The sequence below is a fragment of the Burkholderia sp. Bp9004 genome (genome assembly GCF_003858025.1).
Classification (GTDB): Bacteria; Pseudomonadota; Gammaproteobacteria; order Burkholderiales; family Burkholderiaceae; genus Burkholderia; species Burkholderia diffusa.
Map to the genome: position 1 here is coordinate 57,672 of NZ_QTQD01000024.1, position 55,879 is coordinate 113,550.

56 protein-coding genes (2 of these 56 only partly in view) are annotated in these 55,879 nt (G+C 68.8%); 44 read left to right on the plus strand and 12 right to left on the minus strand.

Translation table 11 applies throughout. From position 1 onward, the window contains the following. Positions 1-787, plus strand: the 3' portion of a protein-coding gene (locus DIE08_RS23885; RefSeq protein WP_124903898.1) for an extracellular solute-binding protein. 338 nt of this gene lie to the left of the window's left edge; the window shows 787 of its 1,125 coding nt (coding positions 339-1,125); its start codon lies beyond the left edge, outside the window; its stop codon occupies positions 785-787. Next, a complete protein-coding gene (locus tag DIE08_RS23890) occupies positions 784-2,556 on the plus strand; it encodes a diguanylate cyclase domain-containing protein (RefSeq protein WP_124622888.1) in 1,773 nt (590 codons plus the stop codon). The genes DIE08_RS23885 and DIE08_RS23890 overlap by 4 nt, the downstream gene beginning before the upstream one ends. A gap of 98 nt (positions 2,557-2,654) precedes the next feature. On the opposite strand, the gene DIE08_RS23895 is transcribed toward DIE08_RS23890, so the two are convergent. The 3 genes from DIE08_RS23895 to DIE08_RS23905 form a co-directional block, all read right to left on the minus strand. Next, the gene (locus DIE08_RS23895) at positions 2,655-2,954 is read right to left on the minus strand and encodes a DUF4148 domain-containing protein (RefSeq protein WP_059600568.1); all 300 of its coding nucleotides are present in this window, start codon (positions 2,952-2,954) and stop codon (positions 2,655-2,657) included. Positions 2,955-3,221: 267 nt separating this feature from the next. Beyond that, positions 3,222-3,482 carry a hypothetical protein gene (locus DIE08_RS23900; RefSeq protein ID WP_006760082.1) on the minus strand — a complete coding sequence of 87 codons (261 nt, stop codon included), beginning with the start codon at positions 3,480-3,482 and terminating at the stop codon, positions 3,222-3,224. A 76-nt stretch (positions 3,483-3,558) separates the two neighbouring features. Next, positions 3,559-4,407 carry a sulfite exporter TauE/SafE family protein gene (locus tag DIE08_RS23905; RefSeq protein WP_124903900.1) on the minus strand — a complete coding sequence of 283 codons (849 nt, stop codon included), beginning with the start codon at positions 4,405-4,407 and terminating at the stop codon, positions 3,559-3,561. A gap of 346 nt (positions 4,408-4,753) precedes the next feature. Here DIE08_RS23905 and DIE08_RS23910 point away from each other — a divergent pair, with 346 nt between their 5' ends. Beyond that, a complete protein-coding gene (locus tag DIE08_RS23910) occupies positions 4,754-5,650 on the plus strand; it encodes a LysR family transcriptional regulator (RefSeq protein WP_124903902.1) in 897 nt (298 codons plus the stop codon). 131 nt (positions 5,651-5,781) lie between these two features. Then, positions 5,782-6,414: a LysE family translocator gene (locus DIE08_RS23915; RefSeq protein WP_124903904.1), complete on the plus strand. Its 633-nt coding sequence runs from the start codon at positions 5,782-5,784 to the stop codon at positions 6,412-6,414. 217 nt (positions 6,415-6,631) lie between these two features. Here DIE08_RS23915 and DIE08_RS23920 read toward each other — a convergent pair whose 3' ends face one another. Beyond that, positions 6,632-8,317, minus strand: coding sequence for a metallophosphoesterase family protein (locus tag DIE08_RS23920; protein WP_124903906.1), 1,686 nt, complete (start codon positions 8,315-8,317; stop codon positions 6,632-6,634). A 295-nt stretch (positions 8,318-8,612) separates the two neighbouring features. Here DIE08_RS23920 and DIE08_RS23925 point away from each other — a divergent pair, with 295 nt between their 5' ends. From DIE08_RS23925 to DIE08_RS23960, 8 genes are all read left to right on the plus strand, one after another. Next, the gene (locus DIE08_RS23925) at positions 8,613-8,912 is read left to right on the plus strand and encodes a YXWGXW repeat-containing protein (RefSeq protein WP_059600563.1); all 300 of its coding nucleotides are present in this window, start codon (positions 8,613-8,615) and stop codon (positions 8,910-8,912) included. Positions 8,913-9,129: 217 nt separating this feature from the next. Next, a complete protein-coding gene (locus tag DIE08_RS23930) occupies positions 9,130-9,873 on the plus strand; it encodes an RNA polymerase sigma factor (protein WP_124622877.1) in 744 nt (247 codons plus the stop codon). Beyond that, positions 9,870-10,289, plus strand: a complete 420-nt coding sequence (locus tag DIE08_RS23935; protein ID WP_124903908.1) for a hypothetical protein — start codon at positions 9,870-9,872, stop codon at positions 10,287-10,289. The genes DIE08_RS23930 and DIE08_RS23935 overlap by 4 nt, the downstream gene beginning before the upstream one ends. Then, complete coding sequence (locus DIE08_RS23940) at positions 10,286-10,789, plus strand: periplasmic heavy metal sensor (protein ID WP_124903910.1); 504 nt, start codon at positions 10,286-10,288, stop codon at positions 10,787-10,789. Before DIE08_RS23935 ends, DIE08_RS23940 begins: the two co-directional genes overlap by 4 nt. A gap of 145 nt (positions 10,790-10,934) precedes the next feature. After that, on the plus strand, positions 10,935-11,780 hold the full coding sequence (locus tag DIE08_RS23945; RefSeq protein ID WP_124903912.1) for a GNAT family N-acetyltransferase: 846 nt from the start codon (positions 10,935-10,937) through the stop codon (positions 11,778-11,780). A gap of 399 nt (positions 11,781-12,179) precedes the next feature. Further along, positions 12,180-13,574, plus strand: coding sequence for a DUF1800 family protein (locus tag DIE08_RS23950; protein ID WP_124903914.1), 1,395 nt, complete (start codon positions 12,180-12,182; stop codon positions 13,572-13,574). A 2-nt stretch (positions 13,575-13,576) separates the two neighbouring features. After that, positions 13,577-14,740 carry a DUF1501 domain-containing protein gene (locus DIE08_RS23955; RefSeq protein WP_124903916.1) on the plus strand — a complete coding sequence of 388 codons (1,164 nt, stop codon included), beginning with the start codon at positions 13,577-13,579 and terminating at the stop codon, positions 14,738-14,740. 65 nt (positions 14,741-14,805) lie between these two features. Then, positions 14,806-15,024 carry a YXWGXW repeat-containing protein gene (locus DIE08_RS23960; protein ID WP_124903918.1) on the plus strand — a complete coding sequence of 73 codons (219 nt, stop codon included), beginning with the start codon at positions 14,806-14,808 and terminating at the stop codon, positions 15,022-15,024. Between the two features lie 21 nt (positions 15,025-15,045). On the opposite strand, the gene DIE08_RS23965 is transcribed toward DIE08_RS23960, so the two are convergent. Further along, positions 15,046-16,239, minus strand: coding sequence for a tyrosine-type recombinase/integrase (locus DIE08_RS23965; protein ID WP_124622867.1), 1,194 nt, complete (start codon positions 16,237-16,239; stop codon positions 15,046-15,048). Between the two features lie 164 nt (positions 16,240-16,403). Beyond that, a complete protein-coding gene (locus tag DIE08_RS23970; RefSeq protein WP_059600602.1) occupies positions 16,404-17,579 on the minus strand; it encodes a helix-turn-helix transcriptional regulator in 1,176 nt (391 codons plus the stop codon). Between the two features lie 240 nt (positions 17,580-17,819). Here DIE08_RS23970 and DIE08_RS23975 point away from each other — a divergent pair, with 240 nt between their 5' ends. Continuing rightward, positions 17,820-18,200: a DUF4377 domain-containing protein gene (locus DIE08_RS23975; RefSeq protein ID WP_124903920.1), complete on the plus strand. Its 381-nt coding sequence runs from the start codon at positions 17,820-17,822 to the stop codon at positions 18,198-18,200. Positions 18,201-18,229: 29 nt separating this feature from the next. Here the strand turns inward: DIE08_RS23975 and DIE08_RS23980 are convergent, their stop codons facing one another. Together DIE08_RS23980 and DIE08_RS23985 are read right to left on the minus strand one after the other, a co-directional pair. Next, positions 18,230-19,618 carry a DHA2 family efflux MFS transporter permease subunit gene (locus DIE08_RS23980; protein ID WP_124903922.1) on the minus strand — a complete coding sequence of 463 codons (1,389 nt, stop codon included), beginning with the start codon at positions 19,616-19,618 and terminating at the stop codon, positions 18,230-18,232. A 281-nt stretch (positions 19,619-19,899) separates the two neighbouring features. Then, entirely contained in the window at positions 19,900-20,250 is a 351-nt protein-coding gene (locus DIE08_RS23985) for a VOC family protein (protein WP_057925050.1), read from the minus strand. Between the two features lie 260 nt (positions 20,251-20,510). On the opposite strand from DIE08_RS23985, the gene DIE08_RS23990 reads away from it, so the two are divergent. From DIE08_RS23990 to DIE08_RS24030, 9 genes are all read left to right on the plus strand, one after another. Then, positions 20,511-21,650, plus strand: coding sequence for an LLM class flavin-dependent oxidoreductase (locus DIE08_RS23990; protein WP_059600601.1), 1,140 nt, complete (start codon positions 20,511-20,513; stop codon positions 21,648-21,650). 166 nt (positions 21,651-21,816) lie between these two features. Next, a complete protein-coding gene (locus DIE08_RS23995) occupies positions 21,817-23,010 on the plus strand; it encodes an acyl-CoA dehydrogenase family protein (RefSeq protein ID WP_059600552.1) in 1,194 nt (397 codons plus the stop codon). Between the two features lie 10 nt (positions 23,011-23,020). Next, a complete protein-coding gene (locus tag DIE08_RS24000; protein WP_124903924.1) occupies positions 23,021-24,778 on the plus strand; it encodes an FAD-binding protein in 1,758 nt (585 codons plus the stop codon). Further along, positions 24,778-25,296 (plus strand): flavin reductase family protein, encoded by a 519-nt coding sequence (locus DIE08_RS24005; RefSeq protein ID WP_059451250.1) that lies wholly within the window; start codon positions 24,778-24,780, stop codon positions 25,294-25,296. Before DIE08_RS24000 ends, DIE08_RS24005 begins: the two co-directional genes overlap by 1 nt. A gap of 37 nt (positions 25,297-25,333) precedes the next feature. After that, a complete protein-coding gene (locus DIE08_RS24010; protein ID WP_124903926.1) occupies positions 25,334-25,525 on the plus strand; it encodes a hypothetical protein in 192 nt (63 codons plus the stop codon). 10 nt (positions 25,526-25,535) lie between these two features. Next, positions 25,536-26,585 (plus strand): ferredoxin--NADP reductase, encoded by a 1,050-nt coding sequence (locus DIE08_RS24015; protein ID WP_124903928.1) that lies wholly within the window; start codon positions 25,536-25,538, stop codon positions 26,583-26,585. Positions 26,586-26,631: 46 nt separating this feature from the next. Then, the gene (locus DIE08_RS24020) at positions 26,632-28,218 is read left to right on the plus strand and encodes a FadD3 family acyl-CoA ligase (RefSeq protein ID WP_124903930.1); all 1,587 of its coding nucleotides are present in this window, start codon (positions 26,632-26,634) and stop codon (positions 28,216-28,218) included. A 37-nt stretch (positions 28,219-28,255) separates the two neighbouring features. Further along, complete coding sequence (locus DIE08_RS24025) at positions 28,256-29,029, plus strand: SDR family NAD(P)-dependent oxidoreductase (RefSeq protein WP_124903932.1); 774 nt, start codon at positions 28,256-28,258, stop codon at positions 29,027-29,029. A 793-nt stretch (positions 29,030-29,822) separates the two neighbouring features. Beyond that, positions 29,823-30,476 carry a hypothetical protein gene (locus DIE08_RS24030; RefSeq protein WP_124622850.1) on the plus strand — a complete coding sequence of 218 codons (654 nt, stop codon included), beginning with the start codon at positions 29,823-29,825 and terminating at the stop codon, positions 30,474-30,476. A gap of 10 nt (positions 30,477-30,486) precedes the next feature. On the opposite strand, the gene DIE08_RS24035 is transcribed toward DIE08_RS24030, so the two are convergent. Then, positions 30,487-30,699, minus strand: a complete 213-nt coding sequence (locus DIE08_RS24035; protein ID WP_124903934.1) for a hypothetical protein — start codon at positions 30,697-30,699, stop codon at positions 30,487-30,489. Between the two features lie 171 nt (positions 30,700-30,870). On the opposite strand from DIE08_RS24035, the gene DIE08_RS24040 reads away from it, so the two are divergent. From DIE08_RS24040 to DIE08_RS24145, 22 genes are all read left to right on the plus strand, one after another. Continuing rightward, on the plus strand, positions 30,871-31,767 hold the full coding sequence (locus tag DIE08_RS24040) for a VOC family protein (protein ID WP_124903936.1): 897 nt from the start codon (positions 30,871-30,873) through the stop codon (positions 31,765-31,767). A gap of 9 nt (positions 31,768-31,776) precedes the next feature. Continuing rightward, the gene (locus DIE08_RS24045; RefSeq protein WP_124903938.1) at positions 31,777-32,670 is read left to right on the plus strand and encodes a CoA transferase subunit A; all 894 of its coding nucleotides are present in this window, start codon (positions 31,777-31,779) and stop codon (positions 32,668-32,670) included. Positions 32,671-32,680: 10 nt separating this feature from the next. Continuing rightward, on the plus strand, positions 32,681-33,478 hold the full coding sequence (locus DIE08_RS24050) for a CoA-transferase subunit beta (RefSeq protein WP_059600542.1): 798 nt from the start codon (positions 32,681-32,683) through the stop codon (positions 33,476-33,478). An 8-nt stretch (positions 33,479-33,486) separates the two neighbouring features. Further along, on the plus strand, positions 33,487-34,413 hold the full coding sequence (locus DIE08_RS24055) for an enoyl-CoA hydratase (RefSeq protein ID WP_124622842.1): 927 nt from the start codon (positions 33,487-33,489) through the stop codon (positions 34,411-34,413). After that, the gene (locus DIE08_RS24060) at positions 34,410-35,498 is read left to right on the plus strand and encodes a nitronate monooxygenase family protein (protein ID WP_124903940.1); all 1,089 of its coding nucleotides are present in this window, start codon (positions 34,410-34,412) and stop codon (positions 35,496-35,498) included. Before DIE08_RS24055 ends, DIE08_RS24060 begins: the two co-directional genes overlap by 4 nt. Positions 35,499-35,523: 25 nt before the next feature. Next, positions 35,524-36,327, plus strand: a complete 804-nt coding sequence (locus DIE08_RS24065) for an enoyl-CoA hydratase family protein (protein WP_059600539.1) — start codon at positions 35,524-35,526, stop codon at positions 36,325-36,327. Continuing rightward, positions 36,324-37,493, plus strand: a complete 1,170-nt coding sequence (locus DIE08_RS24070; protein WP_124903942.1) for an acyl-CoA dehydrogenase family protein — start codon at positions 36,324-36,326, stop codon at positions 37,491-37,493. Before DIE08_RS24065 ends, DIE08_RS24070 begins: the two co-directional genes overlap by 4 nt. A gap of 35 nt (positions 37,494-37,528) precedes the next feature. Then, complete coding sequence (locus tag DIE08_RS24075; RefSeq protein WP_124903944.1) at positions 37,529-38,596, plus strand: acyl-CoA dehydrogenase family protein; 1,068 nt, start codon at positions 37,529-37,531, stop codon at positions 38,594-38,596. After that, the gene (locus DIE08_RS24080) at positions 38,596-39,747 is read left to right on the plus strand and encodes an acetyl-CoA C-acetyltransferase (RefSeq protein ID WP_124622833.1); all 1,152 of its coding nucleotides are present in this window, start codon (positions 38,596-38,598) and stop codon (positions 39,745-39,747) included. The genes DIE08_RS24075 and DIE08_RS24080 overlap by 1 nt, the downstream gene beginning before the upstream one ends. Positions 39,748-39,788: 41 nt before the next feature. Beyond that, on the plus strand, positions 39,789-40,667 hold the full coding sequence (locus DIE08_RS24085; protein WP_124903946.1) for an SDR family oxidoreductase: 879 nt from the start codon (positions 39,789-39,791) through the stop codon (positions 40,665-40,667). A gap of 3 nt (positions 40,668-40,670) precedes the next feature. Then, entirely contained in the window at positions 40,671-41,912 is a 1,242-nt protein-coding gene (locus DIE08_RS24090; protein ID WP_124903948.1) for an acyl-CoA dehydrogenase family protein, read from the plus strand. Continuing rightward, a complete protein-coding gene (locus DIE08_RS24095) occupies positions 41,909-43,111 on the plus strand; it encodes an acyl-CoA dehydrogenase family protein (protein WP_124903950.1) in 1,203 nt (400 codons plus the stop codon). Before DIE08_RS24090 ends, DIE08_RS24095 begins: the two co-directional genes overlap by 4 nt. Further along, positions 43,108-43,908: an SDR family oxidoreductase gene (locus tag DIE08_RS24100; RefSeq protein WP_124903952.1), complete on the plus strand. Its 801-nt coding sequence runs from the start codon at positions 43,108-43,110 to the stop codon at positions 43,906-43,908. Before DIE08_RS24095 ends, DIE08_RS24100 begins: the two co-directional genes overlap by 4 nt. After that, positions 43,908-44,393: a MaoC family dehydratase gene (locus tag DIE08_RS24105; protein ID WP_124903980.1), complete on the plus strand. Its 486-nt coding sequence runs from the start codon at positions 43,908-43,910 to the stop codon at positions 44,391-44,393. Before DIE08_RS24100 ends, DIE08_RS24105 begins: the two co-directional genes overlap by 1 nt. A gap of 23 nt (positions 44,394-44,416) precedes the next feature. Continuing rightward, positions 44,417-45,622 carry an acetyl-CoA C-acyltransferase gene (locus DIE08_RS24110; RefSeq protein WP_124903954.1) on the plus strand — a complete coding sequence of 402 codons (1,206 nt, stop codon included), beginning with the start codon at positions 44,417-44,419 and terminating at the stop codon, positions 45,620-45,622. A 168-nt stretch (positions 45,623-45,790) separates the two neighbouring features. Further along, positions 45,791-46,750, plus strand: coding sequence for a sialidase (locus tag DIE08_RS24115; RefSeq protein WP_124903956.1), 960 nt, complete (start codon positions 45,791-45,793; stop codon positions 46,748-46,750). 102 nt (positions 46,751-46,852) lie between these two features. After that, the gene (locus DIE08_RS24120) at positions 46,853-49,324 is read left to right on the plus strand and encodes an RND family transporter (protein ID WP_124903958.1); all 2,472 of its coding nucleotides are present in this window, start codon (positions 46,853-46,855) and stop codon (positions 49,322-49,324) included. Between the two features lie 68 nt (positions 49,325-49,392). Beyond that, positions 49,393-50,472 (plus strand): Rieske 2Fe-2S domain-containing protein, encoded by a 1,080-nt coding sequence (locus DIE08_RS24125; protein WP_124903960.1) that lies wholly within the window; start codon positions 49,393-49,395, stop codon positions 50,470-50,472. Between the two features lie 308 nt (positions 50,473-50,780). Further along, positions 50,781-50,984: a cold-shock protein gene (locus DIE08_RS24130; protein WP_006483056.1), complete on the plus strand. Its 204-nt coding sequence runs from the start codon at positions 50,781-50,783 to the stop codon at positions 50,982-50,984. A 462-nt stretch (positions 50,985-51,446) separates the two neighbouring features. After that, positions 51,447-51,710 (plus strand): translation initiation factor IF-1, encoded by a 264-nt coding sequence (infA, locus tag DIE08_RS24135; RefSeq protein ID WP_059600526.1) that lies wholly within the window; start codon positions 51,447-51,449, stop codon positions 51,708-51,710. Positions 51,711-52,123: 413 nt separating this feature from the next. Beyond that, the gene (locus DIE08_RS24140) at positions 52,124-53,389 is read left to right on the plus strand and encodes an alkaline phosphatase family protein (RefSeq protein WP_124903962.1); all 1,266 of its coding nucleotides are present in this window, start codon (positions 52,124-52,126) and stop codon (positions 53,387-53,389) included. Next, the gene (locus tag DIE08_RS24145; protein WP_124903964.1) at positions 53,386-53,634 is read left to right on the plus strand and encodes a hypothetical protein; all 249 of its coding nucleotides are present in this window, start codon (positions 53,386-53,388) and stop codon (positions 53,632-53,634) included. Before DIE08_RS24140 ends, DIE08_RS24145 begins: the two co-directional genes overlap by 4 nt. Positions 53,635-53,733: 99 nt before the next feature. Here DIE08_RS24145 and dmpG read toward each other — a convergent pair whose 3' ends face one another. The 3 genes in view from dmpG to dmpE are tightly spaced (at most 16 nt apart) and all read right to left on the minus strand, a layout consistent with a single transcriptional unit that may run on beyond the window. Continuing rightward, entirely contained in the window at positions 53,734-54,765 is a 1,032-nt protein-coding gene (dmpG, locus tag DIE08_RS24150; protein ID WP_124903966.1) for a 4-hydroxy-2-oxovalerate aldolase, read from the minus strand. A 16-nt stretch (positions 54,766-54,781) separates the two neighbouring features. Further along, positions 54,782-55,681: an acetaldehyde dehydrogenase (acetylating) gene (locus DIE08_RS24155; protein ID WP_124903968.1), complete on the minus strand. Its 900-nt coding sequence runs from the start codon at positions 55,679-55,681 to the stop codon at positions 54,782-54,784. 13 nt (positions 55,682-55,694) lie between these two features. Then, positions 55,695-55,879: the 3' end of a 2-oxopent-4-enoate hydratase gene (dmpE, locus tag DIE08_RS24160; protein WP_124903970.1), read on the minus strand. It continues 598 nt past the right edge of the window; the window shows 185 of its 783 coding nt (coding positions 599-783); the start codon falls outside the window, past its right edge; the stop codon is at positions 55,695-55,697.

Here is a 55,879-nt window from a genome sequence, read left to right on the forward strand (position 1 = left end):
GCGCTATGCGCGCGGCGACCTGCTCACACCCATCGACCTGTCCCAGATCCCCAACCGTCGACGGCAACTGCCGAATTTCCGGCAGCTCGCGACGATCGGCGGGCTCGTGCACAACGGCGCGACCTATGCGATTCCATTCACGTATTCGTCGATGGGACTGATCTACGATCGCAAGCAGGTGCCGGTCGCGCCACGTTCGATGCTGGAACTCTGGAATCCGCGTTACCGCGGCAAGGTGCTCGACTTCAACAGCGCGCAGCATAATTTTTCGTTCACCGCGCTCGCGCTCGGCTATCCCGACCCGTTTCACCTGTCGCCCGCGCAAACTCTTGCCGTCGCGCACAAGCTGGTCGACCTGCGACGCAACCTGCTCACGTATTACACGTTTCCGGAAGAGGCGACCGCGCTGTTCGTCCAGCATCGCGCGGCGCTGATGTTCGGCAACTACGGCACGCAACAGGTCGAACAACTGCGTCGCGCCGGTGCGGATGTCGGCTACGTGATTCCGAACGAAGGTGCGCTCGCGTGGCTCGACTGCTGGGGCGTCACGCGCGGCGCGGAGCATCGCGAGCTCGCTTTCGCATGGATCAACTACATGCTCGAGCCGGCGATCGGCGCGCTGCTGACCGAACGCCAGGGGCTCGCGAATACGCTCGAGCCGCCACCCGGTCTCGAGGCCGGCCACCAGCACCTCGTCTGGATCCAGCCGGTCGAGGACATCGCGTGGCGCGAGTCGCTGTGGAGCCGCATCGTATCGGGCGATCGGCCGGAGCGGTTCGACAAATGATCAGGCTCGGGCTGACGTCGAAGCTGTCGGTGCTGTTCGCATGCATCGGCGTGATCGCGTCCGGCACGACCGGCTACTACACCTACCGCGCGAACCGGACGATGCTCGTGCAGGAAGCACAGCACAGCCTGCTGATGTCGACGCAATTGCTCGGACAGCGCTTCACGACCGCGCTGTCCGACGTGGCTGACGATGCGCTCGTGCTCGCGCAATTGCCGTCGGCGGCGCTCGTCGCGGGCGGCGGCGGCACCGATCGCGCGCCGCGCTCGCGGCTCGAGCAGGTGTATTTCAGCTTCATGAAGAACCACCCCGAATACCTGCAGGTTCGGCTGATCGCGCGCGGCGATTTCGGGCTCGAGCGCATCCGCGTCGATCGCGACGCACACGGCATCGTCGTGCTGCCGGAGAGTGCATTCCAGGAGAAAGGGCAGTTTTCCTACGTATTCGACACGCTTGCGACGGCGCCCGGTCACATCTACCTGTCGCCGATCGTGATCAATCACGAGACCGGCTCGCATGCGGCCGAAGGGCTGCCGATCCTGCGCGTGGGCACGCCGGTCGTCGACCAGGCCGGCGTGGTCGTCGGCGCGCTGGTCGTCGACGTCGAGTTGTCGCGCATGTTCGATCGGCTCGAGCGCGACCTGCCGCAAGACTACGTGGTGTTCCTCGCGAACGAGTGGGGCGACTTCCTCGTGCACCCCGATCCGTCGCAGATCTTCGGCTTCGATCGCGGGCGGCGCGTGCTGATGCAGGACAGCTTTCCCGACACGCGGCTGCTGTTCGCCGGGACGCGCACGAACGTGACGCTCAACGGTCTCGCGCAGCCCGACGAAGTACCGGGCGAGATGCTCGCGTTCGTGCGCACGCCGTTCGGCAAGAACGAGGGCAACCGCTTCGTCGTGCTCGGCATGGCGCGTCCGCTCACGGACGTGCTGGCGCCGGCCGGGATGCTCGGCGAACGGATCATCCGGATGGTGTTCCTGATGAGCCTGGCAGCGGTGATTCTCGCGATCCTGTTCGCGCGTGCGATCACGCGTCCGTTGCAGATGCTCGCGCGCGCGGCGACCCACGTGTTCGACGATCCGGCCGCCGAACGATTGCCCGTTGCGCGGGCCGACGAAATCGGCGTGCTGGCGCGCTGTTTCGACTGCATGCGCGTCGAGATTCGCACGCAGGTCGCGATGCTGCGCGCGAAGCAACTGGAGCTCACACACCTCGCCGGTCACGATCCGCTGACCGGCCTGCCGAACCGCCTGTTGTTCATGGAGCATCTCGATGCGGCGATCCGGCATGCGGCCGCGGAGCGCGAGGGGCTGGCGGTGATGTTCGTCGATCTCGACCGCTTCAAGCAGATCAACGATCAGCACGGGCACGCGGCCGGCGATCGCACGCTCGTCGCGGTCGCGAAACGGCTGAGCCTCGTGCTGCGCAGCGGTGACATGGCCGCGCGGCTCGGCGGTGACGAATTCATCGTGCTGATTTCGGACGTGCGATCGCCGGCGGTGATCGGCGATATCGCGTCGCGTATCCAGATCGTGATGGCCGAGGAGCTGGAGTTCGGCGACCGTCACCTGGCCGTGGGCGCGAGCATCGGTGTCAGCGAATATCCGGTCGATGGCGCGTCGGCGGAGGAACTGCTGGTCAAGGCCGACGCGGCGATGTACGCGGCCAAGGCGTCCGCGCAGTGCGCGTGCGTGCGTTACCAGGAACTGCTGGGCGGCGGCGGCGCGGATGCGGGCGCCCGCATAGCGGCGGGCGGCGGCCGCTGACGGCGGGCCGGTAGCGTGCCGCGCAAATGCGACGAGCCCGTCATGGGACGGGCTCGCCGGATCCGGGTTGACTGCGCGCGATGCGCGCAGCGGCGGGCTTAGTGGCCGAAGTAGACCGAGTCGCGCGCGTTGTGCACCTTGACTGCCGGTGCGCCGCCCTGGACGACCGGGGCCGGTTGCGCGCCGTAGCCGCTGGCGTCGGCGGCCTGCACGCGCGCTTGCGCGGCCTGGATGTCGGCCGGGTAGTGCGGGCTCGACTGGCTCGGCTTGTAGCCGGCGTTTTCGAGCTGGACGAGTTCGTTGCGCACTTGCGCGCGGGTCACGGTGCTTTGGGCGAAGGCGCCGAACGAAGCGGACAGGGCAACAGCGGCAACGACTGCGGAAACGAGCGATTTCATGATGACCTCCGATGTTCTATTGAGTTCGCCGGCGACACCATGTCGTAAGCGATTGATTACATCGTAGGCGTCGGCCGATTCAGGGTAAACGTGGATTCCGACTAAAGATCGTTGCAAACGGGATAATAATCCCAGCGGAAATCCGATCCGTCCCTGTTCCGTGTCGTGGGAATCGCAGACCGGTGGCGGGCGGGAGCGGCGAGGCGCCGCGCATGGGCGAACACCCGGCGGCGGGCGCCGGCAGGTGGGACGAGGGACGGGGCCGGATCAGACGCCGTCGGCGTCGTCGATCTCCTTGCGCTCGCGGCGTTCTTCGTTGCCGCGGCGCGCCCGCAGGCGCTGGCGCGACAGGACCGCGATCACCTGCTGGGTGGGCGCGCCGGACGGCAGCTCGTTGCGGATGCGATCGGGCACCATCGGCAGGCCCGCGCGCTGCCGGCGCAGTGCCTTCGCGATTGCCCGGCGGCATTCGTCCCCGTGGCAATCCCATTCATCGCGGATTCTCTGGCAATAACGGCATTGTTCCATCGAGACAGTCTAACGCGTCTTGGGGATCGGGGCTGAAGGGGGAGCGGACCATGACGGGGCCGGCGGGCGGCCGACGTCATTTCGCGTTTGCATGCGGGCTGTCGACCTGCGCGACGGGCGATGCCGCGTGCCGGAAGACGCCCGACTTCCAGATCATCTGGGACGCGGCGACGAGCACGAACAGCAGGACGACCATCCGGAATACGCGCGGTGACATTTTGTCCCGCAGCGGGCGAACGAGCCACATGCCGGCGATGGCGGGCAGGCTGGCCGCGGCCGAAATCGCGAGGTCGGCGGCGCTCGCGTGTGCGGCGCCGCTGAACGTCGTGATCAGTGTGACGATCGACACCACGAGGATGATCGCGATCTGCTTCGTGAACGCGCGGCCGGTCACGCCGGATGAAATCAGGTAGGTGGCGAGCAGCGGCCCCGGCACCGACGCGATGCTCTCCATCAGCGCCGCGCCGAACCCGAGCGCGAACCCGACCGGCTTTTGCCATGCCTCCGGCAGGTTCAGCTTCGGCGCGCTCAGCATCAGCGCCGCAGCGACGATCAGCAGCGCGCCCGACGCGGCCTGTGCGTGGCCCGCGTTCAGCGACAGGAGAATCGCGACGCCGACGACGTTGCCGAGCACGGTGCCCGCGATCGGTGCAGCGATCTTGCGTGCGGTCGCCAGGACCTCGCCGCCTTCCAGCGCCTGCGGGATGTTGCCGAGGATGATCGGCATCGACAGCAGCAGCACCGCATGCCGGATCGGCAGGAACTGGCTCAGGATCGGCATCGCCACCAGCGGAACGCCGATGCCGGTGATCCCCTTGACCATCCCGCCGAGCAGCAGTGCGACGGCGATGCCGATCAGGTCGAGCAGCGCGAGCCCGTGCAGGCTGGACACCAATACACCTTCAGTCAGATCGAGATGAGTCATCGGGAGCAGGTCGAGACATGAGCGGCGGCGGGGCGGTCGACGGCACCCGTTGCCGGTGCGTGCGATGGCGCACGCCGTTGTTTGGTTTTGCGTCGAACCGGTCGCCCGTTGCATCGTCCGCCGTCGGCATTCGACAGGGAGGCATCGGCGCGCTGGCGCAAGCCCGCGCGTGCCACGGCGCCGGCGTTCGACACGGTTCGAGGCTGAATCTTACCCGAGCGCGATGCGGGGCATCGGGCGCGGTCGTGGGGCCGCGCCCGTCGAATATCGTTGGAGCGCTTCAATATGCTTCATGATGCGTGGCTCTATCATGTGAAAAATACATGGACAGAAACAAGGAGGCGAGATGACGCTTGCGCAGTTGCAGGCCCTGGCGGCCGTGGTCGAACTCGGCTCGCTGACGGCCGCGGCCGAGCGGCTCAGTCGCAGTCAATCGGCGATCAGTCATGCGTTGACCGAACTGGAGGACATCACCGAGGTCAAGCTGCTGTTGCGCGACCGCCAGCCGGTCGTCCTGACTGCTGCCGGCGAACGCCTGTGGCCGTACGTGCAGAACGTGGTTCGCGAGGCACAGACGCTGCGCCAGCAGTTCGGCCTGTCGCGCGGCAAGCTCGAAGGGCGGCTGGTGGTCGCGTCGCTGCCGAGCGTTTCGCTCGCATTCGTCGTACCCGCGCTCGAGGCGTTGAAGGCGGCGCACAAGGACGTGACGGCGGTACTGCTCGAAGGCACGGACGCGGAGGTCGAAGGATGGCTCGACGACGGCACCGCCGACGTCGGCGTGGTCGCCGGCACGAAGACCTTCGCGAACAATCTGCCGCTGCTCGACGAGGATTTCGTCGCGGTGGCAGCGGACGGCATGTTCGACGGTCGCAAGAGCGTGTCCGCGAAACTGTTGTCCGCGATGCCGTTCGTTTTCTCGAAGGCGGGGTGCGGGCCGGTCATCGCGGATTACTTCGCGCGCAACGGTGCGTCGCTTCGCGCCGCGTTCAACGTGGTCGAGATGCGGACCATCCTGTCGATGGCGGAGGCGGGAATGGGCGTGTCGATCGTCCCGCGCATCACGCTCACCTACACCCGGTTCGGCGGCCGGGTGCTGGAGCTGTCGCCCAGGCTGCGCCGTTCCGTGCGGCTGTCGTGGAACGCGACCGGCAATGCGGTCGCAGACGCATTCGTCAAGCTGGTGGACGCCCAGCGCGCGAAGGCGGGAAAGGCGATTCAGGTGCGAGCGAGAAAGGGAAAGTAACGCGTCGGCAGCGCGATGAGGGGATGAAGCGCGTTCATGGGCGACTTGCAGTTTATTCATGTCGGTAGCCGTCGACATGCAATACATTGTGGGTCACTCGCCCTGACTTCACTGCCTCGAAGGAGACCGCCGTGCCGGCCTTGCCCACCCTGATTGCTTTCGGACTCGTGTCGCTCGGCATGGTCCTGACGCCCGGCCCGAACATGATCTACCTGATCTCCCGCTCGATCTGCCAGGGCCGCCGCGCGGGGCTGGTGTCGCTCGGCGGCGTCGCGCTGGGGTTCGTGTTCTACATGTTCTGCGCGGCATTCGGCCTGACCGCGCTGGTGCTGACCGTGCCATACGCGTATGACGTGCTGCGTTTCGCCGGCGCGCTGTACCTGGCATTTCTCGCGTGGCAGGCGCTCAAGCCGGGCGGCCGCTCCGCGTTTCAGGTGCGGCAGCTGCCGCACGAGAGCGGCGTGCGACTCTTCACGATGGGCTTCGTCACCAACCTCGCGAACCCGAAGATCGCGGTGATGTACCTCTCGCTGCTGCCGCAGTTCATTTCGCCGGGGCACGGCAGCGTGCTCGCGCAATCGCTGGCGCTGGGTTGCGTGCAGATCGCGGTCAGCGTCAGCGTCAACGCGCTGATCGCGAGCATGGCCGGCTCGATCGCGGGGTTCCTTGCCGGTCGGCCCGCCTGGGCACGGGGGCAGCGCTGGTTGATGGGGACCGTGCTGGCCGGACTGGCCGTGCGTATCGCGCTGGAATCGCGAAGCTAGCCGGTGGAACGGCTAGCGGAGGCAATCGACGTACCGATGCGCATGCAACCTTCGGCGGACGAACGGGTGCAGCCGATCCGCGTGAAGCAGGCCGTCGCGCATTCGCCGTGCCGGTAAGTGGACGGTGCGCGTTGCGCACGATGTCCCGCACGAGCCAGCCCCGGCCGCCCGCCGCGCGATCGCGCGCCGCGATCGCGCGCCGCGGGCGGCCGCCGCGTCAGCGCTCGCCGCGCTTCTTGCTCAGCTCGATCGTCTCGAACAGCTCGTACTGCGCGGTCGGGTGCTGATCCGCACCCGGCGCGTGGTAATAGCGCATCGTGATCGTCGTATGGCCGCCCGGCTTGCCCGGATCGTGGTCGAACACGGCGATCCCGTAGCCCGTGCCCGTATCGCGGCGCGCGGACCAGATCGCATCCTCGAGCGCATCGGCCGGCTTGCGCACGAACGTGTTCGGCGCGGTGCCCGGCACCGGCCGGTTCGGTTTCGTGAAGACCTTGGCCTGCGCAAAGCCGGTCGCCGGGTTTTCGCCGTACACGTCGAGCGGCGCACTGGTTCCGCCGCCGCCGAGAATCAGGTGAATCGTGCCGTGGCTCGTGTCGAACGTCGTGCTGTTCGGGTCGGTCGACCCGACCGGACGCGGCTGCAGCGTCTCGACGACTTCGCCGGTCGAGGCATCGACGCCCGCGCGGTGATTGCAGCCGCGCACCGGGTAGCTGCGCTCGTAGTCGTGATCGTGACCGCACAGCACGAGGTCGACACCATAGCGGTCGAACAGCGGCAGCCATGCCTCGCGAATGCCCTTGTCGGAGCCGTTGCCCGTCTTCGACGAGCTCAGCGCGTCCTGGTGCATTTGCACGACGATCCAGTCGATGTCGTCATCGTGGGACGCGTGACGCAGCGTGTGCTCGAGCCAGCGCGTCTGCTCGCCGTTGCTGTAGCCACGTACGTAGAACGACGTGCCCGGTTCGATCGGCGCGCGGCCGGTGCTCGCGGCCGGCACGAGCGGATTCGGGCCGCCGACGAATGCGGCCGCATCCTGGTACACGACGTCGTCGGCGTCGAGCGAGATGAACAGCACCGAGCTCACGCGGAAGCTGTACCAGCGGCCCGGAAAGCGCGTGCCGTTCTCCGGGAGCATGTAGCGCGCGAGATACGAGTCGAGCCCCTGCGGGCCGTTGTTGAATTCGATTTCGTGATTGCCCGGGCATGGCATCCACGGGCGGTTCGCAGCCGACGTCTGGTTGTTGTTGCCGAAGTCGCGCCACACCTCCGGCTGATGCGCGGGGTTCAGGTTCGCGTAGCAGAGGTCGCCGTTCAGCAGGTGGAACAGCGGCTGGAACTGCTCGACGGCCTGCACCGCGAAGCGGCTTTGCGGCGACGACAGCACCCACGCGCCGTTCGGCGTCGCGAGGTCGCCGTAGCTCGTGAAGCGGAACGGCGCGCGCCCGCGCGGCGCGGTCGTGAAGGTCGCGGCAAACGGCTGCGCGGCGTTGCTGTCGTTGTCGGCCGTCAGTTCATAGCGGTAGCGCGTGTTCGGCTTCAGGCCGTGCACCCGTGCGTGGTACGTGAATACGGTTTCGCCGTTCAGGCCGTCGGTGTAGATGCGCTGCACGCCGTGCACGGTGCGTGCCGGTTCGCCGTCGGCGACGATCCGCGCGCGCGGATTGACGGCCGGTGCGAGCGACGCCCAGGAGATCGCGACTTCCGACGTTGGGTCGCTGCCCCATGTCAGGTGCACCTGCTCGGGCGTGCCGTCCGGATTCGACCCGGCGGCGCGGGCGGCCGCGAGCCCGCCTGCGGCGGTGGCGAGGCCGGAGACGCCGGCCAGTTTCAGGAAGCCGCGACGCGATACGGAAGCGGCCGGCTCGTTCGACTCGGCGGGGAGGTTTTCCTGGTTCGACATGATCGTATTTTCGTTGAATGACACGCGAGATGCGGAACTGCCCGGCCGTGCGCGAGCGCGTCGGGGGCGTGGGCCGGAAACGAGCGGGATCCCGGTGACACGCATTGTCGAAGTTCAGTTTTGCCGGGTTGTGACAGACGGTAATCGATGCGCGGGCCCGATGCGTCGATGGCGCGCGCGGCGTTGCCGTCACGGCGGAAATTTTTTTGCGTGTGTCGCGACGGATTTTTTCGCATGCGTCGTTTAACGAACGAACGGCCACTTCCGGCCGGGAAACGATGCTTCGGAGTCTTGCATGAAACTTTCCATTTCATTACGGTTTGCCGCGGGATGCGTGGCCGCGCTGGCGACGTCCGCCGCATTCGCGCAGGCCGTCATCGTCGCACCGGTCGCACCGCCGCCGCCGCGCGTCGAAGTGATGCCGGCGCCGCGCGCGGGCTACGTATGGGATCAGGGCCACTGGCATTGGCGCCACGGCCGCTACGTGTGGATCCCAGGTCACTGGCAAGTGGTACGTGCCGGCTATCACTGGGTGCCGGGACACTGGGCCGCGCGCGGCCCGAACTGGCGCTGGGTGCCGGGCCACTGGGCGTGACGCGCAGGGCGCCGCGCGGCGTGCGGTGTCCGCGCGGCGGGACTTCCACACAATCTCATCGGTCGAGCCATGCCTTTTCGAACCATCGTGATCCTGACAGCCGCGGCCATCGTGCTGGCCGGCTGCGTCGTGGTGCCGGCGCGCCCGGTGTATTACCGGCCCGCGCCGGTCGTCGTATATTGATCGCGCCGGCCGGCGGGCGATCGACAGGATCGATATGCCGTTCGAACCGGATCTCGACGAAATCGACCGGGCCGATCCCGGGCGCGGCGCACCAAGTGTCGAAGAAGCGCCGGTCCGATGCATGCAAGGAGAGCACGACGATGAGCTTCAGCCGGACAACGGGCGCAACCGCCGGCAGCATGCGGCGTTCGCACCGCGCATCGCGGAGCGGCCTGCGTTGAGCGACGCCGATCCGGACGCGGAACTCGTCGCGCGGGTTGGCGCGCGCGACGCGTCGGCCGTGCGTGCGCTCGTCGCACGCAAACTGCCGCGCTTGCTCGCGCTCGCGACACGCATGCTCGGCGACCGGACCGAAGCCGAAGACGTTGCGCAGGAAACCTTCCTGCGGATCTGGAATCATGCGCCGCGCTGGCGGGATGGCGAAGCGCGCTTCGACACGTGGCTGCATCGCGTCGTGCTGAACCTGTGCTACGACCGCTTGCGCGGGCGGCGCGAGGAGCCGGTCGACGCATTGCCCGACATGCCCGACCCGCAACCCGAGCCGGCCGCGCACGCGGAGTTGCGCTCGCGCGACGCGCGCGTGCGCGAGGCGCTCGCCGCGTTGCCGCCAAGGCAGCGGGAAGCGCTCGTGCTCCAGTACTATCAGGACATGTCGAACGTTGAAGCGGCGAACCTGATGGGCATCACCGTCGATGCGCTGGAAAGCCTGCTCGCGCGCGCAAGGCGCAACCTGCGCGCGCAACTGGCCGGCGACCCACCTAGCGAGGACAAGCGATGACACCCGAAAGATTCCGTACCATCGTCGCCGCGTACGGCTCGGATGCGCGGCGCTGGCCGCAAGACGAACGCGCGGCGGCCGAAGCGTGGGCGCATGCGCATCCGCGCGACGCGCTGGAGGCGCTCGACGATGCCGCCGAGCTCGATGCCTGGCTCATGCAGGACACGGTCGCGCCGCCGGCGCCGGCGCTCGTCGAACGCATCGTCGCGTCGGCGCCGGTGCCACAACGTGCGCGGCGCCGGGGCAGGGTGTGGTGGTCGGGCGCGGCGTTCGCGGGTGTCGGGCTGGCCGGCGCGTTGGCCGGCGCGGTGGCCGTGTCGATGCTGATGCTCGGCAGCGCGCCGATCGCGCAACACGAACCGGGCTACCTGACGACGACGTTCGGCGGCCCGAGCATCGACGGAGGCGACGAATGAGCGAACGCGGCTGGAAATTGTTGCTCGTCGGGTCGGTCGTGCTGAACGTGTTCATGCTCGGCGCGATTGGCGGCGGCGCGTATCAGTGGTTCTCGACGCATCGCGACCTGCATGGAACGGGGATGCCCGGACAGCGCACGGCGTTGCGGTTCGCCGCGGACGGATTGTCCGATGCGCGTCAGCGGGCGTTCGCGGCGGTGCTGAAGGCGGCGCGCAAGGACGCTCGGGATTTCGCGCGGGAAGGGCGCGATGGGCGGATCACGGTGCTCGATCTGCTGGCCGCGCCGCAGCTCGATCGTCCGGCGATCGATGCGGCGCTCGATCGGACGCGAGCGGCCGATAGTGCGTTGCGAGGGCAAGTCGAGCGCAGTGTCGTCGATTTCGCGGCGACGCTCACGCCGGACGAGCGCGCGAAGTTCGTCGACGGGTTGCGGCGTAGCGGGAACTGGCGGTTGCCGGCGAGATTGCAGAAGCAGCAGGGAGCGGCGGGAAACGAATAAGCCACACGTCGTCCAGTGACGGCACGGAATGACCGTTCACGCCGATACCCGTCCCGGGATTATGATGGCCCGATCGGCAGCACATTCCCGATGAACGCACCGCAACGCGAGGCGGCAATCTCGAGAGCCGCGGCAAGGACGAGCCATGGATCGAAGCGAAGACTTTATCGTGCGCACCATGTCGGCCAGTGAAGTGGCCATGTCGGTCGAATGGGCGGCCGCGGAAGGGTGGAACCCTGGCCGGCACGACGCGCGTTGTTTCAGGGAAGCGGACCCGGCCGGTTTCTTCGTCGGCATCTGGCGCGGCGAGCCGGCCGCTTGCCTCGCGGCGGTGGCTTATGACGAACACTTCGGCTTCATCGGTCTCTACATCGTGAAACCGGAGTTTCGCGGCAAAGGCCTCGGCATGCGCATCTGGCAGCACGGCATGCGTTACCTTGGAGAACGAAACATCGGCCTGGACGGTGTCGTTGCCCAGCAGGCGAATTACAGGAAGTCAGGGTTCCGGCTCGCGTATCGCAACATCCGCTATCAGGGGCGCGTGGGCGGCATCGGGTGCGCGCAGGTTGCGGCAGCGGCCGACGTACCGTTCGAGCAGTTGCTCGCCTACGATCGCCGGTGTTTTCCGGCGGCGCGCGAGCGTTTCGTCTCCGTCTGGATCGCGCAGCCGGATGCCGTGGCGCTCGCGACCATCGACGCGGGCCGTGTTGCCGGATACGGTGTCGTGCGCCGCTGCCACGCGGGCTGCAAGATCGGCCCGCTCTTTGCCGATGACGCCGATGTCGCGACGGGGCTGTTTCGTGCGCTGGCGTCGCGCATGCCCGGCGAGGTGATCGTGCTCGACGTGCCGGAAACGAACCCCGCAGCCGTCGCGCTGGCGGAACGTCACGGCATGTCGAGCGTGTTCGAGACCGCGCGGATGTATACGAAGGAAGCGCCCGCGATTGCGATCGACCGCGTGTTCGGGGTGACGTCTTTCGAGCTCGGGTGATCGTCGCGAGCATGGCCGGCCCGGAACGGACGCCGGATTTGCACATGCGTCTGCCGACGTGACGCCGTCTCCTGGCTACTTCTCGAACCAGTATTCGAACTCGGTGCGGTTCTGGTTGAACGCCTTGGCGTGGGACACCGTTTCCGCGCGCACGATGCCGTGGATGCCACGGGCAACGGCGCGGGCCGCCATCAATGCTCCTTTTGCCTACCGGCCGGTGGTTGCGATCGATCCGGCGATCGGGCAGCGCAAGCGAATGCTCGACGCCAGTTGAAAGCCGCGTGCAAGAAGCGGCAGATTCGGCGTCTACGAGCCGAACCGGAAATATTTCGTCCATCCAGCGACGGATTTCCCGCCAGCCACCGTTAAACACGGGTACGCATCGCGAGAGCCCCCTTCATGGACCATCCGAACGACATCTCACCGGCCGCCATCGCGCTGAACCGTTTCGGCCTCGGCGCGCGGCCCGACGAAGCGCCGCCTGTCGATCCGAAGGCTGCGCTGGTCGCCCAGTTCGACCGTTACGACGCACGGCCGGCCGCATGGGCTGGCGAACCCGACGCGGTCACGCTCGCTACGCGCTTCGCGACGGCCCGCAACGCGATGACGAGCGACGACGCGGCGGCCAGACGTGCAACCGAGCAGTCGATCCGCCGCGACGGCTACGACGCATATCGCAGCGCGGTCGCCGCACGACTGAACGGCGCGCTCGTCACGCCCGCGCCGTTCGTCGAGCGTCTGGTGCATTTCTGGGCGAACCATTTCGCGGTGTCGGTCGACAAGGGGCAGGTGGCCGCGTATGCAGGCGCATTCGAGCGCGATGCGATCCGCCCGCACGTGCTCGGCCGCTTCGAGGACATGCTCGTCGCCGTCGAGCAGCATCCCGCAATGCAACTGTTCCTCGACCAGGCGCGCTCGGTCGGCCCCGACAGCCCGGCCGCGCTGCGCGCCGAAGCCCGCAATCCGGCGGCGCGACGCGGCCTCAACGAGAACCTCGCGCGCGAAATCATGGAACTGCATACGCTCGGCGTGCGGACCGGCTACACACAAGCGGACGTGACGGAATTCGCGCGCGCGCTGACCGGCTGGAGCATCGCGGGCGGACGCGGGCCGCAGCCCGGCGATGCGGCGCCGGGTGCGTTCGTGTTCCGTCCGAAGCTGCACGAACCGGGCGCACGCACGGTGATGGGACGCACGTACGACCAGCAGGGCGAAGCGCAGGCACGCGCGATCCTGGCCGACCTGGCACGTTCGCCCGCGACGGGCCGGCATATCGCGTTCCAGCTCGCCCGCCATTTCGTCGCCGACAATCCGCCGCCTGCGCTCACCGACCGGCTCGCCCGCGCATTCGAGACGAGCGGCGGCGATTTGCCGACCGTCTATCGCGCGCTGGTCGATGCGCCAGACGCCTGGGCGCCGGTCAATCGCAAGTTCAAGACGCCGTGGGAGTGGGCCGTGTCGTCGCTGCGCGGGCTCGGCTGGCGCGACGCGGGCGACCTGAAGGTCGCGCCGCTGCTCGCGCAACTCGGCCAGCCGGTATGGCGGCCCGGATCACCGGCCGGTTACGACGACGTCGCCGCGAGCTGGGCCGCGCCCGACGCGCTGGTGCGCCGCGTCGAGATCGCACAGCGGCTGGCTGCACGCACGGGCGACCGGCTCGACCCGCGCACGCTCGGCAATACGCTGCTGGCCGGCTCGCTGAGCGCGCCGACGGCGACCGCGCTGTCGCGTGCCGAAAGCGCGACCACGTCGCTCGCGCTGCTGCTCGTGTCGCCCGATTTCCAACGGAGATGAACATGGCCCGATCCTTGACTCGTCGACATTTCCTGAGCATCGCCGCGGCCGGCGCGGGCGCGATCCTCGTCGCGCCGCGCATCGTGTTCGCGAACGTCGAAACCGACCGGCGCTTCGTGTTCGTGATCCAGCGCGGCGCCGCCGACGGGTTGAACATCGTCGTCCCGTATGCCGAACCGGCGTATGCGTCGCTGCGCGGCCCGCTGGCGATCGACGCTGCGGCGGCGACACGCATCGACGGCATGTTCGCGCTTCATCCGGCGCTCGTGCAGACCGCGCAGATGTTTCGGGACAAGCAGGCGCTGTTCGTCCACGCGATTGCGTCGCCGTATCGCGACCGCTCGCATTTCGACGGCCAGAACGTGCTGGAGACGGGCGGGCGCGCGCCGTACCAGGTGAGGGACGGCTGGCTCAACCGGCTCGCCGCGATGTTGCCGGCGACGCGCGACCGCGCGATCGCGTTCGCGCCGACGGTGCCGCTCGCGTTGCGCGGCAGCGTGCAGGCCGCGTCGTATGCGGCGTCCGGTCTGCCGGCCGCGCCGGACGACCTGCTCGCGCGCGTATCGGCGCTTTACGAGGCCGACGCGCAGCTCGGGCCGCTGTGGCAGTCGGCGATGGCCGCGCGGGGCCTCGCCGGCGATGCGCATGCGCGCCAGGATCCGGCGGGCGTCGGCAAGCTTGCGGCGACGTTTCTCGCGCGCGACGACGGCCCGCGGATCGCGATGATCGAGACGGGCGGCTGGGACACGCACAGCGCGCAGAACGCGCGGCTCGCGAATCAGTTGAAGGCACTCGACACGATGCTCGCCGCATTGCGCGACGGACTCGGGCCGGTGTGGCGGCAGACCACGGTGCTCGTCGCGACCGAGTTCGGCCGCACGGCCGCCGCGAACGGCACGGGCGGCACTGATCACGGGCAGGCGTCGGTCGCGATGCTGGCGGGCGGGGCGGTCGCGGGCGGGCGCGTGATCGCCGACTGGCCGGGCTTGCGGCCGGGCGACCTGTACGAAGGACGCGACCTGAAGCCGACCGCGTCGCTCGATGCGCTGATCGCGGGCGCGGCCGCCGAAAGCCTGCGGCTCGATCCCGGCCATACCGCGGCCACGTTGTTCGCGCAAAGCGGCGCGACGCGGCCGATGACGGGCCTCGTTCGCGGAACCGCGTGACGCGCGGCATGCGCGCGCTCGCATCCGCCAGCCGATTACATATGACACAACAGGGAGAATCGACGATGAAGATCCGATCCGTATCGCTTGCCGTGTTGGCGACGATGAGTGCCGTGCTGATGTCCGCGTGCGTGGTGGAACCGGCGCGGCCGCCGCAGCCCGCGCCGGTCGTCGAGGTGGCGCCGCCGCCGCCGGCGCCCGGTTATCGCTGGGCGAAGGGCCATTACCGCTGGGCCGGCAATCACTGGGCGTGGGTGCCCGGACATTGGGTGGCCGTGTATTGAAGCGCGTGAACGGCGCGCCGCTCACCACCCGATGCGGTGCTTCTCTTCGGTTTCGCTGTGCCGCCAGTCGTCGTCCGCATGCAGATACTGGCTCGTCGTCGTCAGCGACACGTGCCCGAGGTTGTCGCGCACGAGCCGCAGATCGACGCGGCCATCGGCCATGTGCGAGCCGGCGCTGTGGCGCAGCCAGTGCGCGGATGCCTGTTCGAGCACGCGCGCCTGTTCTTCGCCTGCATTTCCCTGCGCACGCAACCGCTCGGCCGCGAACCGGAACACCTGCTTCACGATCCGGTGCAGCGCCGCGCGCGTGAGCGGCTTGCGCGTGCGACCGACGGGCAGCACGAGCGGCGTGGGTTCGCCGTCGGCCGGCAGCGCGGGCAGGCCATGCGCGCGCCGGTAGCGCGCGAGCTCGACCATCATCTCGGCGGTGGCCGGCACGAGCCGCTGCCGGCCGCCTTTGCCGGTCACGTCGAGCCACCAGCGGTCGCGCCCGTTCGCATCGCGTCGCGCAAAGAATTGTCCCATCGTGGTGTCGGCTGCTTCGGTGATGCGCAGCCCGCCGAGATACAGCAGCGTGAATACCCAGCGCGCGCGATCGGCATGGAAGGCGGCGCGCGCGTCGTCGCGCGGCATCGCGGCGATCGCATCCTTGACCGCCTGCCACAGCGGCGGCCCGAGATGGCGCGTGACGCGCGGCGCGGGCCGTCGTTGCCGCTGCCGGGACAGCGCGAGCGGATTGCCGGCCAGGTAGCCGGCCTGCACGAGCCACGAGAACATCACGTTCAGGATGACCATCGCCTGCCGCTGGCTGGCCGCCGACAGCGGCCCGTAGAACGGCCGCCAGCGCGGGTCGCCGCGCGGATGCTTGCGGCCGCCGTTCGCGCACCACAGGTCGGCCGGCACGGGCGCGAGCAGGAACTGCCGGTAGCCGACGAGATCCTCGTGCGTGAGCGACGACAGCGGCTTGCCGCACGCGATGACGGCCCACAGCAGCAGGCGTTCGGCTTCCTTGCGGTAGTTCTGGAACGTGGTGGGCGTATCGACGAAGCGTGCGAGCCACGCGCGCACGGCGTCGAGATCATGCGTCGCGGCGATCTGAGGATGCGCGCTGGTCGAGCGATTGGTGCCCGCCCGTCCGTCGAGCGCGGCCGGCACGGTCAGCGTATCGATCGGCTGCGGCCGCAGCGCAACGCCGGACGGAACGGGTGAGGTCATGCGAAGAGGTGGCGCGGCTCGCCGGTGAGCGGGCGGGCGGGCGCGGCGCGACGAAGCGTACGAGGAAGCGCCGATGGTAATACACGATCGCCATGCGGTGAAGCCGACGTCGATCGCGCGTGTCTGGCCGGTGACGGAGCGCGTGGCGGACGAGCACGGTCACGTCACCCCAGCGACAACACGCTGTTCAGCAACGTCCGCACGAGCGTCGCCTGCCGCGTGACGCCCGTCTTCGAAAAGATCGCACGCAGGTGCGAGCGCGCGGTGTTCTTGCTGATGTCGAGCTCGTCGGCTGCCTCCTCGAGCGTCGACCCGTTGACGAGCGCGAGCGCCAGGGCGGTCTCGGCCGGCGTGAGGTCGAACAGCTTGCGCACGATGTCGTGCGACGCCTGCGACTTGCGTTCGGCATCGCGGATGAAGATTGCGCATGCCGGCCGGCGCGGATTGTCCTCCGACCATTCGCTGAGCGGGACCGTGCGGATCAGCACGCCGAGCGGCGGCTTGCCGGACGGGCGCGACACGGCGATCGCCTGCGCGACCGTCGGCGCGCCGCCCGCGCGCTCCGCGACCACCTGCCGGATCAGCTTCTGCAGCTTGCGGTCCTCCAGCGGATACGAGGCCTCGAGCGCGCCGCCGCGCACGCGCAGGCCGTCGCATTCGGCGAAGATCTCGTCCGCGACGGAGTTGGTCTTCATGATCGTGCCGCGCTCGTCGAGGATCGCGGTCGCGACGAGCATGCGGTCGATCGTGCTCGCGTACAGCATGCGCTCCGATTCGACCATCCCGAACTTCGCATGCAGTCGCACCGCGCGCTTCAGGTGCGGCAGCAACGCGTTGCAGACGGCCTTGTCGGTCACGGAGAACGCGTGGCCGTGATGCGAGCGGCACACGCGGAACCGGCATTCGATCCCGTCCGGCGTGCGCAGGTCCGCGCCCATCAGGTAGCCGACGTCGAACGGCTCGAGAAACTCGCGATACATCGCACTGCCGCGCCACACGCCGACGCCGGGCAACTCGTCGACGGTGACGACACGATCGCTCGGCAGGTTCACGAACGGATCGAGCGCGTAATAGTAGTTGTTGTACGACGCGACGCCCGGCAACGGCGCGCCGTGCCCGGACGCATTGATCATCAGCCCCGCGTGACCGCCGGCGGGCCAGCGCAGGATCATCGTCACGTAGTTCGCGTCCAGATGCACGCGGATCCGTTCGAGGGCGCCGCCCCATGGCACGTCTTCCAGCGGGCCTTCGTAGATTGTCGCGAGCAGCGCGTCGAACTGCTCGAGCGTCAGGCTCGATCGGGCAAGGCTCGGGGGAAGGGCCGGGGGCGCCGTGGTCATCGGGGTTGTCTCCTGTTGCAGCGCCGGGTCGCGGTGCGCCGGGCGTGCGGGTGCGTGCACGGGCGTATCCGGACCGCCGACGGCGGCGCGCGGCGGCCTGCACCGGAATACGGTAGCGCGCCGGCGCACGCACGACATCCCACGAATGAGGGTGGCGGCATGCCGTTGTAAGCCATTCGTGAACTTTCCCGAAGCAGCGTTCGTCTAATCGGCCCGCCAATGCTTCCTGAGGAACACCCGATGATTCGCAAGACCAGAACGCTGCTCGGCGCGGCCGTGATCGCCGGCAGCATGCTGCTCGCCGGATGCCAGACCGGAGCGGCCGCGACGGACGCTCGCGCGGCTCGCCCGGCCGACGGCCGCCCCGTGACCAGGACCGTTTATGTCGCGCCGCAGGCGGCGCGCTGCACGGGCGTCGCGCCGATGGACTGCCTGCAGGTGCGCAGCAGCCCGGCGGAGCCGTGGAGCCTGTGGTATGCGGGTATCGAGGGTTTTGCGTACCAGCCGGGCTATCAATACGTGCTGGAAGTCGACGAATACCGCGTCGCGCAGCCGCCGGCCGACGGCTCGTCGATCCGCTGGGTGCTCAAGCGGGTCGTCGAGCGCCGCCAGGTGAACTGACGGCCGGTCGTGCCCGCCCGCAGTGGGGCTTACGCGGACTGCCGCGGCGCGACTGGCCTCGGCGGCGCGGCGGTATCGATGCGCCGGAACACGACGGACGACAGCAGCGTGACCGAGCCCATGCAGACGAACGACAGGATGAACCCGTTCGCCATCGAGCCCCAATGCGCGGCGAACAGGTTCACGAGCCCGCCGCCGATCGACACGCCGAGCCCCATCGCCAGCATCTGCATCATCGTAAACAGGCTGTTGCCGCTGCCGGCGTCGGCATGCGACAGGCCCTTCAGCGTCACGGCGTTCATCGCGGCGAACTGCATCGAGTTCGCGGCGCCGAACACGATCAGCAACGCAATCTCCAGCGCCGGCGCGGGCCGTGCCGAGACCAGCGCGAACCCCGCGATCGCGCAGCCGACGATCCCCGTGTTCACGACCAGGAACGTCGCATAGCCGAAGCGTGTCGCGAGCGGCGCGATCCAGCGCTTCGCGATCACGCCGGCGATCGCGGCCGGCAGCATCATCATCCCCGACTGGAGCGGCGTATAGCCGAGCTGCACCTGCATCAGCAGCGGCAGCATGAACGGCACGGCGCTCGTGCCGATCCGGCACAGCAGGTTGCCGAGCAGCCCCGAGCCGAAGTTCGGTTCGCGGAACAACCCGAGCCGGAACAGCGGCTGCGCGCGGCGCTGCGCATGGGGCAGGTACGCGAGCGCGCTCGCCATGCCCAGCACGGCGAGCCCGATCGCCCAGCCGGTGCGGTGCGCGGGCATTGGCGGATCGATCGCGAGCGACAGCGCGATCATCGCGACCGACAGCAGCGCACAGCCGACGAAGTCGAACGGCGGCGGCTGCATCGCCTGATCGTGCGGCAGGAAGCGCTGCACCGCGATGAAGCCCACCACGCCGACCGGCACGTTGACGATGAACACCCAGTGCCAGGAAATCGCCTGCGTGAGCCAGCCGCCGAGCGTCGGCCCGACGATCGGGCCGAGTTGTCCGGCGATCGACACGAACGCGATCGCCGCGACGTACCGTTCGCCCGGCACGCGGCGCAACACCGCGAGCCGACCGATCGGCAGCAGCATCGAGCCGCCGATGCCCTGCACGGCGCGCGCGACGACGAGCTGGCCGAGCGTGTGCGACGCCGCGCAGCCGATCGACGCGAGCGAGAACACCAAAATGGCGAGCGAGAACACGCGGCGCGTGCCGAACCGGTCGGCGAGCCAGCCGGACGCCGGCGTGAGCATCGCCATCGTCAGCGTGTAGACGACCACGACCGGCTGCATCGCGAGCGGCGAAGCATGCAGGCTTTGCGCGATCGACGGCAGCGCGGTGTTGACGATCGTCGTGTCGAGCGACTGCATGAAGAACGCGGCGGCGACGATCCACAGCAGCGCGGAGTGTGAGGGTTCGCGGGACATGACGAAACGGGAAGTGCGGCGACCGGCGCGGTGGCGACGTGACGGGCGACGCGGCCCGGCAGGCTCGCGTCGGCGCACGGCCGGTCTACGAACGTCCGATGGTACCGATTCCGGTGGCCATCGGGAAGCCGCGTTATGGCACTGACCGTCATCGACATCGCCGATGAAGAGGCGGGACGCTCGATCCCGCCCGGTTCATTACCCGACACCGGACGTTCCCGTGGCATCCGGCCGGGTTTCCGCCGGCCGTATCGCGTGGCATGCGCGCCACACGTGGCCGCTCACGCGGCGCGTTTCTGCGAAATCACCAGCAGCGCGCCGTTCCTGTCCTCCAGCACCGCGCGGTATTCGTGCGGCCCCGCCTGCACCGGCACGCGTACCGACGCGCCTGCCTTCACGACCCGCGCCATTGCCGCGTAAAGGTCGTCGTCCTCGTCCACGCGCAGCGTGAGCGCCGCGCGTTCGACGATCTGCTCGTCGCCGGCCACCAGCGCGATCGTCAGCGGGCCGCCGTCGAGTGCGCAATAGCGGTCGCCGTCCCGAAACTTCACGTTCAGGCCCAGCCCGTCGACGAACAGCGGCAAGGCCGTGTCGATGTCGTCGACCGGATACAGCAGCATCGATACCTTCATTCCCTCTCTCCCTCGTCTTGATGTTTACGGTCCGCACCGGGCCGTCATTCGATGCTAGCGCGCGGTGCCGGCCGCGACGCAGTCTGTTCGGATGACGGTGAAACCCCTCTGTCCCCGCAGGCATGCCGTTACTCCAAACAGACGATGCCTGTGCGGGCCCGCGCGCCGACACTCCCATCCGTGGACCGTCGCTATTCGTCCGTATCGTGCGGGCGGGCCGCACGACCCCGACTCGTCCAACATACATGGAGACGCACGCAATGAAGTTTTCCCTCATCTACGAAGCCCAGACCACCGACGCATCGCGCGAGGGCGACCACCGGGTATTCAAGGAGACGGTCGAACAGGCGCTGCTCGCCGAGCAGGTCGGCTTCGACACGATCTGGTGCGTGGAGCACACGTCGCTGACCAACTATGCGCACATGAGCGCGCCGGAAACCTTCCTTGCTTACCTGGCCGGCCGCACGACGCGCATCGGCCTCGGCCACGGCGTCGTGTGCCTGCCGCCGGCGATGAACCATCCGATCAAGGTCGCCGAGCGCGTCGCGCTACTCGACATCCTGTCGGGCGGCCGCGTGCACTTCGGCGTCGGCAAGGGCGGCAGCCAGCAGGAAGCCGGTGCGTTCGGCTACGACCTCAACGAACTGCAGCCGATGATCGACGAGTCGATGTACCTGGTGCCGAAGATGTTCGTGCAGGACGAGATCGAGCACGACGGCACGTACATCAAGATCCCGAAGCGCCCGATCCACCCGAAGCCGTTCCAGGATCCGCACCCGCCGATGTACCTCGCGTGCACGAATACCGACGCGCTGCTGCGTGCCGGCCAGCGCGGGATGGGCGCGCTGGTGCTCGGTTTCGGCGGCCCCGACGAAGTCGCGAAGAAGAACGCGGTGTACCGCGAAGCGTGGGCGAACCGCAAGCCGGAAGACCAGGTCGGCTTCCGCCCGACCCAGCACCTCGCGGCGCTGTGCCCGACGGTCGTGATGGCCGACGGCCAGGCCGCCCGCAAGATCGGCATCCGCGGCCAGCGTTACTTCATGGAGTCGCTCGCGTACTGGTACACGGGCGGCGAGCGTCCGGACCCGGCGAAGTGGGGCGACGACCTCGTGCAGGCCGACACCGGAGAGATGGTGATCCGCTCGCGCTTCGCGTCGGAGGAAGTCGTCGTGAACTTCGCCGACCCGGCGCTCGCGATGATGAACCCGAACCACGCATACGGCACGGTGGACGACTGCATCGGCTATGTCGGCCGCCTGCAGGAAGCCGGCGTCGACGAAGTGCTGTTCCTGTGCCAGATGGGCACGGTGCCGCACGAAGCGCAGATGGAGACGATCCGCAACATCGGCGAGCACGTGATCCCGTTCTTCAACAAGGAAAAGGAGCGCGCCTGCGCGTAAGGCGGGGCGGGCCGCGCCCGTCGTCCCTTCGGACGATGCGGCGCGGCCGCGCGAGCCCGACCATCGTCGGCAGGAGCCCTGGCTCGCGGCGCCGGCCGCGACGAACCACTTAGAGAGAGACCGGGATGAGCGCCGCCGCGCGCGCCCCGTATCACAGGAGACATTCGTGCACCGCGACAACGATTCGAACGCACTGGCCACCACGCTGATCGCCCGGGCCGAGGCCCTGGCGCCGACGCTGGCCGGCCGCGCCGCGCAGGCGGAAGCGCAGGGCCGCATCCCGGCCGAGACGATCGCCGACATGCAGGCCGCCGGCTTCTTCAAGGTGCTGCAGCCGAAGCGCTACGGCGGCTACGAGCTCGATCCGCAAGCCTTCTTCGACATCCAGATGGCGCTCGCGCGCGGCTGCATGTCGACGGCATGGGTATACGGCGTCGTCGGCGTGCACAACTGGCAGCTCGCGCTGTTCGACGAACGCGCGCAGCAGGACGTGTGGGGCAAGGATCCCGCGACGCTGATCGCGTCGACCTACATGCCGGTCGGCCGCGTGACGCCGGTCGAAGGCGGCTTCCGACTGTCCGGCCACTGGAAGTTCTCGAGCGGCAGCGAACTGTGCGAATGGGTGTTCCTCGGCGCGCTGGTGCCGCCGGCCGAAGCCGGCCAGCCGCCGGAATACCGCACGTTCCTGCTGCCGAAATCCGATTACCGGATCCAGCAGGACTGGGACGTGCTCGGCCTGCGCGCGACCGGCAGCCACGACATCGTCGTCGACGACGCATTCGTGCCCGCTTACCGCACGCACAAGGCGCTCGACGGGATGATGGGCACGAGCCCGGGCCTGGCCGTCAACGACGCGCCGTTGTTCAAGCTGCCGTTCGCGCAGATCTTCGTGCGTGCGGTATGCACGTCGTGCATCGGCGCGCTGCAGGGCGCGCTCGACGATTTCACCGGCTATGCGGCCACGCGCGTGTCGGCCAACAGCGGCGCGAAGACGACCGACGATCCGGGTGCGCAGAACGCGTGCGCGAACGCGGCCGTCGCGATCGACGAGATGAAGGTGCTGCTCAAGCGCAATTTCGCAGAACTGATGGCATCGGTGACGGGCGGCCCGGCCGTGTCGATCGAGCGTCGCGTGCATTTCCGCTACCAGTCCGCGCAGGTCGCCGAGCGCTGCGCGCAGGCCGCGAACGCGCTGCTGCGCTATGCGGGCGGCAACGGCATCTATCACCGCAATCCGCTGGTGCGCCGCTTCCTCGACCTGCACGCGGCCCGCGCGCACTACGCGAACAACGTGGACCGCTTCGGCCAGAACCTCGGCGCCGTGATGCTCGGCCGCGAGAACACGGACTACTTCATCTGACGAGGTCGCGATGAACGACACGCAAGCGCAGCAATACGTGTTCGACGTCGTGGTCGTCGGCTCCGGCGCGGGCGCACTGCTCGCGGCATGCCGCGCGGCCGACCGCGGGCTGTCCGCCGTCGTGATCGAGAAGACGGCGCTGTACGGCGGCACGTCGGCGATCTCCGGCGGCGGCATCTGGATCCCGTGCAACCACCATATCGCGGAACTCGGCGTGACCGATACGCGCGAGGCCGCGCGCCGCTATCTCGATGCGTGCACGGCCGGCGCGTCGTCGCGCGAGCGGCTCGACGCGTATCTCGACCAGGCGCCCGAGATGTTGCGTTACCTCGAAACGAAAACGCCGGTGCGCTACCAGGCGCTGCCGAAGTACGCGGACTATTTCCAGAAGCTGCCGGGCGCGATGCCGGGCTATCGCGCGCTCGATCCGCTGCCGTTCGACGGTGCGCTGCTCGGCGACGAACTCGACCGGCTGCGTCCGCCTTCGCCCGGCACGCTGATCGGCGGCCGTGTGGCCGTGACGTCGAAGGAGGCGCACACGCTGTTCTCGCGCGGGCCGGGCTTCATGAAGCTCGCGATCGCGCAATTCGGCCGGTACTGGCTCGATTTCGGCGTGCGCCGCCGCACGCGGCGCGACCGGCGCCTGACACTGGGCAATGCATTGATCGGCGGGCTGCGCCGCGCGCTGCTCGACCGCAACGTGCCCGTGTGGCTCGACACGCCGATGCGCGACCTGCTCGAGGTCGACGGCCGCGTGACGGGCGTGCGCGTGCAGCGCTTCGGGCAGCCGGTGACGATCGTCGCGCGGCGCGGCGTGATCCTCGGCGCGGGCGGTTTCGAGCGCAACCAGCCGATGCGCGAACGCTACCTGCCGCAACCGACGCAGATGCAATGGAGCGCGACGCCGCCGGCCAACACCGGCGACGCGATCGCCGAAGGCCATCGGCTCGGCGGCGCGCTCGCGCTGATGGAACACGTATGGGGCGCGCCGACGGTCGGCGTCGCGGGCGAGGAGAAGCAGCGTGCGCTGTTCGTCGAACGCAACCTGCCGGGCTGCGTGATCGTCAACGGCCTCGGCAAGCGCTTCGTCAACGAGGCCGCGCCGTATTCCGAATTCGTGCCGGCGATGTATCGCGACCATGCGCGCACCGGCGCGTGCGTGCCGGCGTGGATGGTGTTCGACGCGCGCTTTCGCCGCAAGTATCCGTGCGGTCCGATCATGCCGGCACCGATGATGCCCGATTCGCGCATTCCGGACGCGTTTCGCGACGTGCTCGTGAAGGCCGACACGATCGATGCGCTCGCCGGGCGGATCGGCGTCGACGCGGCCGGGCTGAGCGACACGCTGCGCGACATGGCGCGTTACGCGGCAACCGGTATCGACGAAGCGTTCGGCAAGGGCGACAACCTGTTCGACACGTACTACGGCGATCCGAGAAACCAGCCGAATCCGTGTCTCGGCCCGGTCGACGAGGCGCCGTTCTATGCGGTGCGGATCGACGCGGGCGACATCGGCACGAAGGGCGGGCTGGTCACCGACGGGCATGCGCGCGTGCTGCGCGCCGACGGCGCGCCGGTCGACGGCCTGTACGCGATCGGCAACACCAGTGCATCGGTAATGGGCGCGAGCTACCCCGGCGCGGGCTCGACGCTCGGTCCGGCGATGACCTTCGGATTCATCGCCGCCGACCACCTGGCCGCGCAGGCGGCCAACGCCGGCGGACGGTCAGACCGGCCGTCCACGACTGAACTTGACGGAGTCCAATGATGAGCGATCTCACTACCCATCCGCTGCGCACCGACATGCTGCTGGCGATGCGCCGCCTCGCGCGCTCCGTCACGGTCATCAGCAGTGCGCACGACGGCCGGCGCTACTCGATGTCCGCAACGGCGGTCGATTCGCTGTCGACCGATCCGCCGTCGCTGCTGATCTGCATCAACCGCAATGCGTCGCTGTATCCGCCGCTCGACGCGGGCGCGCCGTTCTGCGTGAACGTGCTGTCGGCACGCCACGAAGGCATCGCGATCGACTGCAGCGGCCGCCTGAAGGGCGAGGCGCGCTTCACGACGGGCGAGTGGCGCACGTCGCCGCTCGGCGTCCCGTATCTGCACGATTCGCAGGCGAGCCTCGTGTGCGAGCAGGACGGCCGTTTCGAATACGGCACGCATACGGTGTTCATCGGGCGAATCCGCGAAGTGCTGATGAGCGGCGACGTCGATCCGCTCGTCTATCTCGACGGCGCGTATACGACGCCCGGCGCGCCCGCGAACCGCGCGGCCGCGTGACGGCCGCGCGCCTGACCGCATCGGAAAGAGACGACTCATGACACGCAGACTGAACCGCAATATCGCGAACGGTGCGGACACAACGATCATGCGAGCGCTTGTGCTGTTGATCGGTGCTGCGGCAACGCAGGTGCTCAATGCGTTCGCATGCATCGCACCGGCGCTCGCGTCGAACCCGGCACGGGTCCGCACGAGCGAAACCGGCCGGCATGCGGCCGGTGCGGCATGAGGAGCCGGCGATGAGCGATTCCCGTTTTCACCGGCTGACCGTTGCCGACGTCATTGCTGAAAGCGACGACGCATGTTCGTTCGTGTTCGACGTGCCCGCCGCGTTGCGCGATGCGTTCGCATACCGGCCCGGCCAGTTCCTGACGCTGCACGTGCCGTGTGCCGACGCGACCGTCGCACGCTGCTATTCGCTGTCGAGCGCGCCGGGCATCGATGCGGCGCCGAAGATCACCGTCAAGCGCGTGCGCGACGGTCGCGCGTCGAACTGGCTGTGCGACCGCATCCGTGCGGGTGATGCGCTCGACGTGCTGCCGCCGGCCGGCGTCTTCACACCGCGCACGCTCGACGGCGACCTGCTGCTGTTCGCCGGTGGCAGCGGCATTACGCCGGTGCTGTCGATCCTGAAATCGGCGCTCGTGCACGGCCGCGGGATGCTGACGCTGATCTATGCGAACCGCGACGAGCGCTCGGTGATCTTCCGCGACGAACTGCAGCAGCTGGCGCACCGCCATCCGGGGCGCCTGCGCGTGATCCACTGGCTCGACAGCGTGCAGGGCGTGCCGCAGCAGCGGCATCTCGAGGAACTCGCGCGGCCGTTCAGCCAGCAGGAAACGTTCATCTGCGGGCCGGCGATGTTCATGGAAAATGCGCTCTCCGCGATGCTCGGCCTCGGGCTGCCGCGTGCGCGCGTGCATGTCGAGCGCTTCGCGTCGCTGCCCGATGCGCCGGCGCAGACCGATCCGGCGGCATCGTCCGCAACGACCGCTGCGGCTGACTCCGGCGATGGCGCGGCGATCGAGACCGTGCTCGACGGTGAGGCGTTCGCGTTCGACAGCGCGCCCGGCGAAACACTGCTTGACGCAATGCTGCGCGCCGGGCTGCCCGCACCGAATTCCTGCCGGATGGGGCAGTGCGGCGCATGCATGTGCCGGGTCGAACGCGGGGAGGTGGCGCTTGACGGCAACCACGTGCTCGACGACGACGAGATCGCGGCCGGCTGGACGCTCGCCTGCCGCGCGCGGCCCGCGAGCGACGCGCTGCGCGTGGTGTTCCCCGATTGAGCCGTGGCGCGCCGGCGGCGCGCGCGGCAACCCTGTTGCGATGCCTATGACGATGGACAACGAAATCCTCACCACGCCCGCGCTGATCGCGCGGGCTGCCGCGCGCCACGGCGCGCATCCGGCGATCGAGTCGGAACACGGCCGGCTGACCTATGCGGAACTCGATGCGGCGCGTCTCGAAGCGGCGCGCGCGCTGCTCGCGAGCGGCATCGACGCCGGCGACCGGATCGCCGTATGGGCGCCGAACCTGCCGCAATGGATCGTCGCGGCGCTGGCGATCCACACCGTCGGCGCGATTCTCGTGCCGGTCAACACGCGGATGAAGGGCATGGAGGTGGGCGGCATCCTGCACGACGGCGGCGCGCGGCTGCTGTTCTGCTGCGGCACCTTCCTCGGCGAATCCTATCCGGCGATGCTCGCGCCGCACCGGCCCGCGACGCTCGAACGCGTCGTCGTGTTCGACGGCGACCCGCCGTCCGGCTCGCGCGACGAAACCTGGAACGCGTTCCTCGCGCGCGGCGCGGCGGTACCGCTCGCCGCCGTGCGCGAGCGCGAGGCGCAGGTGACACCGGATACCGTGATGGACCTGATGTTCACGTCCGGCACGACGGGCCGCCCGAAGGGTGTGATGACGGCGCACGGACAGAACCTGCGGGCCGCGCAGGCGTGGGCCACGATCGCCGGCGTGCACCAGGACGACCGCTACCTGATCGTCAATCCGTTTTTCCATACGTTCGGTTACAAGGCGGGCTGGCTCGCCGCACTGTCGAGCGGTGCGACCGTGCTGCCGCATCTCGTGTTCCAGCCCGCCGACGTCTTGCGGCGCATCGCCGACGAACGCGTGTCGGTGCTGCCCGGCCCGCCGACGCTGTACTACGCGCTGCTCGATACGCCCGATCGCGCGACGCGCGACCTGTCGTCGCTGCGGATCGCGGTGACGGGCGCGGCCGCGATCGCGCCGAGCCTGATCGAGCGGATGCGCGCGGAGCTCGGCTTCGAGACCGTGCTGACCGGCTACGGGCTGACCGAATCGTGCGGGTTCGCGACGCTGTGCCGTCATGGCGACGACGCGCAGACGATCGCCTGCACGTCGGGCCGGCCGATGCCGGGCGTCGAGTTGCGTATCGCGGGGCAGGACGGCGCGGCGCTCGGACCAGACGAGACCGGCGAGATCTGGGTGCGCGGCTACAACGTGATGCGCGGCTACTTCAACCAGCCGGACGCGACGCGCGAAACCGTCGACGCGGACGGCTGGCTGCATACCGGCGACCTCGGCTGCGTCGACGCGAACGGCAACCTGAAGATCACCGACCGGATCAAGGACATGTTCATCGTCGGCGGCTTCAACTGCTATCCGGCCGAGATCGAGCGGCTGCTGGCCGCGCACCCGGCGATCGCGCAGGTTGCGCTGGTCGGCGTGCCCGATACGCGGCTCGGCGAAGTCGGGCATGCGTACGTCGTGCTGCGTCCCGGCGCGCACACCGACGCCGCCGCGCTGAACGACTGGGCGCGCAGCAACATGGCGAACTACAAGGTGCCGCGGCACTTCACGTTCGTCGAGCAACTACCGACGAGCGCGGCCGGCAAGGTGCTGAAGTACCGGCTGCGCGCGGGAACCGAAGCGGCGGCCTGACCGCCGGCGCGCGATATGTCACCAACGGGATGAACGCATGAACGACACGGGATTTCCACAGGGCGCGGTGCTCATGTTCGGCGGCAGCGGCGGGATCGGGCAGGGCGTCGCGCTCGAATTCGCGCGCGCCGGCGTGCCGGTCGCGCTCGGTTATCGCAGCAAGGCCGACGTGGCAGAGCGTGTCGCGCGCGACCTGCGCGGCACGGGTGTCGCGGCCACCACGCATTGCGTGGACGTGACCGATCCCGCGCAGATCGATGCGGCGCTCGCGGCTGCGATCGACGCGCACGGCCGCGTGCACACGATCGTGTGGGCGGCCGGCCCGTTCGTGAACCAGCGCCGAATCGGCGACATGACGCACGACGACTGGCGGCGCGTGATCGAGGTCGAGACCGTCGGCTTCTTCAACGCGGCGAAGGCCGTGTTGCCGCATTTCCGCGCGTCGGGCGGCGGGTCGTTCGTGACGCTCGGCTCGGCCGGGCATTTGCGCTGGCCGGACCGAGATGGATTGTCGGTCGCGCCGAAGGCGGCGAACGAAGCGCTCGTAAGAGGGCTCGCGCGCGAGGAGGGCCGTCACGAGATTCGCGCGAATTCGATCCTGGTCGGCGTGATCGAGGCGGGGATGTTTCCGGTGCTGCTCGAACAAGGGCAGTTCGACCAGGCATGGATCGACGAGACGCAGAAAATGCTCGCGCTCAAGCGCTGGGGCAAGGCGCACGATATCGGGCGCGCGGCGGTGTTTCTCGCGTCGGACCGCGCGAACTACATCACGGGGCAGCAGTTGAACGTGTCAGGCGGGTACGGGTTGTAGCGGATGCAGGGGGCCGGCTCGGACGAGCGGGCTCGGTAGAGGAACGCGTCAGTTGCTCCCGGCGCCGGATCTGCATACCGCCGGCGAACGGGATCGTCGGCCCACATTGCATGTATCGATGCGTATGAACGGCCATCCCACCAGCGACTGGTTGCGCACGCATCGTCCTCGGTATTCACCCTGACCCGTATCACGCGATCTCGCCTCTCGGACCACGAGCGGTTCGCGCGAGGTCACGTTGATGAAACATTTTCTTCCGTGCGTGGCGTCACACGCGCTTGCCGGCCGTTGCGACTTCGCGTGCGCCGACGGCCGCGCACGCTTTCCCGGCGCGCGTCGCGACGCCCGATTCGCTGCTTCCCGGCACCGGGCACGGCGCTGACGCGCCGAAAACAGATGCGCTTCTGAAACATTTCCGTCGATTCCCTCCCGCGTAACCCCGGACGTCAGGCCGCGACGCTTGTCCCGCGCCGGTCCGCGCCGCATGGCACACGCCTTGCGGTTAGGCCGGGGCCGCTCGACACAACCGCGACCGATGGCAACGACGAATCGCGGGAGCGGCACGCAATGACATCGAAATATCGGGGATCGGATCGCGCCGCAGGATGGTGGCCGGTCGTGTCGGACGCGCAATGCGTCGTATCGGCGACACGAACGGACACCACACGTGTGATCCGTCAAATAGCAAGCTTGCTTGCGAGATGTCGTGCCGGGGGGCCCGCTGCGCGTGGCGGCATGCGCTGCACGCGGCGGGTCGGCGCGCCCGGCACATGTCGGGGAGACGCCCGTGAAAATGACAATGAACCAATGGGCTGCGCTGGCGATGGTGTTCGCGGCTGGCGCGCACGCGCAGGAAATCTACCTGCAGGGCGGCACGCAAGGCGTCGGCATCGGCGCGGCCGTGAGCTTCAACTCCGTGCTGGGCGCACACGCGGATTTCAATGCGATCAATCTGACGCATGACTTCACCGTGGCCGGCAATCGCTATCAGGACGACATCAAGCTGCGGCAAGGCGGCCTGTATGCGGACATCTTTCCATGGCGCGGCAGCGGCTTTCGCGCGACGATCGGATTGCGCTTCACCGACGACGAAATCCGCGGCGTGTCGGTGCCCACCAACGGCACCTACGTCTTCGCCGGCAAGCGCTACCCGGCGCTGCCCGGGATGTACGCGGTCGCGGAGGCGCGCTATCCGACCGTGATGCCGTATGTCGGGATCGGCTACGGGCATCGGCCGGCGTCGAAAGGGCTCGGCTTCGTCGCCGATCTGGGTGTCGCATACGGGATTCCGCGCTGCTCGTACACGCTGTCGCCGGAACTCGCCGCCGCGGCCGGACCGCAGAAGAGCCAGATCCTGACCTCCAGCGGCCTCGACGAACTGAACCGGATGATGTCGCGATATCGGTGGTATCCGGTCCTGCAGATCGGGATCTCGTATCGCTTCTGAGCAGGACGTGCTACTGGATGCGGATCAGCGCGGCGCTCACCGGCGCGACCCTCACGGCCACCTGCTGTTTCGCGACGGCAAGCGTCTGCTGCGGCGTGCCGTTCCATGCGCCATTCAGCGCGACCGCCTGCCCGCCGAACGTGATCGGTGTTCCGCCGTTGTAGATGCCCGGATTGGCGAGCTGGACACCCGTTGCGTCACCTGACGAAGCGAGCGTCATCACTGCAATGTCGTTTGCGGCGCCGCAGCAACGCGGCATCGTTTCGCTGCGCGCACCCGCCGCGCCACGCTCTCTCTCCCCGCAGGCTCTCGTCCCAACAGACGATGTGACGCCATCCCCGACCGGCCAGAATCCTTTCACGAACAACGGAATCTGAACCTGGAGGAGGCCGACATGATCGATGTCCGTGCGCTCGGCTACGTCGTGGTCGAGGCGACCCGCGTCGATGCGTGGCGCCGCTACGCGGAAGACGTGCTGGGCATGCAGGCGCTCGACGCGCCCGACGGCGCGCTGTACCTGAAGATGGACGAGCGCGATTTCCGCTACGTGATCGTTCCCGGCACAACCGACCGCTATTTCGCGTCGGGCTGGGAGCTGCCCGACGGCGCCGCGTTCGACGCCGCGCTCGCTGCGTTGCAGCGCGCGGGCATCGAAGCCGTGCGCGCCACGCGCGACGAGGCCGCGCTGCGCCGAGTGCAGGCCATGGCGTGGTGCACCGACCCGTCCGGCAATCGCCACGAGCTGTACTGGGGCGCGCGCTGCGACTTCCGCCGCTTCGTGTCGCCGCTCGGCGTCGCCCGCTTCGTCACCGGCGACATGGGGCTCGGCCACGCGGTACTGCCCGCGCCGCAGTTCGACGCGACCGACGCATTCGTGCGCGGCGTGCTTGGCTTCGAGCTGTCCGACATCTACCGCGTGAAGTTCACGCCGGACCCCGCCGAACCCGAGAAGCGCATCCACTTCATGCACTGCCGCAACGCGCGCCATCACAGCCTCGCGCTGTTCGAGATGGCCGTGCCGTCGGGCTGCGTGCACGTGATGGCCGAAGTCGACTCGATGGACGAAGTCGGCCGCGCGCTCGACCGGGTCGCCGCGCACGACGTGAAGATGTCGGCGACGCTCGGCCGGCACTGCAACGACCAGATGATCTCGTTCTACATGAAGACCCCCGGCGGCTTCGATCTCGAATACGGCTTCGGCGGCCTCACGGTCGACTGGTCGAAGCACGCGGTGTTCGAGGCCACCAAGGTGAGCCAGTGGGGCCACGATTTCAGCATCGGATACCGGTAAGCCAGCACGATGACGATGAAACCTCTCGACAAGACGATGTCCGCGCGCGACGTGGTCGCGCAACTCGCCGACGGCATGACCATCGGCATCGGCGGATGGGGGCCGCGGCGCAAGCCGATGGCGCTGGTGCGCGAGATCGCGCGCTCGAACCTGAAGGACCTGACGGTCGTCGCCTACGGCGGCGCCGACGTCGGCCTGCTGTGCGCGGCGGGCAAGGTGCGCAAGGTGGTGTTCGGCTTCGTGTCGCTCGACGTGATCCCGCTCGAACCGCATTTTCGCCGTGCCCGCGAACACGGCCGTATCGACGTGCTCGAACTCGACGAAGGGATGCTGCAGCTCGGCCTGCGCGCGGCCGCCGCGCGCCTGCCGTTCCTGCCGACCCGCGCCGGGCTCGGCACCGCGCTGCTCGATCACGCGCCGCAACTGCGCACGGTCAAGTCGCCGTACGACGACGGCGAGACGCTGCTCGCGATGCCGGCACTCGAACTCGACGTCGCGCTGCTGCACGTGAACGCGGCCGACCGGATGGGCAACACGCGCATCGACGGCCCCGATCCGTTCTTCGACGCGTGGATGGCGCGCGCCGCGCAGCGCTGCTACGTGTCGGCGGAAACGGTCGACGCGTCGCTCGCGACCGAAGACCTCGATGCCGCGAAACGCAACCCGTTCGAGCGCTCGCTCGTCACCGGCGTCGTGCATGCGCCGGGCGGCGCGCACCCGACGTCGTGCGGGCCGGCCTACGGCTGGGACCTGCCGCACCTGCGCGCGTACTGCGCGAGCGCGGAAGACGATGCGAAAACGGCGGCGTACCTGCGCGACGTGGTCGGCCAGGACGAGCGCCAGTATCTCGAAGGCGTCGGCGGCCTGCCGCATGTGACGACGCTGCCGTTGCCGATTCTGTAAAGGAGCGCCTGTGAGCGAATCTCTCGACCATTCCCTCGCGGAACTGATGATCGTCGCGTCCGCGCGACTCTGGCGCGACGACGGCGAAGTGCTGGCGACCGGCATCGGCACGGGTCCGCGGCTCGCGGCCGGCCTCGCGCGGCTCGCCTACAACAACGGTCTGATGCTGACCGACGGCGAGGCGTATCTCGTCGAGGAGCCGGTCCCGCTCGGCCCGCGCCCCGACGGCCATCGCGTGAAGGCGAGCGGCTGGATGACCTACGAACGCGTATTCGACTGCCTGTGGCACGGCCGCCGCCACGCGCTGGTGATGCCGACGCAGATCGACCGCTTCGGCCAGGCGAACATCTCGTGGCTCGGCGACGACTACGCGCGTCCGAAGACGCAGCTGCTCGGCGCGCGCGGCTTCCCCGGCAACTCGACGAATCACGCGAATTCATTCTTCGTCAGCGGCCACGGCAAGCGCACGTTCGTCGAAGGCGAAGTCGACATGGTCTGCACGGTCGGCTACAACCCGGCGCGCCGGCTGCCCGGCATGAAGACCTTCGTCGACCTGCGCAGCATCGTCACCGACCTGTGCGTGATGGATTTCGGCGGCCCCGATCACGCGATCCGCGTGCGTTCGCTGCATCCGGGCGTGAGTTTCGACGAGGTGCAGGATGCGACCGGTTTCCCGCTGGTCGCCGCACCGGAACTCGGCACGACGGCCGCGCCGAGCGCGGAAGACCTGCGCATCGTGCGTGCGCTCGACCCTCACAACCTGCGCGCGACGATCGTGCGCAACAATCCGGCGCCGCGCCGCGGATGAGGTCCGACATGGAAGCGACCCAGATGACGTTCGGCGAAGGTGTCGTCGACTACGCGGTCGAGGACGGCATCGCGACGATCACGATGAACCGCCCGGAGTATCACAACGCGCAGAACTCGAAGATGACGTATGCGCTCGACGCGGCGTTCCGGCGCGCGTCGCACGACGACGCCGTGAAGGCGATCGTGCTCGCGGGCGCCGGAAAGCATTTCTCGGCGGGCCACGACATCGGCACGCCGGGCCGCGACATTCACGAGTCGTTCGACCGCGCGTCGCTGTGGTACGACCACGTCGACAAGGAGGGCGGCGAATTCCTCTATGCGCGCGAACAGGAGGTGTACCTCGGAATGTGCCGGCGCTGGCGCGACCTGCCGAAGCCGACCATCGCGATGGTGCACGGCGCGTGCATCGCGGGCGGGCTGATGCTCGCGTGGGTATGCGACCTGATCGTCGCGTCGGAGGACGCGTTCTTCGCGGATCCGGTCGTGCGGATGGGCATTCCGGGCGTCGAGTATTTCGCACATGCGTACGAACTGAACCCGCGCATCGCGAAGGAATTCCTGTTCCTCGGCGAGCGGATGCCGGCCGAGCGTGCGTACCAGATGGGCATGGTCAATCGCGTGGTGCCGCGCGAGCGGCTGCGCGACGCGACTTACGCGATCGCCGCGAAGATCGCGACGATGCCGCGTCTCGGCCTCGCGCTGACCAAGCAGGCGCTGAACCACGTCGAGGAATTGCAGGGCAAGCGCGCGGCGATGGATGCGGCCTTCGCATGGCATCACTTCGCGCATGCCCACAACGAGCTCGTCAGCGGCGACCGCCTCGGCGGCTACGACGCGCGCAAGATGGCCAGCTCGCAGCGCAGGCCGGCGGAGACCGACGGCGAAGGACGCACCGATGCGGCACCGGCCGCCGTCAACGGAGCCGCGGCATGAGCACGACGCTGCATACCCCGTTGTGCGATCTGCTCGGCTGCCGCTACCCGATCGTGCAGACCGCGATGGGCTGGGTGGCAGATGCACGGCTCGTCGCGGCGACCGCCAACGCCGGCGGCTTCGGCTTCCTGGCCGGCGCGACGCTGGAGCCGGAGCAGGTCGAGGCCGAGATCCTGAAGGTGAAGTCACTGACCGACAAGCCGTTCGGCATCAACTTCCACATGTTCCAGAAGAACGCCGCGCAGGTGGTCGATCTCGCGATCAAGCACCGGCTGCGCGCGGTCAGCTATGGCCGCGGGCCGGACGCGAAGACGATCCGCCGCTTCAAGGACGCCGGCATCGTCTGCATGCCGACCGTCGGCGCGCCGAAGCACGCGGCGAAGGCGGTCGAGCTCGGCGCGGACGTCGTGACGGTGCAGGGCGCGGAAGGCGGCGGCCACACGGGCTCGGTGCCGACCACGCTGCTGCTGCCGAAGGTGCTCGACGCGGTGCGCGTGCCGGTGGTCGCGGCCGGCGGGTTCTTCGACGGGCGCGGGCTGGCTGCTGCGCTCGCGTATGGCGCGGCCGGCATCGCGATGGGCACGCGCTTCCTGATGAGCGCCGAATCGCCGGTGCCGCGCGCGACGCTCGACCGGTACGTCGCGGTCGGCGACCCGGCGCGGATCCGCGTGTCGGACGCGCTCGACGGGCTGCCGCAACGCATGATCGACAACCCGTATCTGCTGAAGCTAGAGCGCTTCGGCCCGCTGCGCCGCACGCTGTTCGCGCTGAAGACGGCCGAAGCCTGGCGCCGTCAGAACGGGCTGCGCACGACCGACATGCTGGGCCTCGCGATCAAGGCGCTGCGCTCGCACGACTACACGGCGAGCCAGACGCTGATGGCCGCGAACGCGCCGTTCCTGATTCAGCGCGCGATCGTCGAGGGGCGGCCGGACGAGGGCGTGCTGCCGAGCGGCCAGGCGGCCGCGATGATCGGCGCGATCGAATCGTGCGACGCGCTGATCGCGCGGATCGTCGTGGAAGCCGGCGAGCGGCTCGACGCGCTGGCCGCGTTGCGCGGCGCGACGGCGACCCACGCGGCTTGAAAGACATCACAGGGAGGCAGTGGAGATGACTACATCCAAACAACCGGGTGGCGCGATGCCGTTCCGGATCGAGCGCGCCGACGGCATCGCCGAACTGGTGATCGCCCATCCGCCCGTGAACGCGCTCGATGCGCAGGGCTGGCATGCGCTCGCGCGGGCGCTCGATGCGCTCGGCGAGGACGACGACGTGCGCGTGATCGTCGTGCGCGGCGAAGGCCGCGGCTTCTGCGCGGGCGTCGACATCAAGGAACTGGCCGCGCATCCGGAACGGATCGTGTCGGTCAACGCGGGCAACTACGAGACGTTCCGCGCGGTGCACCGCAACCCGAAGCCGGTGATCGCGGCTGTTCACGGCTTCGTGCTCGGCGGCGGGATCGGCATCTGTGGCGCGGCGGATATCGTCGTCGCGGCCGATTGCGCGCGCTTCGGCGTGCCGGAGATCGACCGTGGCGCGATGGGGGGCGGCGCGCATCTGCAACGACTGTTCGGCGTGCAGAAGGTCCGCACGATGTACTTCACCGGCGAGATGATCGACGCGGCCGAAGCATATCGGCTCGGCGCGGTCGAGCAGGTCGTCGCGCGCGATGCGCTGCGTGACGCGGCGCGCTCGATCGCCCGCAAGATCGCGGACAAGAGCCCGGCGATGGTGCGGCTCGCGAAGGAGGCGCTGAACGGCGTCGAGGACGGCGATCTCGAGGACAAGTACCGCTGGGAGCAGGGCTTCACGCTGCAGGCGTACATGACCAACGACTCGACGGAGGCGCGTGCCGCGTTCGTCGAGAAGCGCGACGCGCGGTTCGACGCGCAAGCCGAGGAGGCACGCGCATGAACCTGACCTATACGCCGCAACAGCAGGCGTTCCGCGCGGAAATCCGCGAATGGCTCGCCGCGCACGTGCCACGCGAGCGGCTGCCGAGCTTCGACACCGAGGAAGGCTTCATCGCGCACCGCGAATGGGAGCGCACGCTGCATTCGGGGCGCTGGAGCATGGTCACGTGGCCGCGCGAGCTGGGCGGGCGCGGTTGCGACCTGATCGAGTGGCTGATCTTCGAGGAAGAGTACTGGCGCGCCGACGCGCCGATGCGCGTGAACCAGAACGGCATCTTCCTGCTCGGCCCGACGCTGATGGATTTCGGCACGGCGGAGCAGAAGGCGCGCTTCCTGCCGGCGATGGCGGCGGGCGAACACGTGTGGGCGCAGGGCTGGTCGGAGCCGAACGCGGGCTCGGACATGGCCGCGATCCGCACGACGGCGATCCGCATCGGCGACGAATACGTGCTCAACGGCCAGAAGATCTGGTCGACACGCGCGGTGTGGGCCGACTGGCTGTTCGGGCTGTTCCGCAGTGATCCCGAATCGTCGCGTCACCACGGGCTCACGTTCCTGATGGTGCCGCTGTCGACGCCGGGCATCACGGTGCGGCCGATCCGCCAGCTGAACGGGCAGACGGGCTTCGCGGAAATCTTCTTCGACGACGTGCGCGTGCCGGTCGAGAACCGCCTCGCGGCCGAAGGCGCGGGCTGGCAGGTCGCGATGGCGACGGCCGGCTTCGAGCGCGGGTTGATGCTGCGTTCGCCCGCCCGTTTCCAGCGCACCGCGCAGGCGCTGCGCGACCTGTATCTCGCGCACCGCGACAGCGCGGATCGCGACCCGACGCTGCGCGAACGCGTGGTGTCCGCGTGGATGGATGCGCAGGCGTACGCGCTGTCGACCTACGCGACCGCGAGCCGGCTGCTGAAGGGCGGCCATATCGGCGCGGAGTCGAGCACCAACAAGGTGTTCTGGTCGGAACTCGATTTGCGGATGCACCAGACCGCGCTCGACATCCTCGGCGCGCACGGCGAGGTTGTCCCGCAGTCGGCCGCGCAGCACGCGATGCTCGGTCACTGGCTCGACGGCTTCCTGTTCGCGCAGGCCGGCCCGATCTATGCGGGCACCAACGAGATCCAGCGCAACATCGTCGCCGAACGGATGCTCGGCATGCCGCGCGCGTAAGCGCGCAGGCGCCACCCTCACTGAACGGACATCGTATGGATTTCGTATTCGATGAAGACCAGGAAGCGCTCGCGGACAGCGTGAAGCGCCTGCTGATGACCGAGATGACCCCGGAGCTGATCCGCGAGCTGTGGGCCACGCCGACGGGCCGCTCCGACGCGCTGTGGTCGCTGTTCGCGTCGCAGGGGCTGACCGCCGTGTCGGTACCCGAGGCGCACGGCGGCCTCGGCCTGACCGAAGCGGAATGGGCGCTGCTCGCGCAGACCTACGGTTATTTCGGCAGCCCGGAGCCGCTGCTCGACACGGCGCTCGTGTCGGCCGGCGTGCTCGCGCGACTGCCCGCCGCGGACTGGCGCGACGCGCTGCTGCGCGACATCGCCGAAGGGCGCGCGCGTGTCGCGCTCGTGCATCCGGTGAACCCGTATGCGGCCGACGTGCACGTCGCGCAAGCGCTGCTGTGCGAGCACCGCGGCGAGCTGCACCGCGTGGATCCCGCGCAGTGCGCGTGGCGCCCGGTCGACAGCGTCGACCCGTCGCGGCGCCTGTTCACGCTCGACTGGGAGCCGTCGGCGGCCACGCGCATCGCGAGCGCCGACGAAGCCGCGCCGCTGCTCGATCGCGCGCTCGACCACGGCGCGTTTGCAGTCGCGGCGCAGCTGCTCGGCCTCACGCAGCGCGTGCTTGACGTCGCGATCGACTACAGCGCGCAGCGCAAGCAGTTCGGCAAGGCGATCGGCTCGTACCAGGCGCTCAAGCATCTGCTCGCCGACGTCGCGATTCGCTATGAGTTCGCGCGGCCGGTGGTGGCGCGCGCGGCCCAGGCGATCGCCGACGATCATCCGCAGCGCGCGGTGCTGGTGTCGCACGCGAAGCTCGCGGCGACCGCCGCCGCGCAACTGGCCGCGCGCCACACGATGCAGGTGCACGGCGCGATCGGCTACACGTGGGAGCTCGACCTGCAGATCTTCATGAAGCGGATCTGGGCGCTCTCCGGCAGCTGGGGCGACAACGCATTCCACAAGGCCCGCGTGGCCGACGCGATCGTCGGCCGCGCATTGCCGATCGGCCCCGCGCAGACCTTCGACTTCGAGGAAACCCACTGATGAAACAAGCCTATATCGTCGACGCGCTGCGCACGCCGACCGGCCGCCGCAAGGGCGGGCTCGCGCACGTGCATGCGGCGGACCTCGGCGGCTTCGTGCTGAAGACGCTCGTCGAACGCAACGCGATTCCGGCCGACGAATACGACGACGTGGTATTCGGCTGCGTCGACACGATCGGCCCGCTCGCCGGCAACATCGCGCGCACCTGCTGGCTCGCGGCCGGGCTGCCGCTGCAGGTGCCGGGCGTGACGGTCGACCGCCAGTGCGGCTCGTCGCAACAGGCCGTGCATTTTGCCGCGCAGGCCGTGATGAGCGGCGTGCAGGACGTGGTGGTCGCGGGCGGCGTGCAGACGATGACGCAGATCCCGATCTCGTCCGCGATGACGAGCGCGGCGCCACTCGGCTTCAACGACCCGTTCTCGGGCAGCACCGGCTGGCGCGCGCGCTTCGGCGACGCGCCGGTGTCGCAGTTCGTCGCGGCACAGCGGATCGCCGATCACTGGAACCTGTCGCGCGACGCGATGGAGCGTTACGCGCTGGAAAGCCACCGCCGCGCGGTGGCGGCGATCGAGGCCGGCCATTTCAAGCGGGAAATCGTGCCGCTCGAAGGCGTGATGCACGACGAAACGCCGCGACCCGACACGTCGCTGGAAAAGATGGCGACGCTCGAACCGCTGATGCCGGGCGGCTCGCTGACGGCCGCCGTCGCGAGCCAGACCTGCGATGCGGCCGCCGCGTTGCTGATCGTGTCGGAGGACGCGCTGAAGCGCTACGGGCTCACGCCGCGCGCGCGCATTCACCACCTGAGCGTGCTCGGCGACGATCCGCTGTGGATGCTCACCGCGCCGATTCCGGCGACCAAGGCCGCGTTGAAGAAGAGCGGGCTCGACTGGTCGCGGATCGACGTTGTCGAAATGAACGAGGCGTTCGCGTCGGTCGCGCAGGCGTGGCTCGCCGACACGCGCTTCCCGCACGAGAAAACCAACCCGAACGGCGGCGGCATCGCGCTCGGTCACCCGCTCGGCGCGACCGGCGCACGGCTGATGACGACACTGCTGCACGAACTGGAACGTATCGGCGGCCGTTACGGATTGCAGACGATGTGCGAAGGCGGTGGCCTCGCGAACGTCACGATCATCGAGCGCCTGTGAGCGCGGCACTTTCACGATCTCTCGATCCAGGAGGCACAAGCATGGGAATCTGTAACGGACGCACCGCCATCATCACCGGCGCCGGCGGCGGGCTCGGGCGCGAATACGCGCTCGCGTTCGCGGCCGAAGGCGCGGCGGTCGTCGTCAACGACATCCGCCACGAGGCCGCGCAAGCCGTGTGCGACGAGATCGCACGACGCGGCGGCCGCGCGCTCGCGAATGCCGACGACATCACCAGGATCGACACAGCGCAGCAGATCGTCGATGCCGCGCGCGAAGCGTTCGGCGACGTGCACGTGCTGGTCAACAACGCGGGCATCTGCCGCGACAAGATGTTCACCAGCATGACCGAAACCGACTGGGATGACGTGATGCGCGTGCATCTGCGCGGCCACTTCTGCCTGTCGAACGTGCTGGCGCGCGTGTGGCGCGACGCCGCGAAGGCCGGCAATCCGGTCGACGCGCGCATCGTCAACACGAGTTCCGGCGCCGGGCTGCAAGGGTCGATCGGTCAGTCGAACTATGGCGCGGCGAAGGCCGGCATCGCGGCGCTCACGCTGATGCAGGCGGCCGAGCTGCAGCGGTACGGCGTGCGCGTGAACGCGCTCGCGCCGGCCGCGCGCACGTCGATGACCGAAGGCGTGTTCGCCGACATGATGAAGATACCCGAGGACGGCGGCTTCGACTACTTCGATCCGGCCAACGTCGCGCCGCTCGTCGTGTGGCTCGGCAGCCCGCTGTCGGCCGACGTGACGGGCCAGGTGTTCGAGGTCGCAGGCGGGATGATCGCGGTCGCCGAAGGCTGGCGCACCGGCCCGAGCGTCGACCGTGGCGCGCGCTGGGCGCCGGCCGAGGTCGGCCCGGCGGTCGCGCGGCTGCTCGCCGACGCGCGTCCCGCGCAGCGTGTCTACGGGAGCTGAGGCATGGATCTGGCGCTCACCGACGAACAGGCGATGATCCGCGACGCTGCGGCCGACGTGCTCGCCGAACGCAGTGCGTCCGCCGACGTGCGCCGCGCGCTCGAGCAATCGGCCGGCCGCGACGACACGCTGTGGGCCGCGCTCGCAGGCGAGCTCGGCTGGAACGCGCTGTCGCTGCCGGAGGCGGCAGGCGGGATGGGGCTCGGCGCGGTCGAACAGACCCTGTTGATGGAGCAGCTCGGCCGGCGCGTCGCGTGCGTGCCGTATTTTTCGACGGCGTGCCTGGCTGCGACCGCGCTGGCGAGCTGCCCCGACTCGCCGCCCGCGACCGGCTGGCTCGCGAAGATCGCCGAAGGTGCATGCAGCGCGACGCTGGCATTGCCGTTCGAGCTTCCGGCCGGTGCCGGGCAGTTGCCGGTCGTCGCGGAAGAAGCAGCGGGCGGCTATGCGCTGTCCGGCACGATCGAACAGGTGATCGACGGCGCGCGCGCCGATCTGCTGCTGATTCCCGCGCGGATCGCGAACGAAGGGCAGTCGATCGGCCTGTTCGCGATCGACGTCGCGATGGCGCCCGGCCTGCGCATCACGCCGCTCGACACGCTCGACGCGACGCGGCCGATCGCGCGCATCGTCCTCGACGAAATCCGTGTGAACCGCGAGGCGTTGTTCGCCGGCGGCGCCGTTGCCTCGCAGGTGCTCGAGCGCGCCGGATGGTTCGCGGCGCTCGCGCTGGCCGCCGAGCAGCTCGGCGGCGCACAGCAATGCCTCGACCTGACGCTCGACTACACGGGCCAGCGCGTGCAGTTCGGCCGCGCGATCGCGTCGTTCCAGGCCGTCAAGCATCGCTGCGCGCAGATGATGGTGCTGATTGAATCCGCACGCTCGGCCGTGCTCGGCGCGGCGCACGCATGGGATGCGGAAGCGGGCGGGGCGGTGCCGGGCGCGATGGTGCGCGGCGACGTCGCGGCTGCGAAAGCCGCCGCGAACGACGCGTATGCGTTCTGCGCGCAGGAAGCGATCCAGTTGCACGGCGGTGTCGGCTTCACGTGGGAATACGACCCGCATCTCTACTTCAAGCGCGCGCAGGCGTCGCTCGCGCAGTTCGGCAGCACGCCGCAACTGCTCGAATGGCTCGCACGCCACGCGATCGACGGCGACACGTCGCGGCGCGAGGCGGCACCGACATCGGCACAGGCGTCGATGGCCACGCGTGCGTCCGCCGCGCGCACGGGAGCACTCCAATGAACAGCGAAACGCGCGAACAGCAATTGCGGCACGAAGTCGCCGACTGGGTGCAGTCGCACCTGACCGGCGAATTCGCCTGCCTGAAATTTCGCGGCGGCCCCGGCGACGAGGAAGCGTTTCCGGAACTGCGCAAGGCGTGGGAACGGGAACTGTCGCACGGTGGCTGGACCGGCCTCGGCTGGCCGACCGACGCGGGCGGCCGTGGCTTCACGGTCGCCGAGCAGGTGATCTTCCACGAGGAATATGCGCGCGCCGGCGGCCCCGGCCGGATGGGCCATATCGGCGAAGGGCTGCTCGGGCCGACGCTCGTCGCGTGCGGCACCGACGACCAGCGCGCGCGCTTTCTGCCCGGCATTCTCGCCGGCACGCAGTTCTGGTGCCAAGGCTACTCGGAGCCGGGCGCGGGCTCCGATCTCGCGAACGTGCGCACGCGTGCGGAGCAGGACGCGGACGGCACGTGGCACGTGTACGGCCAGAAGGTGTGGACGTCGCTCGCGCACGATTCCGACTGGATCTTCGTGCTCGCGCGCACCGATCCGGCATCGAAGGGCAACAAGGGGCTGTCGTTCCTGCTGATGCCGCTCGACCAGCCGGGCATCGAGATCCGCCCGATCAGGCAGCTCAACGGCGGCGCCGAATTCAACGAAGTGTTCTTCGACGGTGCGCGCGCGCAAGCACGCGACCTGGTCGGCGCGCCGGGCGACGGCTGGCGGATCGCCATGACGCTGCTCGGCTTCGAGCGCGGGATGTCGACGCTCGGCCAGCAGATGCAGTTCGTCCGCGAGCTCGAATGGGTGATCGACGCCGCGCGGGAATCGGGCGCCGACCGCGACCCGGTGCTGCGCCAGCGGATCGGCCGCGCGTGGGCCGGGCTGCGCGTGATGCGCTACAACGCGCTACGGATGCTGTCCGGCGCGGCCGACGCGAACGGCGGCGCCACCGCACCGCTGCGCCGCGAGGCGCTGATCTACAAGTACTTCTGGTCGAACTGGCACCGCGACCTCGGCCAGCTCGCGATGGACGCGCTCGGGCCGCGCGCGAACGTGATCGATCCGGCCGACGAGAAGCTCACCCATCTGCAGCGCGTATTCCTGTTCTCCCGCGCAGACACGATCTACGCCGGCACCAACGAAATCCAGCTCAACATCATGGCCGAGCGCGGGCTCGGCATGCCCAGAGAACCACGAGGCACAGCATGACCGAAACCCAGATCCAGAAAGCGCCGGCCTACGTGCCGGGCCACCAGCTGCTCGCCGGCAAATCGGTGCTGATCACGGCCGCCGCCGGCGCCGGCATCGGCTTCGCGGCCGCGCGCCGCTGCGCGGAGGAAGGCTGCCGCGCGCTGTTCATCTCCGACATCCACGAGAAGCGCCTCGAACAGGCAGTGGAGACGCTGCGTGCCGAAACGGGGCTGCGGCAGGTCTATGGCCGCCTGTGCAACGTCGCGGTCGAGGACGACGTGCAGGCCCTCGTGGCGGATGCACAGGACAAGCTCGACGGCGTCGACGTACTGATCAACAACGCCGGGCTCGGCGGCGCCAAACGCATCGTCGAAATGGACGATGCCGAATGGTCGCGGGTGATCGACATTAGCCTTACCGGGACGTTCCGGATGACGCGCGCGATGCTGCCGCACATGCAGGCCCGCGGCCGCGGCGCGATCGTCAACAACGCATCGGTGCTCGGCTGGCGTGCGCAGGCGGAACAGGCGCACTACGCGGCGGCGAAGGCGGGCGTGATGGCGCTCACGCGCTGCGCGGCGCTCGAGGCGTCGCCTTACGGGGTGCGCATCAACGCAGTCGCGCCGAGCATCGCGATGCACGATTTTCTGAAGAAGTCGGCCTCGGCCGACTTGCTGAATCAACTGGCGTCGCGCGAAGCCTTCGGGCGCGCCGCCGAAGTCTGGGAGGTCGCGAACGTGATGGTATTCCTTGCAAGCGATTACGCGTCGTACATGACGGGCGAAGTGCTGTCGGTCAGCAACCAGCACGCATGATGGAGACGACCCTCGACCCCGTGCGCGCGACGCCCCGCGTGTTCGCGCATCCCGATGAACTCGCGGCGGCCGTCGGCTGCACGCTCGGCGCGAGCGCGTGGCTCGCGATCGACCAGATCCGCATCGACGGCTTCGCCGACGCGACGGGCGATCACCAGTGGGTGCACGTCGACCCGGTGCGGGCGAAGGACGGCCCGTTCGGCGCGTGCATCGCGCACGGCTACCTGACGCTGTCGCTCGTCAACCATTTCCTGCCGCAGATCGTGCGCATCGACGGCGCGCGGCTCGGCGTCAACTACGGCTGCGACAGGATCCGTTTCCCGGCGCCGGTGAAGGTCGACGCGCGCGTGCGGGGCGTCGGCGAGCTGCTGCGCGTCGAGCCGCTCGAAGGCGGCGTGCAGGCGTGGATCCGCGTGACCGTCGAGATCGAAGGCGAAGGCAAGCCCGGCTGCGTTGCCGACACCATCAGCCGTTACTACTTCTAGTTCCAGATTCAGAGAGCCAGCTCATGGAAGACGCAGTCATCGTTTCCGTCGCACGCACGCCGATCGGCAAGGCGTTTCGCGGCATGTTCAACGACACCGAGGCGCCCGCGCTGGGCGGCCACGTCGTGCGCACCGCGCTCGAACGCGCGGGCGTCGCGCCGGTCGACGTCGATGACGTGCTGATCGGCTGCGCCGCGCAGCAGGGTACGCAGGGCTACAACATCGGCCGCCTGTCGGCCGCGGCGGCGGGGCTGCCGGCGTCGGTGCCCGGCATGGCGATCGACCGGATGTGTTCGTCGGGCCTGATGTCGATCGCGAGCGCCGCGCGCAGCATCGGCGCGGGCGACGCGCGGATCGTCGTCGCAGGCGGCGTCGAATCGATCTCGCTCACGCAGAACAAGCACAAGAACGGCTACCGCGCGCGTTCGCAGGCCGTGCTCGACCACCAGCCGGCCGCGTACATGGCGATGATGGAAACCGCCGAGATCGTGTCGCGCCGCTACGGGATCTCGCGTGCGGCGCAGGACGAATTCGCGCTGCAGAGCCATCAGCGCACGGCCGACGCGCAGGCGGCCGGCCGCTTCGACGCGGAAATCGCGCCGCTCGACGTGATGCGCGCGCTGTTCGACAAGGAAGGCAACCTGACCGGTCACGAGGCCGTGCGCGCGGCGCGCGACGAAGGCGTGCGCGCCGATACGACGGCCGAGCGGCTCGCGGGGCTCAAGCCATCGTGGAGCGGCGGCAAAGTCGTCGAGCAGGGCGAGTTCGTGACGGCCGGCAACGCGTCGCAGCTGTCGGACGGCGCGGCGGCGGTGGTCGTGATGTCGCGCGCCGAAGCCGCGCGTCGCGGGCTCGCGCCGCTCGGCACCTTCCGCGGGCTGGCCGTGGCCGGCTGCGAGCCGGACGAGATGGGCATCGGCCCGGTGTTCGCGATCCCGAAGCTGCTGGCGCGCTTCGGGATGACCGTGCGCGACGTCGGGCTGTGGGAGCTGAACGAGGCCTTCGCGTGCCAGGCGCTGTATTGCCGCGACACGCTCGGCATTCCCGACGAGCGGCTGAACGTCGACGGCGGCGCGATCGCGCTCGGCCACCCGTTCGGGATGTCGGGCACGCGGATGACGATGCACGCGCTGCTCGAAGGCGCGCGCCGCGGCGTGCGGCATGCGGTCGTGACGATGTGCATCGGCGGCGGGATGGGTGCCGCCGCGCTGTTCGAGGTCGGCGCGTAACGGCATTCGACGCAGCCGCACCGGCTGCCGGACCGGCAGCCCGGAACGGCCGCCATCCATTCGGAACCATGCGAGGCCGCGGCAACGACCGACGGCCCGGAGACTTGCAGCGGCAGGGCGAGCGCGTCGGCGCGGGCCCGGGCCGCTTGCCAGGACAGGAGACAACCGATGAAACGTACCTTGCCAGGACTCACGATGTCGGCGCTTGTGCTCGGCGCCGCGCTGTTCGCGTTCTCGCCGCGACCGCTGCCGGCGTTCCCGGTCACCGCGATCCATGCGGACCGCCTGCAGATCAACGGGCTCGCCCGCGCCGGCACGCGCATCGTCGCGGTCGGCGAGCGCGGCGTGATTCTGCTGAGCGACGATGCGGGCCGTCGCTGGCGGCCGGCCTCGGTCACGCCCGATCAGGGCTCGACGCTCACGCAGGTGAGCTTCATCACGCCGACGCTCGGCATCGCGGTCGGCCACGACGGCCGGATCGTGCGCAGCGACGACGCGGGCGTGCACTGGCGCGAGGTCCACAGCGACCACGCGCGTTCCGATCCGCTGTTGTCCGTCTGGGGCAGCGCGAACGGCCCGCTGTTCGCGGCCGGCAGTTTCGGCCAGCTGCTGCGCTCGGACGATGCCGGACTCACGTGGCAGCCGCTGAAGACGCCGGCGGGCGACCGCCACCTGAACGCGATTGTCGGCGACCGCCACGGCAACCTGCTGATCGCGGGCGAGAGCGGCACGCTGCTGCGCTCGACCGACAACGGCGCAACCTGGGACACACTCCCGTCGCCGTACGCAGGCTCGCTGTTCGGCGCGCTGATGCTGGCGAACGGCGACTGGGTCGCGTACGGCATGCGCGGCAACGTGCTGCGCAGCACCGATCGCGGCGCGACCTGGACGCACGTCGACAGCCGCGTGCCGGTGTCGTACTTCGGCGCGACCCAGCTTGCCGACGGTGAACTCGTGCTGGTCGGCCAGGGCGGCGCGATCGTCGCGTCGCGCGACGGCGGCCTGACCTTCGACGTGCGCAAGCTCGGCGGCGTGCAGAGCCTCGCGGCCGTGCTCGACATGGGCTCCGGCGCGCTGCTGCTCGGCGGAGAGGCCGGCGTCGCGCCGCTCGCCGCGTCGCCGTCCTGATGCGCGGCGGCGGCGCTCGCCGTCGCCCGCTTCCGTTCGCCTCGCCGAGCCGATCCGTTTCGCCCGCATCGTCCGTCCCGTCCGTTCCGACCCGAGAAATCCATGAACGACCTGTCACACCCCACCGAAGCCGTTCCCGCATCGCGCCTCGCCGCGTTCGTCGAGCGCTGCGCCGACACGATCATCCGGCAGCGCCGGCTGCTGATGCTGCTGTGCGTCGCGGTGACGCTCGCGCTCGGCTTGTCCGCGACGCGCCTGAAGCTCGATCCGGGCTTCAACAAGATGATCCCGATGCAGCACCCGTACATGCAGGTGTTCGAGCGCTACGCGGGCGCGTTCCCCGGCGCGAACACGATCCTCGTCAGCCTGCGCTGGAAGGGCGACGGCGACATCTACAACCAGACGTTCATGGACGCGCTGCGCCACGCGACCGACGACGTGTTCTTCATCCCCGGCGTGAACCGCTCGCGCGTGTTCTCGCTGTTCACGCCGAACGTCCACTACACGGAAGTGACCGAAGCCGGCTTTCGCGGCGACGTGGTCGTGCCCGGCCAGTTCTCGAGCGCGAACCCGGACGATCTCGCGAAGGTGCGCCGCAACGTCGCGCGCTCCGGGCAGATCGGCCGGCTGGTCGGCAACGACCTGAAGTCGGCGCTGATCCGCGCGGAACTGCGCGAGACCGATCCGGCCTCCGGCAAGCGGCTCGACTACAGCGCGGTCGCGCGCCAGCTCGAGGAAATCCGTGCGCGCTACGCGAAGCAGGGCATCGACGTCAACATCATCGGCTTCGCGAAGCTGGTGGGCGACGTCGAGGCCGGGATCGCCGGCGTGATGGCGTTCTTCGCGCTGGCGTTCCTCGTGACGGCCGCGCTGCTGTTCGCCTATACGCGCTCGCTGAAGACCACCGTGCTCGCGCTCGTCGTCGCGCTGCTGCCGGTCGTCTGGCTGCTCGGCGCGCTGCCGCTGCTCGGGCTCGGCATCGACCCGATGTCGATCCTCGTGCCGTTCCTGATCTTCTCGATCGGCGTGTCGCATGCGGTGCAGATGACCAACGCGTGGAAGCAGGCGCTGGTGCGCGGCGCGTCGTCGGTCGAAGCCGCGCGCGACGCGTTCCGCAAGCTGTTCGTGCCGGGCACGGTCGCGCTGCTGACCAACGCGCTCGGCTTCATGGTGATCATGCGGATCCGGATCGACATCGTGCGCGAGCTCGGCATCACCGCGTGCCTCGGCGTGCTGCTCATGATCGTCACCAACAAGGTGTTCCTGCCGATCCTGCTGTCGTACACGCGCCTCGAGCGCGGCACGCTCGCGCGCGCCCAGCGCACGGCCGCTGCGGGCGGCAGCGGGAAGTGGTCGCGCTTCGCGGTGTTCGCGCGGCCGGCGCCGGCGCTCGGCGTGTTCGCCGTGGCGCTCGCGCTGCTCGCATACGGCACGCTCGAGTCGCGCAAGCTGGAGATCGGCGACATCGGTACCGGTGCGCCGGAGCTGCGCGCGAACTCGCGCTACAACATCGACAACGCCGCCATCACGCACCAGTACAACATCGGTGTCGACGTGCTGTCGGTGATCGTCGAGACGACCGGTTTCGACGACGCGTGCCTGCACTACCCGGTGATGAGCGCGATCGAGAAGTTCGAGATGAACATGCGCGGTGTGGCCGGCGTGCAGTCGGTCACGAGCGTGTCGTCGCAGGGCAAGGTGTTCATCGCCGCGTTCAACGAAGGCAACCCGCGCTGGGCCGCGCTGCCGCGCTCCAGCGACGGGCTCACGCAGGGCGCCAATGCGTTCGATCCCGACAACGGGATGAACACCGCGAACTGCAAGGCGATCCAGGTGCTGATCTACACGCAGAACCACGAAGGCACGACCATCGCGCACATCGTCGACGAGATCAAGCGCTTCGCGGCCGAGAACCCCACGCCGAACGTCGCGTTCCGGCTCGCGGGCGGCAACGTCGGCGTGATGGCGGCGACCAACGAGGCGGTCGGCGACGCGGAGATCGCGATGCTGCTGTCGATCTTCGGCGCGATCGCGCTGCTGTGCGCGGTCACGTTCCGCTCGTGGCGCGCGGTGCTGTGCATCATCGTGCCGCTCACGCTGGTGTCGATCCTGTGCAACGCGGTGATGGCGTGGCTCGGCATCGGGCTGAAGGTCGCGACGCTGCCGGTGATCACGCTCGGTGTCGGGGTCGGCGTCGACTACGGGATCTACCTGTACGAACGCCTGCAGCACGACATCCGCCACGGTGCGACGCTGCCGGACGCATTCGCCGACGCGATGCGCCAGCGCGGCACCGCGGCGCTGTTCACGGCCGTCACGATGTTCATCGGCGTCGGCACCTGGGCGTTCTCCGCGCTGAAATTCCAGGTCGACATGGGCGTGCTGCTCGCGTTCATGTTCCTCGTGAACCTGTTCGGCGCGGTGTTCCTGCTGCCCGCGCTGGCCGCATGGCTCGGCGTCGAGCGCGCCGAGCGCCGCGTGTCGCACGAGCCGCAGCCGGCATCGCCGCAGGTCGCGCCGACACCCGCGCTCAAGCCGACACGCACGCTCGAACCCGGCAATCCGGTGCGCTGAGCGACGCAACCCCCGTTACCCGGTGCGCGGCGGGCCGCCGCGCGTCCCACCAAGAGGAGTCAACCCACATGTCCGCACGCCCTTACAAGATCGAAGCCCAGCCGCTCGCGCAGCGCTATGCGCGCGGCTGGCACTGCCTCGGGCTCGCCCGCGACTACAAGGACGGCAAGCCGCATACGCTGAACGTCTTCGGCCGCAAGCTCGCCGCGTTCGCCGATTCGACCGGCAAGATCAACGTCGTCGACGCGTATTGCCCGCACATGGGCGCCGACCTGAGCCTCGGCAAGGTCGAAGGCGATAACCTCGTGTGCCCGTTCCACGGCTGGGCGTGGAACGGCGAAGGGCAGTGCGCGTCGATCCCGTACTGCAAGCGGATTCCGCCGAAGGCGCGCATCGGCGCGTGGCCGACCTGCGAGGAAAACAACCTGCTGTTCGTGTGGAACGACCCGGAAGGCAACGCGCCGCCGCCGGAAGTCGCGATTCCGCGCCTCGACGTGTGCTTCTCCGACGAATGGTCGGACTGGGTCGTCGACAAGATGGTGATCCAGGCGAATTGCCGCGAGCTGGTCGACAACATCTCGGACGTCGCGCACTTCGCGACCGTGCACCGCGCACCGATCGACTATTTCGCGAACCTGTTCGAGGATCACAAGGCGACGCAGCTGATGGTCGGCCGCAGCGAGAAGCTCGGCGGCGACAGCCTGACGGCGTTGTCGACGTATTTCGGGCCGGCCGTGCACATCACGCAGATGACGGGGCAGAGCGGCGGGCAGCCGATCCACTCGGTGTTGCTGAACTGCCACGTGCCGATCGACATGAACAGCTTCGAGCTGCGCTACGGCGTGATCGTGAAGAAGGTGGCCGGCCTGAGCGACGCGCAGAACATGGAGATCGCGAACGCATACGTGAAGGAAGCGCAGCGCGCGTTCTACGAGGACGTCGACATCTGGCACAGCAAGACGCGCATCGACAACCCGCTGCTGTGCGAAGGCGACGGGCCGCTGTACCAGATGCGCGACTGGTATTCGCAGTTCTACCTGGACGCGGTCGACGTGCGGCCGTCGAGCGTCGCGCGCAAGACGTTCGAGATGAATATCCGCGACGGTGCGACGCCGCCGGCGCTGCATCACGTGTTCGAACCGCGGTGACGGGCAGTAACGGGGTGAACGGGGGCGAACGCGGCGAAAATAGGGGCTGCATCGTTTCGCCTCCAGATCGCCGCGCACCCCCGCCAGGCAAGGCGCGCGCGCTGCCGCGCGCCTGCATCGTATCGAAAGAGCTTGACGGATCGATCCGCACCGCGTAGTGTCCGAGACCGAAGTCTTCAAGAAGTTCGATTGCTCATCATTGGCCGCACGCGGTGCGGCAGTCGTTGGTCTCTCCCTCTTTTGATTCTTTCTGTGCCTGTCACGGGCGCATGTTCATCGTTCGTATCAATCGTATTAAGGAAGTATTTGTGGATACCGGTACCGTCAAGTGGTTCAACGAAACCAAGGGCTTTGGTTTCATCTCCCCGGACAACGGCGGCGACGATCTGTTCGCCCATTTCTCGGAAATTCGCGGCACGGGCTTCAAGACCCTGGCCGAAGGCCAGAAGGTCAGCTTCGAAGTGAAGCGTGGCCCGAAGGGTCTGCAAGCGTCGAACATCACGCCGCAGTAAGCCGCGTCGGCACCGGCCGTCGAATGGCGGCCGCTGCCGGACGAATTTCGCGCGGATGCCGGCCCGAGCCGGCGTCCTGCGCGTTTCGACGCACACGACCGATGCATCGCGGAATTCACGATGCATCGGTCGTGTGCTTCTCTCATCCATCGCAGGTCCGTACGACGTGCGATCCAACGCCCTCGCGAAGCGCTCGCCGCGTCGCCAGCGGCCCATGCTGCAACCCGAGTAGACCGTGGCCATGCCTCACGCGGCGCGGTCCCGACTTTGCGCGGTGCCGATTGCACCGCCGCCACCGACCGCCCGACCGCCGCATTGCGCCGGGCTCCGATTGCAAGACGGGCGCGTCGTCCGTCTGAACGAATTGATCCCCGGCATCCCGCCGGCCGCTGTCCCGTTGAGGGGCACGGCGCCGGTGAGCTCGCCGCGGCCGCGGTCATCACCTTGTCTGGAGGAATTGGTTTGGCAAAAGAAGAACTGCTGGAACTGGACGGAATCGTCGACGAAGTGCTGCCGGACAGCAAATACCGTGTCACGCTGGAAAACGGCGTCGTGGTCGGCGCGTATGCGTCGGGCCGCATGCGCAAGAACCACATCCGCATTCTCGCGGGCGATCGCGTGACGCTGGAACTGTCGATGTACGACCTGACCAAGGGCCGCATCAACTTCCGCCACAAGGACGCGAATTCGACGCGTCCGCAGCGCCCCGGGCAACCGCGTCGCTAAAGCAGTAGCGATCGGCCAGCGCAACGCCGCACCGATCGAAACCCGTCCGGCCCGTTCATGTGGCCGGGCACACCGGATGGGCGGCGCGGCTCGCGCCGTTCGGCGGTCGCCAGCGGCGGGGCAGTGCTGCGGCGGCCGAGGCCGCATTCTCTCCGGTCGAATCGCCCGATTCGGCTCGCTTTTCCCGCACGCGTCGATTCGCCGCGCATCGCTTTCCCCACCCACGCCGGTCGTCGGCTGAATGCCCGTGTCTTGCCGCGCGCCGTGCCCGGCTTTACGCGCAGGCCGGCGTAGCCGTACACTCGTCGGCAATTCGCGGCACGCGCACGCTGCAGCGCCTTTCCTTTCATTTGCTTTCAGTGCCGCCGCGATCGTGCCAGCAGGACTTTCGTCGCGCGACGCCAGGAGGCGCCATGAGTGCAGACGCAGCCCCCGCAGATCCTTCAGTTCCCGCAGTTTCGTCGGTTCAGGACCGCATCCGGCACGTGTTCGTGCTGATGCTCGAGAACCGCTCGTTCGACCATCTGTTCGCGCTGTCGGGCTATCCCGACATCGTTGCCGCATCACCGGGTAACAGCAACACGTACGGCGATGCGGTCTACCCGTTCGGCGGCGGCGCACCCGACCGGATGCCGACCGATCCGTGTCACGAATTCACCGACGTGCTCGAACAGCTTTGCGGCACGGGCGTGCCGTTCGTCAAAGGGCGACCTTATCCGAGCATCAACAATTCGGGATTCGTGTCGAACTACGCGACGTCGCATTCCGAAGGCACGCCGCCGCAGCCAGCCGATGCGGGCAAGATCATGCAGGGCGTCAATATCGCGATGCAAGCGCCGTCGCTTCACGCGCTGGCGAACGCATTCGTGCTGTGCGACGCGTGGCACGCGTCGATGCCAGGGCCGACCTGGCCGAACCGCTTCTTCCTGCACGGCGCGTCGTCGGCCGGGCTCGACCATTCGCCGACCAGGGAGGAAATGGCCGGATGGGACGCGTTCGACGGCTTCCCCTATCCGAAAGGTTCGATCTTCGCCGCGCTCGGCGACGACAACTGGCGCATCTACCAGGACCAGTCGGGCGACCCGCTCGGCCACGTGCCGCAGGTGGCATCGCTGAAGGGCGTGAGCTTCTTCGACATCGACGACCTCGCGCATTTCGAGGCCGATCTCGCGGCCGGCTATACGGCGCGCTATACGTTCATCGAGCCCGGCTATGGCGACATCGTGCACGGCACCTACCGGAACGGCAGTTCGCAGCACCCGATGGATGGCCTGGCCGGTGGCGACCAGCTCGTCGCGCGCGTGTACGACGCGATCCGCAATTCGCCGGTGTGGGAGAGCAGCCTGTTCGTGATCTGCTACGACGAGCATGGCGGCTTCTACGATTCGGTCAGGCCGGGCGCCGCGCCGCCGCCGAACGATGGCGCGGCGGCGACGTTGAACGCGAGCGGCTTCGGGTTCGACGTGTACGGCGTGCGGGTGCCGGCGATCGTGATTTCGCCGTGGGTCGCGGCCGGGCAGGTCGACCATACGCCGTACGACCATGCGTCGGTCGCCGCGACGCTCGAGCGGCTGTTCGGCCTCGCGCCGCTGACGGACCGCGACCGTCTCGCGAACGACCTGCTGGCGCTCGTCACCACGACGTGCCGCACCGACTGCCCGCAAAGGATCGGATCATGAGTACGACACCGGCCCCCGACCCGCGCGATGCGCTGCCCGTGCGCGACGGCACGAGCCTGGTCGCGTATCTGCACATCCTGAAGAAAGCGCACGCGGCGCTGGTCGGGCATGACAAGGCCCATCGGCGCTTCAGCGAGATCGTCACGCGCGGGCAGGCGCGGCAGTACATCGAGGAGCTGATGCCGTCGCTGCTGCAGGCGCGCGCGGCGCATCGGCGCAAGCGGCACGGCGGGAAGCATCGTTGACGATGCGTGGCCGGGGCGGATCGATCCCGACACCCGAAATGAAAACGGGGCTTGCGCCCCGTTTCCCGTTGCTTCCGGACGAATGGATACAACGTTCGCTCAGGCCGCGACTTCCCGCGCCCGCACCATCGTCAGCGCCGCGTCCTCGATCATGTCCTCCTGCCCGCCGACGAGCCGCTGGCGGCCCAGTTCGACGAGGATGTCGCGCGCCGGAATCCCGTATTTCGCTTCCGCACGCTTCGCGAACAGCAGGAACGACGAGTAGACGCCCGCATAGCCGAGCGTCAGCGCATCGCGGTCGAGGCGGATCGGTGCGTCCATGATCGGCACGACGAGATCCTCGGCCACGTCGGAAATCGCGAACACGTCGACACCCGTCTCGATCCCCATCCGGTCGCACACCGCGACGAACACTTCCATCGGCGTGTTGCCCGCGCCGGCGCCGAGGCCAGCTGCGGCCGCATCGATCCGGTTTGCGCCCGCGGCAACGGCCGCGACCGAGTTCGCGACGCCCATCGCGAGGTTGTGATGGCCGTGGAAGCCGAGTTCCGTGTCCGGCTTCAGCGCATCGCGCACCTGGCCGATCCGCGCGGTCACGTCGTCGGGCAGCATGTGGCCGGCCGAATCGGTGATGTAGATGCAGTTCGCGCCATACGACTCCATCAGCTTCGCCTGCACGACGAGCTGCTCCGGCGACGACATGTGCGCCATCATCAGAAAGCCGACCGTATCGAGCCCGAGTGTGCGCGCGAGGCCGATGTGCTGCTCCGACACGTCCGCCTCGGTGCAGTGCGTCGCGACGCGGATCGTGCCGACGCCGAGTTCGTGCGCCATGCGCAGATGCTCGACGGTGCCGATGCCGGGCAGCAGCAACGCCGATACCTTCGCCTGCCTCAACTCCGGAATGACGGCGCTCAGGTATGCCTCGTCGGTATGCGCGGGGAAACCGTAATTGACCGACGCGCCGCCGAGTCCGTCGCCGTGCGTGACCTCGATCAGCGGCACGCCTGCCGCATCGAGCCCGCGCGCGATGTTGCGCATCTGGTCGAGCGTGATCTGGTGGCGCTTCGGGTGCATCCCGTCGCGCAGCGACATGTCGTGGACGGTGATCTTCTTGCCTGCAAGTGACATCGTGTGACTCCTCGACTCAAGCGGTGGCGGCCGCAGCGGCCAGCATCTGTTCGGCGAAACGCTCGGCCGTGGCGGCCGCGGCGGCGGTCATGATGTCGAGGTTGCCCGCGTATTTCGGCAGGTAGTCGCCGAGCCCCTCGACTTCCATGAAGACCGACACGCGATTGCCGTCGAACACCGGGCCGTTCTTCAGCGTGTAGCCGGGCACGTAGCGCTGCACTTCCTTGACCATCGCATGCACGGAGGCCGTGATCGCTTCGACGTTGGGCGGCCCGTCGGTCAGGCAGTGGATCGTGTCGCGCATGATCAGCGGCGGTTCGGCCGGGTTGATCACGATGATCGCCTTGCCCTTGCGCGCGCCGCCGACCTGTTCGATCGCGCCGGACGTCGTGCGCGTGAATTCGTCGATGTTCTTGCGCGTGCCGGGGCCGACCGAGCGCGACGATACCGTGGCGACGATCTCGCCGTACGCGACCGGCTGCACGCGCGACACCGCGTACACCATCGGAATCGTCGCCTGGCCGCCGCAGGTCACCATGTTCACGTTCATCTGCGCGCTGTCGAGGTGCGCGTCGAGGTTCACCGGCGGCACGCAATACGGCCCGATCGCGGCGGGCGTCAGGTCGATCATCTTCACGCCGAGCGCGGTGAGCTTGTCGGAGTTGTCGCGGTGCACGTAGGCGGAGGTCGCGTCGAACGCGATGCGGATGTCGTCGTCGGCGACGTGCGGCAGCAGCCCGTCGACGCCCTTGTCGGTGGTCTTCAGGCCAAATTCGCGGGCGCGCGCGAGGCCGTCGGATGCCGGGTCGACGCCGACCATCCACACGGGTTCGAGCACGGTCGAGCGGCGCAGCTTGTACAGCAGGTCGGTGCCGATGTTGCCGGGCCCGATCAGTGCGCATTTGATTTTCTTCATCAGGTTCGTTCCTTTAGATAAAGCGGACGTCGCAACTGCCGATGCCGGAAATGTGCATCGACAGCGCGTCGCCGGCTGTGACCGGAATCAGTTTCGCGAGCGAGCCGGACAGCACGATTTCGCCGGCAAGCAGCGGCACGTCGTATTCGGCGAGGGTGTTCGCGAGCCACGCGACGGCGTCGGCGGGATGGCCGAGCG

Excerpts from the sequence above, each read along its gene's own strand:
- DIE08_RS23890 (WP_124622888.1), top strand. The coding sequence starts at position 784 with ATGATCAGGCTCGGGCTGACGTCGAAGCTGTCGGTGCTGTTCGCATGC.
- DIE08_RS23895 (WP_059600568.1), bottom strand. The coding sequence starts at position 2,954 with ATGAAATCGCTCGTTTCCGCAGTCGTTGCCGCTGTTGCCCTGTCCGCT.
- DIE08_RS23900 (WP_006760082.1), bottom strand. The coding sequence starts at position 3,482 with ATGGAACAATGCCGTTATTGCCAGAGAATCCGCGATGAATGGGATTGC.
- DIE08_RS23905 (WP_124903900.1), bottom strand. The coding sequence starts at position 4,407 with ATGACTCATCTCGATCTGACTGAAGGTGTATTGGTGTCCAGCCTGCAC.
- DIE08_RS23910 (WP_124903902.1), top strand. The coding sequence starts at position 4,754 with ATGACGCTTGCGCAGTTGCAGGCCCTGGCGGCCGTGGTCGAACTCGGC.
- DIE08_RS23920 (WP_124903906.1), bottom strand. The coding sequence starts at position 8,317 with ATGTCGAACCAGGAAAACCTCCCCGCCGAGTCGAACGAGCCGGCCGCT.
- DIE08_RS23925 (WP_059600563.1), top strand. The coding sequence starts at position 8,613 with ATGAAACTTTCCATTTCATTACGGTTTGCCGCGGGATGCGTGGCCGCG.
- DIE08_RS23930 (WP_124622877.1), top strand. The coding sequence starts at position 9,130 with ATGCCGTTCGAACCGGATCTCGACGAAATCGACCGGGCCGATCCCGGG.
- DIE08_RS23935 (WP_124903908.1), top strand. The coding sequence starts at position 9,870 with ATGACACCCGAAAGATTCCGTACCATCGTCGCCGCGTACGGCTCGGAT.
- DIE08_RS23940 (WP_124903910.1), top strand. The coding sequence starts at position 10,286 with ATGAGCGAACGCGGCTGGAAATTGTTGCTCGTCGGGTCGGTCGTGCTG.
- DIE08_RS23945 (WP_124903912.1), top strand. The coding sequence starts at position 10,935 with ATGGATCGAAGCGAAGACTTTATCGTGCGCACCATGTCGGCCAGTGAA.
- DIE08_RS23950 (WP_124903914.1), top strand. The coding sequence starts at position 12,180 with ATGGACCATCCGAACGACATCTCACCGGCCGCCATCGCGCTGAACCGT.
- DIE08_RS23955 (WP_124903916.1), top strand. The coding sequence starts at position 13,577 with ATGGCCCGATCCTTGACTCGTCGACATTTCCTGAGCATCGCCGCGGCC.
- DIE08_RS23960 (WP_124903918.1), top strand. The coding sequence starts at position 14,806 with ATGAAGATCCGATCCGTATCGCTTGCCGTGTTGGCGACGATGAGTGCC.
- DIE08_RS23965 (WP_124622867.1), bottom strand. The coding sequence starts at position 16,239 with ATGACCTCACCCGTTCCGTCCGGCGTTGCGCTGCGGCCGCAGCCGATC.
- DIE08_RS23970 (WP_059600602.1), bottom strand. The coding sequence starts at position 17,579 with ATGACCACGGCGCCCCCGGCCCTTCCCCCGAGCCTTGCCCGATCGAGC.
- DIE08_RS23975 (WP_124903920.1), top strand. The coding sequence starts at position 17,820 with ATGATTCGCAAGACCAGAACGCTGCTCGGCGCGGCCGTGATCGCCGGC.
- DIE08_RS23980 (WP_124903922.1), bottom strand. The coding sequence starts at position 19,618 with ATGTCCCGCGAACCCTCACACTCCGCGCTGCTGTGGATCGTCGCCGCC.
- DIE08_RS23985 (WP_057925050.1), bottom strand. The coding sequence starts at position 20,250 with ATGAAGGTATCGATGCTGCTGTATCCGGTCGACGACATCGACACGGCC.
- DIE08_RS23990 (WP_059600601.1), top strand. The coding sequence starts at position 20,511 with ATGAAGTTTTCCCTCATCTACGAAGCCCAGACCACCGACGCATCGCGC.
- DIE08_RS24000 (WP_124903924.1), top strand. The coding sequence starts at position 23,021 with ATGAACGACACGCAAGCGCAGCAATACGTGTTCGACGTCGTGGTCGTC.
- DIE08_RS24005 (WP_059451250.1), top strand. The coding sequence starts at position 24,778 with ATGAGCGATCTCACTACCCATCCGCTGCGCACCGACATGCTGCTGGCG.
- DIE08_RS24010 (WP_124903926.1), top strand. The coding sequence starts at position 25,334 with ATGACACGCAGACTGAACCGCAATATCGCGAACGGTGCGGACACAACG.
- DIE08_RS24015 (WP_124903928.1), top strand. The coding sequence starts at position 25,536 with ATGAGCGATTCCCGTTTTCACCGGCTGACCGTTGCCGACGTCATTGCT.
- DIE08_RS24020 (WP_124903930.1), top strand. The coding sequence starts at position 26,632 with ATGACGATGGACAACGAAATCCTCACCACGCCCGCGCTGATCGCGCGG.
- DIE08_RS24025 (WP_124903932.1), top strand. The coding sequence starts at position 28,256 with ATGAACGACACGGGATTTCCACAGGGCGCGGTGCTCATGTTCGGCGGC.
- DIE08_RS24030 (WP_124622850.1), top strand. The coding sequence starts at position 29,823 with ATGACAATGAACCAATGGGCTGCGCTGGCGATGGTGTTCGCGGCTGGC.
- DIE08_RS24040 (WP_124903936.1), top strand. The coding sequence starts at position 30,871 with ATGATCGATGTCCGTGCGCTCGGCTACGTCGTGGTCGAGGCGACCCGC.
- DIE08_RS24045 (WP_124903938.1), top strand. The coding sequence starts at position 31,777 with ATGACGATGAAACCTCTCGACAAGACGATGTCCGCGCGCGACGTGGTC.
- DIE08_RS24055 (WP_124622842.1), top strand. The coding sequence starts at position 33,487 with ATGGAAGCGACCCAGATGACGTTCGGCGAAGGTGTCGTCGACTACGCG.
- DIE08_RS24060 (WP_124903940.1), top strand. The coding sequence starts at position 34,410 with ATGAGCACGACGCTGCATACCCCGTTGTGCGATCTGCTCGGCTGCCGC.
- DIE08_RS24065 (WP_059600539.1), top strand. The coding sequence starts at position 35,524 with ATGACTACATCCAAACAACCGGGTGGCGCGATGCCGTTCCGGATCGAG.
- DIE08_RS24070 (WP_124903942.1), top strand. The coding sequence starts at position 36,324 with ATGAACCTGACCTATACGCCGCAACAGCAGGCGTTCCGCGCGGAAATC.
- DIE08_RS24075 (WP_124903944.1), top strand. The coding sequence starts at position 37,529 with ATGGATTTCGTATTCGATGAAGACCAGGAAGCGCTCGCGGACAGCGTG.
- DIE08_RS24080 (WP_124622833.1), top strand. The coding sequence starts at position 38,596 with ATGAAACAAGCCTATATCGTCGACGCGCTGCGCACGCCGACCGGCCGC.
- DIE08_RS24085 (WP_124903946.1), top strand. The coding sequence starts at position 39,789 with ATGGGAATCTGTAACGGACGCACCGCCATCATCACCGGCGCCGGCGGC.
- DIE08_RS24090 (WP_124903948.1), top strand. The coding sequence starts at position 40,671 with ATGGATCTGGCGCTCACCGACGAACAGGCGATGATCCGCGACGCTGCG.
- DIE08_RS24095 (WP_124903950.1), top strand. The coding sequence starts at position 41,909 with ATGAACAGCGAAACGCGCGAACAGCAATTGCGGCACGAAGTCGCCGAC.
- DIE08_RS24100 (WP_124903952.1), top strand. The coding sequence starts at position 43,108 with ATGACCGAAACCCAGATCCAGAAAGCGCCGGCCTACGTGCCGGGCCAC.
- DIE08_RS24105 (WP_124903980.1), top strand. The coding sequence starts at position 43,908 with ATGGAGACGACCCTCGACCCCGTGCGCGCGACGCCCCGCGTGTTCGCG.
- DIE08_RS24110 (WP_124903954.1), top strand. The coding sequence starts at position 44,417 with ATGGAAGACGCAGTCATCGTTTCCGTCGCACGCACGCCGATCGGCAAG.
- DIE08_RS24115 (WP_124903956.1), top strand. The coding sequence starts at position 45,791 with ATGAAACGTACCTTGCCAGGACTCACGATGTCGGCGCTTGTGCTCGGC.
- DIE08_RS24120 (WP_124903958.1), top strand. The coding sequence starts at position 46,853 with ATGAACGACCTGTCACACCCCACCGAAGCCGTTCCCGCATCGCGCCTC.
- DIE08_RS24125 (WP_124903960.1), top strand. The coding sequence starts at position 49,393 with ATGTCCGCACGCCCTTACAAGATCGAAGCCCAGCCGCTCGCGCAGCGC.
- DIE08_RS24140 (WP_124903962.1), top strand. The coding sequence starts at position 52,124 with ATGAGTGCAGACGCAGCCCCCGCAGATCCTTCAGTTCCCGCAGTTTCG.
- DIE08_RS24145 (WP_124903964.1), top strand. The coding sequence starts at position 53,386 with ATGAGTACGACACCGGCCCCCGACCCGCGCGATGCGCTGCCCGTGCGC.
- dmpG (WP_124903966.1), bottom strand. The coding sequence starts at position 54,765 with ATGTCACTTGCAGGCAAGAAGATCACCGTCCACGACATGTCGCTGCGC.
- DIE08_RS24155 (WP_124903968.1), bottom strand. The coding sequence starts at position 55,681 with ATGAAGAAAATCAAATGCGCACTGATCGGGCCCGGCAACATCGGCACC.